This window comes from Lutibacter litoralis (assembly GCF_014646675.1).
Classification (GTDB): Bacteria; Bacteroidota; Bacteroidia; order Flavobacteriales; family Flavobacteriaceae; genus Lutibacter; species Lutibacter litoralis.
Window position 1 is genome coordinate 140,636 of the sequence record NZ_BMNS01000005.1, and the last position, 57,671, is coordinate 198,306.

Sequence of the window (57,671 nt, forward strand, 5' to 3'; positions counted from 1 at the left end):
ATATTGAAGAAAGAGAAGTATTGTTAACCGAAAATTTTGAACCATCAGTTGAGCAGATTTTAAAAGTTGCAGATACACGTTCTAAAATACTGTTTTTATGCTCTCCAAACAATCCAACAGGAAATTCTTTCTCAACTAATACGGTAGAAGAACTTTTAACAAAGTTTAAAGGATTGGTAGTTATAGACGAAGCTTATATAGATTTTTCTGTTGAAAAAAGTTGGCTTTCAAAATTAGATGAGTTTCCTAATTTAATTGTAGCGCAAACCTTATCAAAAGCATACGGAATGGCAGGTATTAGATTGGGAATTTGTTATGCTTCTTCAGAAATTATTGCAATTTTAAATAAAATAAAACCACCTTATAACATTAACGAATTAACACAGAAAAAAGCATTAAAAAAATTATTGAATAAAAATAAGGTGCAACACGAAATTCAAAAAATTATAGAACAACGCACAAAGTTGATTGAAAAGTTAGGATCAATTTCATTTATAGAGAAAATTTATCCAACAGATGCTAATTTTGTGCTCATAAAAGTAGATAATGCAATAAAAAGATACAGCCAGTTGATTGATAAAGGAATTGTGATTAGAAATAGAACAACTCAACCTTTATGTGAAAATACATTACGATTAACAGTTGGAACAAAAAGTGAAAATAAGAAATTAATTGAAGCGCTAAAAGATATTTAAAATGAAGAAAAAAGTATTATTTATAGATCGTGATGGAACTATGATAAAAGAACCTGCTGATGAACAAATTGATGCGTTTGATAAATTAATTTTTTATCCGAAAGTATTTACATATTTAGGTAAAATAGCTAAAGAATTAGATTTTGAATTGGCTATGATTACCAATCAAGATGGTTTAGGAACGGATATTTACCCAGAAGAAACTTTTTGGCCAGTACATAATTTTATTATAGAATCCTTTAAAAATGAAGGTGTTGTGTTTAGTGATGTATTTATTGATAAAACATTTCCTCACGAAAATGCAGACACGAGAAAACCTAAAACAGGATTACTTACTAAATACTTTTCAGAAGATTATGATTTGGAAAACTCTTTTGTAATTGGAGACAGGTTAACCGATATAGAACTCGCAAAAAACTTAGGAGCCAAAGGCATTTTTATCAACGATAATACAAATTTAGGAACTGATGAAATTTCAGTAAAAAGAAGTGAATTAGATACTTTTATAGGTATAGAAAGTAACGATTGGGAGCAAATCTATGAGTTTTTAAAACTTGAAAATAGAACTGCTGAATTGACTAGAAATACCAATGAGACTAAAATTTACATCAAACTAAATTTAGACGGGACTGGAAAAAGTAAGATTTCAACAGGAATTGCTTTTTTTGATCATATGTTAGATCAAATTGCACGTCACGGAAATATGGATGTAACAATTCAAGTAAAAGGCGATTTAGAAGTGGACGAGCACCATACAATAGAAGATACAATGATTGCTTTAGGTGAAGTTTTCGCCAAAGCTTTAGGTAATAAATTAGGAATAGAACGTTATGGTTTTTGTTTACCAATGGACGATTGTTTAGCGCAAGTTGCCATTGATTTTGGGGGAAGAAACTGGTTGGTTTGGGATGTAGAATTTAAACGTGAAATGATTGGTAAAATGCCAACAGAAATGTTTTATCATTTGTTTAAATCGTTTACAGACGGCGCACGTTGTAACTTAAATATTAAAGCAGAAGGCCAAAATGAACATCATAAAATTGAAGGTATTTTTAAAGCATTCGCAAAAGCAATAAAAGCTGCTGTAAAAAGAGATTCAGAAAAAATGATTTTACCAAGTACCAAAGGAATGCTTTAATCAATTGATAATTAACAATAAAAAATGTTATTGCGAAGTTTTTAAAAACTGTAGCAATCTCATACTTAGAATAAAAACTTAAATGAGGATAGTAATTATAAATTACGGAGCAGGAAACATTCAATCTATAAAATTTGCCATTCAACGTTTAGGTTTTGAAGCAGTTTTATCAGATAACGAAGCTGAAATTAGAAATGCCGATAAAGTTATTTTTCCAGGTGTTGGAGAGGCGAGTAGTGCCATGGAAAAATTACGAGCTACAGGTTTAGATAAAGTAATTCCAACATTAACACAACCTGTTTTAGGCATTTGTTTGGGAATGCAATTAATGTGTAACCACTGTGAAGAAGGGAATACACAAGGGCTCAATATTTTTGATGTAGATGTTGTTAAATTTGATGGTAGTGAAAAAGTGCCACAAATAGGGTGGAACCAGATTGAGAGTTTAAAATCTGATTTGTTTAAAGGTATTTCAGAAAGTGAATATATGTATTTGGTGCATAGTTTTTATGTGCCATTAACTAATGAAGCCATTGCAACCACCAATTATGGAATTAAATATGCATCGGCATTGCAAGAAAAAAACTTTTATGGAGTACAATTCCATCCAGAGAAAAGTAGTAAAGCAGGAGCACAAATATTACAAAATTTTTTGGAATTGTAGATTCTTAATGTCATTCCTGTGAAAACAGGAATCCATACAATGTAAAAAATAGATTCCTGCCTGCGTAGGAAAGGCAAAAATATATAAAATAGAAGTCAAGGATTAAACAATAAAAAAATGAGAATCATCCCAGCAATAGATATTATAAGCGGTAAATGTGTACGTTTATCAAAAGGAGATTATGCAACTGAAAAGGTATATAACGAACATCCACTTGAAGTAGCAAAAATGTTTGAAAACCACGGGATAAAACATTTACATTTAGTAGATTTGGACGGTGCAAAAGCAAGCCATATTGTAAATTACAAGGTATTGGAAACCATTGCTTCAAAAACAAATTTAGCTATTGATTTTGGTGGTGGGTTAAAATCGGATGAAGATTTGAAAATTGCTTTTGAATCTGGTGCAAATCAGATTACCGGCGGAAGTATTGCCGTTAAAAACCCTGAAATATTTAAAAACTGGTTGCAAAATTACGGAGCAGATAAAATTATTTTGGGAGCTGATGCTAACAACGAAAAAGTTGCTGTTGGTGGTTGGTTAGAAGAATCAGATAAAGAATTAATTCCTTTTATACAAAGCTATGTAAAAGAAGGTGTTAGTTATGTTATTTGTACAGATATTTCAAAAGATGGAATGTTACAAGGACCTTCTTTTGATTTGTATCAAAAAATACTAAATACAACTAAAAATATTAAGTTAATTGCTTCTGGAGGAATTTCAACTTTTGATGAATTACCACGTTTAGTAGAAATGGGATGTGAAGGAACTATTGTTGGTAAAGCCATTTACGAACATAAGATTAGTATGAAGCAGTTAGAGAATTTTATTTTAAATAATTAATTGTCATTACGAGGAGTGAAACGACGTGGTAATCTGTTTTTTTAGATAGAGATTGCTTCATTTAATTCGCAATGAAGAAATAGAAGAAAATGTTAACAAAAAGAATAATACCCTGTTTAGATATTAAAGACGGAAGAACTGTAAAAGGTGTAAATTTTGTAGATTTAAGAGATGCTGGAGATCCTGTAGAATTAGCTGAAATTTACGCCAATGAAGGTGCAGATGAACTTGTTTTTTTGGATATTACTGCTACCGAGCAAAAAAGAAAAACATTGGTTGAATTGGTAATGCATGTTGCAGAAAAAGTTAATATTCCGTTTACAGTTGGTGGTGGAATCTCTTCTGTTGAAGATGTTGAAATTTTATTAAATTCTGGAGCTGATAAGGTTTCTATAAATTCTTCAGCAGTAAAAAATCCGCAATTGATAAACGATTTAGCAGCTAAATTTGGAAGCCAATGTGTTGTAGTTGCCATTGATGCAAAACAAATAAATGGAGAATGGATGGTGCATTTAGTAGGAGGGAAAGTGCCTACTGATATAAAATTATTTGATTGGGCAAAGGAAGTAGCGCAGCGTGGTGCAGGTGAAATATTATTCACATCAATGGATCATGATGGTACAAAAAACGGTTTTGCTAATGAAGCGTTAGCCCATTTAAGTGCTTTGGTAAATATTCCTATAATTGCTTCAGGTGGAGCAGGTACTATACAACATTTTATTGATACTTTTGCAAAAGGAAAAGCCGATGCTGCTTTGGCCGCAAGTGTTTTTCATTTTAAAGAAATAGAAATCATAAATTTAAAGAACAAATTAAAAAATAATAATATAGCCGTTCGATTATAGTATAGTATAGTTCTGAGTAAGATAGGAATGAATTTAATTATAGAAATTAGTATAGTACAATTACTTTATGCCAAAAGACAACACATATAAAGATGCTTTAACACATCCAATATTTAAGTATATAGCACAAGCTTCAGAAAATTTACAAGTAAAAACGTTTGTAATTGGCGGTTTTGTGCGTGATTATTTTTTAAAAAGAGGTACTCCAAAAGACATTGATATTGTTGCAGTAGGCAGCGGAATTGAATTAGCGCAAGAAGTAGCACAATTATTACCAAATAAACCTAAAGTTCAGGTTTTTAAAACCTACGGAACCGCAATGTTGCGTTATAACGATATTGAAATAGAATTTGTTGGTGCAAGAAAGGAATCTTATAACGAAGCAAGCAGAAATCCTGTTGTTGAAGATGGAACTTTAGAAGACGACCAAAATAGGAGAGATTTTACAATAAATGCATTGGCTTTAAGTTTAAACACATCAGATTTCGGAACATTATTAGATCCTTTTAATGGATTGCAAGATTTAGAAGATAAGGTAATTAAAACGCCATTAAATCCTGATATAACATATTCTGATGACCCTTTACGTATGATGCGAGCAATTCGTTTTGCGTCTCAATTAAACTTTACAATTGAAAAGGAATCTTTAAATGCAATTACGAAGAACGCAACACGATTGGATATAATTACTAGAGAACGTATTATTGACGAATTTAATAAAATAATGCTTTCAAAAGTGCCTTCTGTGGGGTTATTATTGTTGCATAAAACCAATTTGTTACAACGTTTTTTACCAGAACTTACCGACTTACAAGGGGTAGATGAAGTTGAAGGACAAAAACATAAAGATAATTTTTACCATACCTTAGAAGTGGTTGATAACATTGCAGAAAACACTAACGATTTATGGTTGCGTTGGGCAGCATTATTGCACGACATTGGCAAAGCACCAACTAAAAAGTTTGATAAAAATGTGGGTTGGACTTTTCATTCACATGAGTTTGTGGGTTCTAAAATGGTATATAAATTATTTAAACGTCTAAAAATGCCGCTGAATACTAAAATGAAATTTGTTCAGAAAATGGTATTTTTAAGTTCTAGACCTATTGTTTTAGCAACAGATGTAACTGATGCTGCGGTAAGACGTTTGGTTTTTGATACAGGTGACGATATTGATAGTTTAATGACACTTTGTGAAGCAGATATAACAACAAAAAATCCTCTTAAATTTAGGCGTTACCATAATAATTTTAAAATGGTACGTGAAAAAATTAAAGAAGTTGAAGCACGAGATCACGTACGTAATTTTCAACCACCAATTTCTGGGGAATTAATTATGGAAACCTTTAACCTAAAGCCTTGCAGAGAAATTGGTCAGATTAAAGATGCGATAAAAGAAGCTATTTTAGATGGTAAAATTGCAAATGATTATAATGAAGCGTATGCTTTTATGTTAAAAAGAGCTGAAAAATTAGGACTTAAGGTTAGTGACTAATAAAACAGTTATATTTTCATTTAAAATTCCTAAAAATTCGTTTACAGAAGAAAAATTAACATCACCTTTGTAGGTATGTTTTAACGCACTTGCTGCACTAGCAAATTCCATAGATTTTACATCATAATAATGTTGTAAACCATAGATTAATCCTGCTGTAAAAGTAATACCTGTTTCAATTCTGTTAATGATATAATATTTAAACTAAAGTGCTTGCATAGTAACCAGTTTAAAATATTCACCTTTTTTGGCTAATAATTCGTCGTGTTTACCTTGTTCAACAATTTCTCCTTTTTGAAGTACTAAAATTAAATCTGCTTTTTGAATTGTGGATAAACGATGTGCAATTACTAATGATGTTCTATTTTCCATCATTTTCTCCAGTGCCACTTGCACAAGTTGTTCACTTTCGGTATCTAAGGCAGAAGTAGCTTCATCGAGAATCATAATAGGTGGATTTTTGAGCACAGCACGTGCAATACTTAAACGTTGCTTTTGTCCTCCTGAGAGTGTATTTCCGCTATCTCCTATGTTTGTTTCATATTGAAGCGGTAAATCTTTTATAAATTCGTGTGCATTTGCAATATTAGCCGCATCTTCTACTTGTTTTAAACTTGAAGTTTCAACTCCTAAACTAATATTATTTTTAACAGTATCATTAAATAAAATAGATTCTTGAGTTACAATTCCCATTAAACCTCTTAAAGATTTTTGCTTGATATCTTTAATAGCAACACCATCAATTTTTATAACACCTTTATTTACATCGTAAAATCTAGTTATTAAATTGGCTAGCGTAGATTTTCCACTTCCAGATTGTCCTACCAAAGCAACTGTTTGTCCTTTTTTAATTTTTAATGAAAAATCTTTTAAAACATATTCATCTAAGTATTTAAAAGAAATGTTTTCGAAAGAAATTTCAGTATCAAAACTATTTTTCTCTAAAGCATTTGGTGTATCGACAATTGTATTTTCGGTTTCTAAAATATCTATGATACGCTCTGCCGAAGCATTTCCTTTTTGAATACTATAAAATGCTGTTGAAATCGCTTTTGCAGGATTTAAAACTAAGTAAAATAGTCCAATATACCCGAAGAATTCCTGAGGTTGCATATTGCTGTTTTCACTTAAAACCAATCTTCCGCCAAACCATAAAATAGCAATGATCGTTGCTGAACCCAAAAACTCACTCATAGGAGAAGCTAATGTTTTTCGTTGAATAACGCTGGTCATTAAATCTCTAAATTTAGTAGTAGAATTATTGAATTTATTTTCAATTTTAGTTTCGGCATTAAACCCTTTTATAACACGCAAACCTGTTAAGGTTTCTTCCATAAAAGATAAAAAAGTTCCTGTTTCTTGTTGTGCCAGTAAAGACTTTGCCTTTAACTTCTTACTAATTGCAGAAATTATAAAACCAGAAACCGGCAATAGAATAAATACAAATAATGTAAGCTTTGCACTAATAGCAAACATTGATATTAATGTTAAAATAATGGTTAGAGGCTCACGAACAATGGTTTCTAATGAGGTTAAAAAAGAGTTTTCAACTTCCTGAACATCAGAAGTCATACGCGCAATAATATCGCCTTTTTTCTTTTCAGAAAAGTAAGAGAGCGGTAATTCTATAATCTTATGATATAGGCTATCTCGTAAATCTTTTACAACACCATTTCTTAAAAATGCCAATACAAAAGAAGCTAAATAGCGAAACAAATTTTTAAAGAAAAATAAACTAAAAGATAAAATACAGATAAAGAGTAGTGCTTTATCAATTCCACCACTATCCATTAATTCTGTGACTTTATAATTTAAAGATCCAGAAACAAAATCGTACAAACTTGAAATTCCGTTATAAATAGGTTTCTCGTAAGTAGGTTCCTCTTTTCCAAATAAAATTCCGAGTACAGGAATAAATCCTAAAACAGAGAGTACATTAAATAATGCATACAAAATATTGAATACTATATTTAGGTATGCATATTTAATATAAGGTTTTGCGTATTTTAAAATCTTTTTGAAATAATTCATTAAGATAGTTTCATTTCAGTAATAATTCGTTGAATTTTTGTATCTAAATCAGCTTCCACTTTTTGAGCATTTTCAATAGCATCTAGTGGTGCTTTTACGCTAAAGTAAAATTTAATTTTAGGTTCAGTTCCGCTTGGTCTTGCAGCAATCTTTGTTCCATCTTCAGTTTCGTAAATTAATACATTAGATGTTGGAATCTCAATAGTTTCAACTGTATTGTTAATTAGATTTGTTTTAGTTGAGGCGTCATAATCATATATATAAAGAACTTTAGAACCATCAATCTCAGTAACTGGATTTTCACGTAAATCTACCATCATTTGGGAAATTTGTTGTGCGCCATCCATTCCTTTTTTAACAATAGCAATTAAATGTTCTTTATAGAAGTTATTATCAACATAAATTTGTAATAATTCTTGATACATAGAGCTTCCTTTTGATTTTGCGTCTGCAGCAATTTCGCAGGCTAATAGGGTAGAGGAAACAGCATCTTTATCGCGCACAAAATCACCTACCATATAACCAAAACTTTCTTCTCCACCACCAATAAAATCGAGCGTTCCTTCTGCATCACGTATCATTTTGGCAATCCATTTAAACCCAGTTAAACTAACTTTAGATACTACACCGTAACGGTCGGCAATTTCACTTACTAAATTGGTAGATACAATTGTAGATCCAACAAACTGTTTTCCGTTTAATTTACCTGCTTCTTGCCATTTTTTAATCAAAAAGTCAGTCATTAAACACATGGTTTGGTTACCGTTTAACAGTACCATTTTACCTTCTAAATTTCTTACGGCAATTCCTAATCTATCACAATCTGGGTCTGTACCAATAACAATGTCTGCTTGAATTTTATCTGCTAAGTCTGTAGCCATTTTAAGAGCTGCAGGTTCTTCTGGATTTGGAGAAACTACTGTTGGAAAATCACCGTTTGGAACGCGTTGTTCTTCAACAATATGAACATTATTATATCCCGCTTTTTCTAATGCTTCTGGAACAGAAACAATAGATGTTCCATGTAGAGAAGTGAAAACAACTTTTAAATCATCACGGTTTTTAGTGCTTTCAAAAGTTCCATTATTTACACAAGAATCGGTAAAAACACTATCAACTTTTTCTCCAATAATTTCAATTAAATTTTCATTTGCATTAAATTTAATTTCAGAGAAATTTAAACTATTAACTACATCAATAATTTTTGAATCGTGTGGAGGAACAATTTGTCCACCATCATTCCAATATACTTTATAACCGTTATATTCTGGCGGATTGTGTGAGGCTGTTAAAACAATACCAGCATCGCAATTTAAGTGTTTTACTGCAAAAGAAAGCTCGGGTGTTGGTCTTAAATCTTCAAATAAAAATACTTTTATGCCATTGGCTGAAAATACATCTGCTACAATTTTTGCAAATTTTTGACTGTTATGACGGCAATCAAAAGCAATAGCTACTTTAAGTTGTTTATTAGGAAAAGTTTGAATTAAATAATTAGATAAACCTTGTGTTGCTTTCCCTAAAGTATATTTATTTATTCGGTTAGTTCCAGCGCCCATAATACCACGCATACCTCCTGTACCGAATTCCATATCTTTATAAAATCTATCGGCTAATTGATCTTGATCCGTATCGATTAAGAGTTTAATTTCTTTTTTTATTTCCTTATCAAATGTGTCTGTTAACCACAATGATGCCTTATCTATATAGGTGCTCATAATATTTTATATTCAAATTTTAATACAAAAATACTGTTATTCAATGTAAAATAATAGTACTATTTACTAAAACGTTATATATTGATTTTGTTAGAAATTGAATATCTTTTTGTGTCGGATTTTGTGCGTAGCATTATTTCTCCTAAAAACCCTGCTAAAAAAAATTGTGTACCAATAATCATAGTTACCAATGCAATGTAAAATTGCGGTCTATCTGTAATTAATCTACCTATAGGATTAAAAAATAATTTATCAATACCTAAATAAAAAGCAAATGTGCAACCTACAATAAACATTAAAGTACCTAAAAAACCGAATAAGTGCATAGGTCTTTTACCAAATGTTGATAAAAACCATATGGTAATTAGGTCTAAAAAGCCATTTATAAAGCGTTCTATTCCAAATTTAGTAACGCCATATTTACGTGCTTGATGTGCAACTACTTTTTCGTCAATTTTATTAAACCCGGCATTTTTTGCAAGTACTGGAATGTACCGGTGCATTTCACCATTTACATCAATGTTTTTAATAACTTCTTTTTTATAGGCCTTTAATCCGCAATTAAAATCATGTAATTTTAATCCTGAAGTTTTTCGGGCGGCAGCATTAAATAATTTTGAAGGAATGTTTTTTCTGATTTTAGAATCGTAGCGTTTCTTTTTCCAACCAGAAATTAAGTCGAAGCCATCTTTAGCAATTAAATTATACAATTCTGGAATTTCATCTGGACTGTCTTGTAAGTCCGCATCCATTGTAATAACTACATCGCCTTCAACTTCTTTAAAACCAGCATTTAGAGCTTGTGATTTTCCGTAATTTTTTTGAAAACGAATGCCTTTTACAAAAGCATTTTTTTTTGAAAGTTCTTTTATAACTTTCCAAGAAGTGTCTGTACTACCGTCATCAATAAAAAGTATTTCATAAGAATAACGATTGGATTGCATAACTTTTGCAATCCAATCGTGTAATTCATTTAAAGATTCTTCTTCATTAAGTAGTGGAATAACTACTGATATATCCATTTATTTTATTTTTAATCTTCTTCAGTTCTTTTTAATATTAAACCTTCAATAAGTGAAATAATAAACCCAAAGAATAAGCTTCCAACAATTCCCATTGCAGCACCAATTAGTGGACTAGAGAATTTTTCTTGCATACTTATTGCCATTTCCAATTGTTCATCTGTCATATTTGGATTTTGTTCTAACATTTTTTCTTGACCAACCTTCATCATATTTTCCATAAAATCTGGTTCAATAAAATTGATGAAAATTTGATTGTAAAGAACAGATATAATTGCACCAACCAAAGCAATTCCTAATCCAATTTTTAAAGCTTCACCTAAGCTTAAAAGATTATTATTACCTTCTTTAAAGTTTTTTAAACCCATAAAAATAATAACGGCCATAATTACAAAGCTAGCAGCCATTACACCAAACCCTTGGTCGTAAATTTTACCCATTGCATAAATTGCAACTGATAGGATAACAGAAACTACACCTAATATTAGTCCATAGTTTAACATTACTTGTTTTGATGATGTTGATTTTTGGTTTTCCATAATTGTTTTGTTTAGTTTTTAAGTATAACAAATATACTAAATACACATTTAGTACAAGGTTAAATTAATTATTATTACTATTTGTTTTTAATAATTTATTAGTAATCAGAAATTTAAAAATGTTACATAAAATTATAAAAAATTCGTTGTTTAAACTAAAAATTGATTGTAGATTTGCACCGGGCAAGTCCTACACAATCAGCTCCCTTTGAATCCTCCAGGGCGGGAACGCAGCAAAGGTATTAGGTTGTAGCGATGTGATGTAGGTAGCTTGCCTTTTTTTATGCACTATAATTACGGTATAAAAATCATTTTCTTTTAAATTTTACTTTTGCTAGGTTGTTGTTAATTAGATTTTTATAGCCGAATTTGATTCAGGAATAAAACAAATAAACTTTTACACTATTTAACCTTTCAACTTTTAATTAACTTTACCTTTAATTTTTTGATACTTAAAAATGAATAAAGTTGTTTTAATTACTGGCGGCTCATCTGGAATAGGAAAGTCTGTTGGAGAATTTTTATCTGAAAAAGGATTTACGGTTTATGGAACAAGCAGAAATCCACAGAATATTCAAGACCATCCTTTTAAATTAGTGGCGTTAGATGTAACAAATATTGAAACTATTACCGCAGCTGTAACCGAAATTGTTTCCAAAGAAGGAAGGTTAGATATTTTGATTAATAATGCAGGAATGGGAATTACGGGTCCAATTGAAGAAACGCCAACAGATGAAATGCGTAGTGTTTTTAATACAAATTTATTTGGTGCTATTGATGTTATGAAAGCAGTTTTACCACAAATGCGTTCTCAAAAAAGTGGTTTAATAATAAACGTTACTTCTATTGCAGGTTATATGGGGTTGCCTTTTAGAGGAATTTATTCAGCAACCAAAGGTGCATTGGAAATTGTAACGGAAGCTATTAGAATGGAAGTAAAAAGTTTTGGAGTACAGGTAACTAATGTTGCGCCTGGCGATTTTGCTACTAATATTGCATCAGGAAGGTATCATACACCTGTTTTTGAAAACTCACCTTACAAAAAAACGTACCAAGAAAATTTAGATTTAATGGATGCTCATGTTGATAGCGGTAGCGATCCTATAGAAATGGCTAACGCTATTTATAAAATCATTAAAACTCCAAAACCTAAAATACACTATAAAGTTGGAGATTTTATGCAGAAATTTTCAATTGTATTGAAAAAAATACTTCCAGATAAAATGTATGAAAAATTATTAATGAATCATTATAAATTATAAGTTTTTAGCTTATTCTATAATTATTTTTTTTGAAACATGAATACCATTATTCGTGACTTTCATAATATAAATTCCAGCAGTCCAACCTGTAACTTCTAATTTAGCATTGGTTTTTGGCTGTACTTTTATGGTATGCACTAACTGCCCGGTTACTGTATAAAACGTAATAGAAGTTGTTCCATTTGTTACGTTATTTTTTATATAAAATTGTTCTTGGGCAGGATTTGGATAAATAGCAATGTTCGTATTTAAAATATCTTCTTCAATTGAGAGTGTACTATCAGGATCACTATTTAGAAAAAAACCAATTGTATTAACATTAGAGGAGGTTAGTGTGCCAGTTGCACCAGAATTTTTATGCTGAAAAGAGGCATTAAAAGAATCCCCTTGATTTATGTTATTTACAATACCAATTAAACCTCCACTTCCTGTTTTATCAACTGGAACATAACGTTGGATTTCAAAGAGAGTTAATGTTCCTCCTGCAGAACTCCCAAATTTGTAGGTAGCATAAACTACGTTATTGCCTGAAGCCAACATATTATATGAAGCATGCATAAAAAACTTATTATCTGTAAAACCATTTGTAGGGGCTGTTATAGGTGCCGAGTTTATTTCCTCATAACTATTTGCAGTACTAGTGTCATTAGGAGGGAAATCACTGTACGCAGGAAAAACATGGTCTCCTGTGGCAATTGTGCTTCTTAATGCAACTGCTGAAATTGTAGTTCCAGATGTTGTGATATTAGTTCCATTAGTTACTTTGTGCCCTAACCTAAAATAATAATTTCCCGCTGGCTTGTTTTTAATTAAAGTAACAATGGTAGCAGCGCCAATTCCATTATTACCAGTTGCGATAATAGATCTTGTAATTTCTGAATTAGGAATGTCTGTAAAAGTATCATCATCGGTAGATTCTTGTAAAGACCATGCTCCAGTTGCAGAGGTATCTGTTGTACTAGTTGAAAATGTTGAAACAATATAAATATCTGCAGTTTTTTCTAAGGTAATCATATTTGTAGTTGCAGCGGCTATATAAGTTGCAGATGAAGTGCTTGCTGCAGCAGCAGTAGTAGTTGCTTGTTCATTTGGTAAGATAATAGTATTACTAGCAATCTCAATAGCAGTAATTACAGCTTTCGATGTAAACTGTTTGCTAGATCCAGTAGTAGTTTTAGCTTGTTCTAAGCTAAAAGTTTTTGATTCGGTTAGAGGTGCTCCATAGTCGAAAATAAAAGAGATTGCAACAATCCCTTTGTCTGTGTATGTTTTTGTTGCAATATAACGATCTATGGTTTGACTATCAGTAGTGCCATCTGTCAATCTGAATTGAGTATTTATATCACTATTTCCAACAGTTACTTCAACTTCGATTGTGGCTTCTACTAGAACCTTAGTGCCTGCTGATAAACTTAAAACTGTTGAAGCTACAGTATTCCATGTATTTGAAGAGGTGCTAGATGTAGCAGAACCTTGACTGAATGACGCGTTTAAAGCTTTTTGGGCATTAACAAATGTTGTATTTAACAACAAAAATAGTATAGCTGTAATACAAATATTATTTTTCATAAATACTCATTTATTTAATGCAAGGTTAAGTTAAAAAACATTTAGCAAAAATACAACTTTCATAAGCTTTTCTGAAAAGTAATAGAGTATTAGACAAATATTCTTTTTTAAAAGTGCATTTTTTTTTATCTGGAAGCTCATAAACCAATGATTTGACTACTTTTGTAGCAGAAAATAAATTAATACTAATTAATAAATTTAACAAATGAAATTTTTTATCGATACTGCTAACTTAGATCAAATTAGAGAAGCACAGGCTTTAGGGGTTTTAGATGGCGTTACTACAAACCCATCATTAATGGCAAAAGAAGGAATTACGGGTGCTGATAATATTTTGAAACATTATGTTGATATCTGCAATATTGTTGATGGCGATGTTAGTGCAGAAGTAATTGCTACAGATTTTGCAGGGATGATTAAAGAAGGTGAAGCATTAGCAGCTCTGAATCCTCAGATTGTTGTAAAATTACCAATGATTGCTGATGGTGTAAAAGCGTGTAAGTATTTTTCAGACAAAGGGATAAAAACGAATGTAACCCTAGTTTTCTCGGCGGGTCAAGCATTATTAGCAGCGAAAGCTGGAGCAACTTATGTTTCTCCGTTTATTGGTCGCTTAGATGATATTTCTACAGATGGCTTAAATCTAATTTCTGAAATTAGACATATTTATGATAACTATGGTTTTGGAACTGAAATTTTAGCAGCATCTGTACGTCATACAATGCACATTATAGATTGTGCTAAATTGGGCTCAGATGTTATGACAGGTCCTTTAAGCGCTATTAAAGGGTTGTTGAAACATCCTTTAACAGACAGTGGTTTAGCTCAATTTTTAGCAGATTATAAAAAAGGAAACTAAGTTTTTTAAAAGCTTTTTAATATTTAAAACCATAAAAAATGTTTATTGAATCAATTCAATAAACATTTTTTTTATAATTTTAATTTGTTCGCTGCTATAAATAACAACTTTTTTATATTACAGACTATAATAATCTAAGGCTTCAATAAGTAGTGATTTATCTACATTACAGTCGAATTTAAATTTCTCAAAATCAGAAAGTAATACAAAATTAACCTTACCGTTTACATTCTTTTTATCATGAATTAATAATTCAATAATGGCATCGTAATCTGAGGTTTCTATTACTACTTTTCCATAAATATTAAGCAATTTATCTTTAATCTCTATTAATTTATCAGAAGGAAAATTTAATAGTTTTTCAGATAAGAAAGCTTCCGTAATCATACCAATTGCAATAGCCTCACCATGAGTCAATTTTTCTTTGTTTTCAGACTCTAAAAAATAAGATTCAATAGCATGCCCTAAAGTATGTCCGAAATTTAAAATCTTACGAAGTCCATGTTCTTTTGGATCTTCGGTAACAACTTCATTTTTAATTTCAATAGAACGATGAACTAAAGAGATTATGTTACTAATATAGAGTTCTTTAAATTGTGTTATTTCACTCCATAGTTTAACGTCATACGTTAAGCCATATTTAATAATTTCTGCTAAACCAGAACGTATCTCACGTTCCTCTACAGTTTCTAAATATTGAGGATCGATAAGTACCATTTCTGGGTCTGAAAACAATCCAATTTGATTTTTTAAAACACCTAAATCAACACCTGTTTTTCCGCCAACAGAGGCATCAACCATACTTAATAATGTAGTTGGAATGTTAATAAATCTAATGCCTCTTTTAAAGCAAGATGCTACAAATCCGCCTAAATCTGTTATTACACCACCACCTAAATTAATTAGTAAACTCTTTCGGTCAGCTCCTAATTCAGTTAACGCATGCCATACTCCTGTACAAGTATCAAGGTTTTTGTTTTCTTCGCCAGATTCAATTTCAATAATTTCAATTTCAGAATTTGTTTCAAGGGATTCCAATAAAATTGGCAAACAGTTTTGGTTGGTATTTTCATCAACTAAAATAAAAATTTTTGATATATCTTTTGAAGCTAAAAAGGCATTTAATTTCAAATAAGCATCTTCATTAAAGTTTACAAAGTAATTATTGGATAATATAGGTTTCATTTTGGATAATATTTTTGTGCAAATTAAAGCGAAAAAAATGAAAAAATAAACTCTTTGTAATTATCTTTGATTAAACAAAACTTACAATGGAAAATTTATTTAATAATACAGAGGTTGCCTTTGCTATAAAGTCAAACGCTGAACTAGATAGAGCTTTTTATCTTTTTGAAATGATAAAACGTGAGCCGCTAGTAAAAATTGGTACAGCAGTAACCAGATTTGCTCTTAAAACTCATTTACCAGTTGAGGGGATTATAAGGGCAACTGTATTTGATCATTTTTGTGGTGGCGTAACAGAAGAAGATTGTATGCCTACAATTGATAAAATGTACACTAAAAATGTGCATTCTGTATTAGATTATTCAGCTGAAGGTAAGGAAGTAGAGGAGCAATTTGATCTCGCTATGGAAAAAACGTTAAACACTATTAAATTTGGAAAAGAAAAGCCATGTATTCCGTTTGCAGTTTTTAAACCAACAGGTTTTGGAAAGTTTAACATTTATCAAAAAATAACCGAAGGAGTACCACTAGATGCACACGAAGAAATAGAGTGGAAACGCATAAAGGAAAGATATGATATTGTAAGTAAAGCGGCATATGACAGGGATGTTCCGTTATTAATAGATGCTGAAGAATCTTGGATGCAAGATGCTGCTGACGATTTAATTGAAGAAATGATGCGTAAATACAATAAAGAAAAAGTAATTGTATTTGGAACACTTCAATTGTATCGCTGGGACAGATTAGAATATCTTAAGAAACTTCATGAACGTGCTAAAAAAGAAGGCTTTAAAATTGGAATGAAATTAGTGCGTGGCGCCTATATGGAAAAAGAACGTGAACGTGCAGAGAAGAAAGGATATGCAGATCCTATTTGTGAAAACAAAGAAGCCACAGACACAATGTTTAATGATGTTTTAACATATATGTTTAAAAACATTGAAGATATGGCTATTTTTGCTGGAACCCACAATGAAGAAAGCTCCTATTTGTTAATGGATTTAATAGCGAAATCTGGATTGGATAAAGATGATAGAAGATTGTGGTTTGGTCAGTTATACGGTATGAGTGATCATATAAGTTATAATTTATCAGATTCGGGTTATAATGTTGCAAAATATTTACCTTTTGGACCTGTAAGAGATGTTATGCCTTATTTAATTAGAAGAGCTGAGGAAAATACATCTGTTGCGGGACAAACAAGTCGAGAATTGCGCCTTTTAAAAGAAGAGAGAGAGCGAAGAAAAATTTAATCCTACTTTTTTAAACTGTTTACTTTAAAAATAAACATTGCTAAATTAATATCGTTCAAAAGCTATTATAAATTAGTTATTGAACGATATTTTTTAATAGTTGAAAAATAATATGCTAAAATTTATCTTTACCAAACAATTTTATCACTCTTTTCTCTTAACCTAATATTAGTAGCAATATTATTATCAATAGTAAAAGAATAAAAACTGCTCCAATAACTCCTTAATTCTAGGCAACTAATGGTAAGTTGTTAGATATCATAAGAATACGTTTTTAACTAATCTAATTATTTTAGAAAAATGATAATTCAATTTTTGTTGTAATAAACCAAATAAATCAATTACTTTTGCAGCTTCTAAAAAAATACGGAATATGAAATCTATTAGAAATATAGCAATTATAGCCCACGTTGATCACGGTAAAACTACGTTGGTTGATAAAATTATCGATCAAGCTCACATTTTAGATGAGCGTAAAGTTAGAACTGATCTACTCTTAGATAATAATGATTTAGAGCGTGAGCGAGGAATTACTATTTTATCTAAAAACGTTTCAATCAATTATAAGGGTGTAAAAATAAATATTATTGATACCCCTGGTCACGCCGATTTTGGTGGTGAAGTTGAACGTGTATTAAAAATGGCAGATGGTGTTTTACTATTAGTTGATGCTTTTGAGGGACCAATGCCACAAACGCGTTTTGTTTTAGGTAAGGCTCTAGAGCTAGGGTTAACTCCAATTGTTGTTGTTAATAAAGTTGACAAACCAAACTGTACACCAGATATAGTGCACGAAAAAGTTTTCGATTTAATGTTTGCATTAGATGCTACAGAGCAACAATTAGAATTTGATACTATTTATGGTTCTGCAAAAAATGGTTGGATGAGTAGAGATTGGAAAGATGAAACTACAGATATAGTTCCTCTTTTAGACTCTATATTAGAAAATATTCCTGAAGCTCCTTATAAAGAGGGTACAGTTCAGATGCAAATAACATCGTTAGATTTTACATCTTTTGTTGGTAGAATTGCAATTGGACGTGTTTTTAGGGGTGATTTAGAAGAAGGAAAAGATTATATGTTGTGTAAAGCTGACGGAAGCTTTAAAAAAGTACGAATTAAAGAATTACACACATTTGAAGGCTTAGGAAAAGATAGAACTTCTAAAGTTAGAAGTGGAGATATTTGTGCAATTACAGGGATTGAAGGATTTGACATTGGAGATACCATTGCTGATATTGAAAATCCTGAAGCTTTACCGAGATTAAAAGTAGATGAACCTACTATGAGTATGTTATTTACCATTAATAATTCTCCTTTTTATGGTAAAGAAGGTAAATATGTAACTTCTCGTCATTTAAGAGATAGATTATATAAAGAAACCGAAAAGAACTTGGCACTTAGAGTTGAAGATACAGATACAGAAGAAAAATTCAATGTTTATGGACGTGGAATTTTGCATTTATCCGTACTTATTGAAACAATGCGAAGAGAAGGTTACGAATTACAAGTTGGGCGTCCGCAAGTTATTATTAAAGAAATTGATGGTGTTAAATGCGAGCCTTATGAAACGTTAGTAATTAATGTTCCTGAAGAATCTGCAAGTAAAGCAATTAACCTTGTAAGTTTAAGAAAAGGAGATTTATTAGTAATGGAACCAAAAGGAGACTTACAACATTTAGAATTTGATATTCCTTCTAGAGGTTTAATTGGATTACGTAATAAAATTTTAACAGCTACTCAAGGTGAAGCTATTATTAATCATAGATTACGTGGCTTTGATGCTTATAAAGGAGAAATTGCAACTTCCAATAATGGTGCTATTATTTCTGCAGAAACGGGTAAAGCAACAGCTTATTCTATAGATAAATTACAAGATAGAGGTAAGTTTTTTATCGATCCTAATCAAGATATTTATAAAGGTCAGATTGTTGGAGAAAACAATAAACAAGAAGATATGGCTGTTAATTTAATTAAAGGTAAAAAATTAACAAACGTTCGTAAATCTGGAACTGATGATAGTGTTAAAATTGCTCCAAAAATTGATTATTCTTTAGAAGAATGTATGGAATATATTAAAGAGGATGAATATTTAGAAATAACACCTCAAAGTTTACGTATGCGTAAAATAGCATTCAGATAAATACTTATTTATAACTTTTAAAAAAACGCTTTCAAAAATTGAAAGCGTTTTTTTTTAATTTTTTTGAATCTAAAAAATAGGTGTAATTAATTACCTATAAAAGTACAAATAGTTACTTATTTATTTTAATATTCTTTTTTTAATTGCATCATTAGCAAACCAAACAAGAAATAAAGCAATTACTATAGTTACTAAAGGTAAAATAACTCTAATTCCAGTTAAAGCAACAAATTCTTGAATAAAAAAATTATAAACAACTTGCACAACAACCGTTACAAAAGACAATAAAAACATTGGTTTTGCCCATTTTTTCTTTAAAACTAATGCAAGAGCTCCTAAAAAACCAGAAAATACTGCAATTGCAAATGCTGCAGTAACCCAAACAGGTACATTTGCGAAATAAGCCTGTTCATTTTCCGACAATAATAACAGTGCTTCATTTGTCATGTAGGCTTGATTTAAATATACTACTACACCCATTATATTCCAAAATAAGGCGATACTACTTACTATCCAAAAGGTTGTATTAGGTTTTGTTGTTGAATTTGACATAATATAAATTATTAAGATTAGTTAAAAGCTATAAATCTATGCACAAATTAGTATAATTATTAAAGTTAACCAAATTTTAATCGATTGAAAATCAATGTAAAGTGCCATAAATTATGTTCGTGTCATTTAATTATTTATTAGAAATGGATTAAAAATAATTAACCTTAGTGGAATTCTTTATTGAGATTTCCTTGTTTAAATCTTCCATTTTAAAATATTTTATATCAATATTTTAACGTGTCATATAATAAATTAAATAGGAAATGTTATATTTGCAAAAGTTTTCATTATATTATTGCATATAATTTAAACAAGTCATTTAAATATCTTCAGTTGTATTTTGTAAATCAATTTCAAAAATTGTTTTCATAAAAAAATAATTTTAATTCAAATGACAACCTTAACTGTTTAGGGAAAAACAGATAAAACAAATAAAATTTAACATAAATAATTAATGGCAGGATCACAAGAAACATTTGGTAAAAAAGAAAGAGAGAAGAAAAGATTAAAGAAAAAGAAAGATAAACTTTTAAGAAAAGAAGAGCGTAAAGCAAGTGGACAAGACAACCTGTTTGTATATGTTGACGAGTTTGGGCAGTTGACAGATACGCCACCAGATCCATCCAAAAAAATTAAAGTTGATGTAGAAAGCATTGAAATAGGCATTCCTAAAAAAGAAGATAGAGAAGAAGAAGCTCCTGTTGACAGACAAGGAAAAGTTTCATTCTTTGATACTTCAAAAGGTTTTGGTTTTATTATTGATTCCAATTCACAAGAAAAGTTTTTTGTTCACGTAAGTGGTGTTTTAGAAGAAATTGCTGAAAATGATAAAGTTACTTTTGAACTTGAAAAAGGTTTAAAAGGGATGAATGCTGTACGCGTTAAAAAAATATAATTTTAAAATAAATACTCTTTTAAAAGCTACTTTTTTGAGTAGCTTTTTTATTGATTAAAATAATTGGATATACTGGTATTTTTTAAAAGTATATTTACAAGCAAATAAAAAAACATGTCAACATTTTTAGAATTAGGAGTTCATAAAGAGTTTATAAAGGGTTTAAAAGAACTTGGTATAAAAACACCTACAGAAGTACAAATAGCAACCATCCCAGTTTTATTAAAATCTAAGACTGATTTAATAGGTTTAGCACAAACAGGAACAGGTAAAACAGCAGCTTTTGGGTTGCCGATTTTACAAGCTATAGATTCTAATGCTGAAAATATTCAGTCCTTGATTTTAGCGCCTACAAGAGAATTAGCGCAACAAATAAAAAAACAACTTTTTAAATACACTAAATATTTAGATTCTAAAATTTTTATTGAAGCCGTTTATGGTGGTGAAAAAATTGAGCGTCAGATTAGCAATTTAAAAAGAACCACCCACGTGGTAGTAGCAACCCCTGGAAGGTTGATAGATTTAATTGAAAAAGGTGAAATAGATTTGAGCAAGGTATCAACCTTGGTATTAGATGAAGCTGACGAAATGCTGAGCATGGGTTTTAAACAAGACTTAAATAGAATTTTAAAATATACTGGGAAAAAGAAAAATACATGGTTGTTTTCGGCTACAATGCCAGAAGAAATTCAACAAATTATTAAAACATATATGGCTGCAGATGCCATAAAAATTGCTGTCAATAAAAATTCTTTAGTGAATGCGAATATTACGCATCACTATATTAAAACAACTATTAAAGAGAAACCAGAATTATTAATTAAAATTTTAGAACGAAGAGCCAACGATAGAGGTATTATTTTTTGTAGAACAAAAGCAGGCACACAAAATTTAACAGCTTTTTTAAAAGAAGAAGGTTTTTCGGTAGATGCTTTAGAGGGAGACATGCAACAAAGAGACCGTGAAAAAGTTATGCGAGCTTTTAAAAACAGAAGCTTACAAGTTTTAATTTCTACAGATGTTTCTGCTCGGGGTATTGATGTTAGTAACTTAGGCTTTGTAATTCACCATCAATTACCAGAACAATTAGAATATTACACCCATAGAAGTGGAAGAACGGCCAGAGCAGGAAAAGCAGGTTTTTCAATTGCGCTTATTTTACCAAATGAGTTACAAAAAATTATAGATCTTCAAAAATCTTTAGGAATTAAATTTGTTGAAATCTCTATATAGCTTTAATAAAATACATAGCATATAAACAATAACAATCAATTTAGTACTGATGCTTTTCTAAAGGCAAGAATCAATTAGAATGAATTTATTTCCAATAGCAAAAAAAACTTTTATTGAAATAATAAATTGAATGTTTTTTTGTTTAAAATATTCAATTTAAATTATAACTACTTACAAAATATAGCATTCTTTATAAATTTCATATTATTTTAAAGATTCTTTAAGAAAAATAGTACTTTTAAGATTTATAAAAAGTATTTCTTAATGAAACATATTTCTTTACTACTATTTTTATGTACATCCATTTTTGGGTTTGCACAAAATTCTAATAAAAACACTTTAAAAAATCAATCTGAAGTTATAACACAAGGTCCAGAAAATGGGACCTTATTAATTGTTGGTGGTGCTGCATCTAACTATTTTTATGAAGTATTTATGAACCTTGTTGGAGGAGAAAATGAACTAATTGTCGTAATTCCAACCGCTGGTACAAGTGAAGAAATTTCAAAAGAAGATTTAAATAATTTTAAAAATAGCTTTATTAAAAAGGGGTTTAAAAATGTAATTGTTTTACATACGCACAATCCAGAAGAAGCCAATAAAGATGAATTTATACAACCTTTAAAAAAGGCAAAAGGTGTTTGGTTTAGTGGGGGAAGGCAATGGAGATTAGCTGATTCGTATTTAAATACAAAAACGCACGAAGCATTTAAAGCACTTTTAAAAAGAGGAGGAGTAATTGCTGGAAGTTCTGCAGGTGCTACCATACAAGGGTCTTATTTGGCGCGTGGAGATACAAAAACCAATACAATTATGATGGGAGATCACGAAGAGGGGTTAAATTTTTTAACAAATGTGGCAATTGATCAACATTTACTAGCAAGAAACCGACAGTTTGATATGTTTAATATTTTGAACCATCGTCCAGAGTTATTGGGAATTGGTTTAGATGAAGATACAGGAATTATTGTTACTAATAATACTTTTAAGGTTATTGGAAAAAGTTATGTAGCTATATACGATGGAACTAGATGGATAAAAGATAAAAATGAAATTATAAAGTTGCCAAAAGGTAGCAGAGATTTTTATTTTCTTAAAAAAGGAGATAAATACAATTTAAATAAACGTAGAATTATTAGAGATTAAAACTATAAAATAAGGGAAAAATTATGAGAAAAATACTAATTATTGGTTTACTGATAAGTACAATAACAACTTCTTTTGCACAAAAAAAAGTGTTAGATCATAAAGATTTTGACAGTTGGAATGCTGTGAAAAATCAAAAAATATCAGTGGATGGAAATACTATTATGTATTTAGTTGAAAAAGGTGAAAAGGACAGTCATCTTAAAATTAAAAACAATAAAGGTCAACTTATTTTTGAACACGAAAGAGCTGAAAAACCAGTGTTTACAAATAATACTAAAGTAGCCATTTTCACAGTAAAACCATGGAAAGACAGTATTAAAGAATTAAAACGAAATAAGGTTAAAAAGGATAAATTACCAAAAGACACCTTGGCTATATACAATCTTCAAACTAATTCGTTTTCAAAAATAGCACATGTAAAATCTTATAAAACTCCAGAAAAATGGGACGGTTATATAGCCTATTTACTTGAAGAAATTAAGGCTGTAAAAAAAGAAAAAGATTCTTCTGAAAACGATACGATAAAAAGAGAACCTAAGGACAAGAAAAAGGAGAAAATAAAAAAAGTGGGAAAAGACAATGGCTATCATTTAGTTTTAAGAGATCTAAATACCACTAAACAAGATACTTTTAAATTTGTTACAAATTATATTTTCGCTAAAGAAGGAAAACAATTGGCCTTTATAACAACAGGCGTAGATTCTAAAGTAAATGCAGGGGTTTATGTATATAATTTAGAGAATAAACAGTTAACTCCTGTTTTTGAAGCTAATGATAAAACTAAATATTACCAGTTAAATTTTAGTGATTCAGGTAAAAATTTAGGATTTGTTGCGGATTTAGATACTACAAAAGTTCAAGTTAGACCAAATGAATTGTTCCATTGGACTAAAGGTAAACCTAAAGCTCAAAAATTACTAGACCCTGCAACTGCACCAAAAGGTTATAGAGTTTCTTCAGAAGGAAACATATATTTTTCAAAAGATGAAACCAAACTATATTTTGGATTAGCAAAACCTCCAATTGTAAAAGATACTACATTATTAGATGAAGAGATTGTAAACGTAGAAGTTTGGACTTATGATGAACCTAGGTTGTACACAGTTCAGGAATTACAAGTAAAAAACGATGCTAAAAAATCGTATGTAACTGCAATTCATTTAGCAAATAATAAATTAGTGCAATTAGGTTCTGAAGAGTATCCTTCTACTCAAATTGGAAACGAAGGAAATGCTGAATTTGCGTTGCTTAGTAATCCAGAACCATATCTTTTGGAAAGTCAGTGGACAGGAAATTCTGCACGTGATTATGCAATTGTAAACATAAATACTGGAAATATTACTGAAATATTAAGTAAAATTAGCGGACGTGTTCGTTTAAGTCCTAATGCTAAATATGCCTATGGATACAATACTGTTGATAGTACTTGGTTTACAGTTAATTTAGCTTCAAAAAAAATAACAAACCTTACAAAAGGAAAGGGTTTTTATGATGAATTGAATGATTCTCCAGTAAATCCAAGATCATATGGAGCTGCAGGTTGGATAGAAAATGATGCCTCAATTCTGTTGTATGATAGATTTGATATTTGGCAGTTTAATCCTGAAAATGGTTCTAGTAAAAAATTAACAAACGGACGTGCTTCTAAAACTAGTTATAGATACATTGAATTAGACAGAGAAGAACGTTTTTTAAATAGAAACGAAAAATGGTTGTTCTCTACGTTTAATGAAACAAATAAACATTCAGGTTATTTTGAATTCAATCCTAAAAACAATAAAGGAAAACAATTAATTTCTGATGCTTTTAGATTTTCTCAACCCTTAAAGGCAAAAGAAACAAAAGATGTAATTTTTACAAAACAAAGTTTTAAGGTTTATCCAGATATTGTTTATTCTGATTTGAGTTTTAAAAAACAAACTAAAATTAGTAATGCAAATCCACAACAAAGTGAATACAATTGGGGAACAGCTGAGTTGGTACATTGGACATCTTTAGATGGTGATGCATTAACTGGAATGTTAATAAAACCAGAAAATTTTGATCCTTCAAAAAAATATCCAATGATTGTTAACTTTTATGAAAAAAGCTCCGATGGACTTTTTAATCATAAAGCGCCATCACCGGGAAGATCTACTATAAGCTACAGTTTTTATGCCAGTAGAGGCTATTTAATTTTTAATCCAGATGTTAATTATAGAATTGGATACCCTGGAGAAAGTGCCTACAGCTGTGTAATTCCTGGAGTTACTTCACTTATTGAAAAAGGTTTTGTTGATAAAGATAATATTGGAGTGCAAGGGCATAGTTGGGGAGGTTATCAAATAGCTTATTTGGTTACAAAAACCGATATTTTTAAAGCAGCAGAATCGGGTGCTCCCGTTGCAAATATGATTAGTGCTTATGGCGGAATTAGATGGTGGACAGGTTTAAGTAGGCAATTTCAATACGAGCATACGCAAAGTCGAATAGGAGGTACCCCTTGGGAATATCCAGCACGTTATGTAGAAAATTCTCCAATTTTTAATATTGACAAAATTAATACACCACTATTAATTATGCATAATGATGCAGATGGACACGTGCCTTGGTATCAAGGAATAGAGTTTTTTGTTTCATTAAGAAGATTGGGAAAACCATCTTGGTTTCTAAATTATAATGAAGAACCACATTGGCCTTTAAAAATGCAAAATAGAAAGGATTTTAATATTCGTATGCAACAGTTTTTTGATCATTACTTAAAAAGTGCTCCAATGCCAGTTTGGATGAAAAGAGGAGTTCCTGCTATTGAAAAAGGGATTAATCAAGGGTATGAGCTAATTCCTACAACTGATTAATTTTTTAATATATTTAAATGAAAACAGCTTCAGTAAAAGAATTAAAAACAGAATTAAAAGATTGTTCAAATTCAGAATTGGTTGAGCTTGTTTTAAGGCTTTCAAAATTTAAAAAAGAAAATAAAGAGCTATTAACATACTTGTTATATATGGCATCTGATGAAGATGCCTATATTTCAGGTATTAAAATTGAAGTTGAGCAATTATTTAAAGAAATAAATACTTCTAGTTATTATTTTATGAGAAAAAGTATTCGTAAAATCTTACGGATTGTTAAAACTTATATACGGTATTCAAAGAAGAAGGAAACAGAAGTTGAATTATTACTTTATTTTTGTAAACAACTAAAAGGTTTAAGACCGTTAATTGTGCGAAATACAACGCTTAAAAACCTATTTGAAAGACAGGTTTTATCTATTGAAAAAATGGTATCAACGTTACACGAAGATTTACAATACGATTTTGCTGTTGAGCTTCAAAAATTAAAGAATTAAATCAGAAAAATACACCGTTGAAAAAAAAATTTCATAAAAAAGTTGCATTCACACTAATAAAGGCTGTATTTTTGTGAGTTTTTAAATTACAAATGTGACCTTAACTACTACAGACTTAGAAGAAAAAAAAACTGGTAAAGAATTATATAATTATCAGAAAGAAGCAATTACAAAAATTTTCAAAAGATTTGAAGAAGCTCCTGATGATTATCATTTGCTTTTTCAATTGCCTACTGGAGGTGGAAAAACTGTAATTTTTTCTGAATTAGTGCGTCAATACTTAAAGCACCACAATAAAAAAGTATTAATTCTTACCCATAGAATAGAACTTTGCAAGCAAACCTGCTCCATGCTATCAGACTTTGGTGTTATAAATAAAGTAATAGATAGCAAAGCTAATTTAGACGATCATAGAGATTATTCTTGCTATGTTGCAATGGTAGAAACTTTAAACAATAGGCTAAATGATAATAAATTAGATATTTCGGATATAGGCTTGGTAATAATAGATGAAGCTCATTATAATTCTTTTACAAAACTATTTAAATTTTTTGAAAAATCTTTTATACTAGGTGTTACGGCAACACCCTTAAGTTCTAATATTCAGTTACCTATGACTGATAATTATGAAGAATTAATTATTGGTGAATCTATAGAGACGCTGATAAAAAACAATTTTTTAGCCAAAGCAAAGACATACTCATACAACGTTGGATTAACTTCCTTAGTTGTTGGAATTAATGGAGATTATACCGTAAAATCTTCTGATGATTTGTATACGAATAGTGAAATGTTAGGAAAATTAGTAAGAGCCTATGAAGAACGATCTTTAGGTAAAAAAACATTAATCTTCAATAACGGAATTAACACTTCAATAAATGTTTTTGAAGCATTTAAAATGGCAGGTTATCCTATTATGCACTTAGATAATACGGCTACAAAAAGAGAGCGTGAATTTATATTAAGATGGTTTAAAAAAACTCCCAATGCAATTTTAACTTCAGTAAGTATTTTAACAACTGGATTTGATGAACCAACAGTTGATACCATTATTTTAAATAGAGCTACCAGATCTTTAACATTATATTATCAAATGATTGGTAGAGGATCTAGAATATTAAAAGATAAAACATCTTTTAATGTGATAGATTTAGGAAATAATATCCACCGATTTGGAATGTGGGGAGCACAAGTAAATTGGCAAAAAATATTTAAATACCCTAGTTATTATTTAGATAATTTATTAAATGATGAAGATTTAGAAGATAATTTTAGGTATGAAATGCCAGAAGAGTTAAGAGTTAAATTTTCTAAAACAGAAGATGTATTTTTTAATGTTAAGAAAGTATATACAGAAGCCATAAAAATTGGAGAATCTTCTAAAGTTGTATTATCTCGTTCTATAGAACAACACGCTAGAATTTGTATTGAAAATAGCGAAGATGTATACGATGCTTTAATATTGGCTAAGTTATTAGGAGACGATATAGATTACAGAATTCAGCAATATTTAAAGTGCATTTGTAAAAGCACAAATAGTTTTACAGATTGGCTAAAAGACGATTATAGGCAAAAGTTAAGAACCTATTTACTTGCCAATTTTGATAGTGTTTTTGAAGAAATTCATGGATACCCGCCAGAAGATTAACCTTTTTTATATAAAAAATGTATAAGATACTTCAAAGTATTATATAAAAAATAACTAATTTTAAATAGAGCATTAAAATTTCCAATTTATTAAGACTTTTTTTTAGTAATATTGGCTTCATAAAAAAGCTTAGGCTTTACATATTTTTTAATACATGAAATCGAATAGCAAAGTACTAGTAATTCTAGCTTTTTTTTCAATTTATATAATTTGGGGATCAACTTATTTATTAAATAAAATTGCTGTAACTGAATTACCTCCTTTTATGTTGGCTTCAATCCGTTTTTTATCTGCGGCAATCTTGATTTTTATAATTGCTAAAATATCTGGGATTAAAACCTCCATTACACGTAAGCAGCTTTTAAATTGCACAATTGCGGGATTTTTATTTTTAACTTTTGGAAATGGAGTAGTGGTTTGGGCTTTAAAATTTGTTGACAGTGGTTTTGCGGCACTTGAAATATCGGCGCAGCCATTAGTTGTATTAATTTTAATGTTAATACTGCAAGGAAAAAAAATTCAACCAATGTCTATTATTGGAGTTATATTAGGAAGTATTGGTATTTATTTATTGGTGAGTCAGAAAGAATTAATACATCAAGAAGATTCTATTAAAGGGATGTTAATGATATTTGCTGGAATGGTAAGTTGGAGCTATGGAAGTATATTTGTAGCCAAGGCAGATTTACCTGCGAATTTCTTTGTAAATACAGGTTATCAAATGTTAATGGGTGGTTTAATGTTATGTATTGCTAGTATTAGTTTTGGAGAAGAATGGATCGCAATTGCTAATTGGAGCACATCTATACAATTATCAATGGTTGGTTTAATAATTTTTGGAAGTATAGTTGCCTTTACCTCTTTTAATTATTTACTAAGAGCAGTTTCTCCAGAAAAAGTTGCCACATCTACGTATGTAAATCCTATAATTGCTTTACTGCTCGGTTGGTTTTTTTTAAACGAACAAATTACGCTACAATCAATAATTGCAGCTGCAATTCTTTTAACGGGTGTTTTCTTTATTAATACTAAGAAGAAATTGGTGCTATTTTCAAGGTTTAAAAAGCAATAAACTTGTAGAACGCGATTAATAACATTTTTTTAGTATATTTAACATATTGTAATTAACTAATATTCAATTATTTAATACTAAATACTCTTTTAAAGATTGTATATATTAGGAATTTATGAGTACTAACTAATTAAACTTTACATTATGAAAAAACTAATTTTATTAAGTCTTACAATCGTATTATTTGCATCTTGTCAAGAAAAAGCCGCAAAGCGTTACACACAAAATTCGCCTGAAATTGAGGTTTTAAAATCTGTAATTAAAGATTACAATACTAAGAATTGGGAAGGTTTGGTAAGTCACTATGCAGATACTTCAAAAACCTTCTTTAATACTGTTGATAAACCATTTGCTTCTAAAAAGCTTGCAGAATATCATACTCAAAATGATGTAAACTATTCAAAAAGAGGATTTATTGACGAAGGTCAAGAATATGAAATGGTTTTAACAGATGATGGTAAAACTTGGGTGAATTTTTGGGGAACTTGGAAAGGAACTTTAATTGGAAACAATAAAGAAATAACCTTAGCAGTTCACTTAACAGCCCAATTTATTGATAATAAAATTGTTCAAGACCACGGATATTGGGACGCTTCAGAAGTTGTTTTAAGCCTTCAAGAAATTGAAGCAGCCAAAAATATGATTGAAGAGGTTGAAGAAGAATAAAATTTAAAGGGTATTCTAAACTCAATTAAAAATTAATTAACAACTGTCTTAAAATGCATAGTGTGTTTAAAAATGATATATTTAAATTTATTATATCCATACGGGCTAATATGAACACTTTAACTATTTTAAAAATTAGTAATAATGCATTATAAGACAGTCTAATTATCCTTTTTTAAGCCAAGGTTTCCCCATTTTTAATAATGGTTTATTTGCAACATCATTAATAATTATTCCACCCATCATATACCAAGCTCCTAAGGCACAAATAATTAAAACATAAGCAGCCCAAACAGTTAATTCAGGAAAACCGAAATGTGCTAGATCTAATAGTATAAAACCTATTACTAAAGCTGTAAATGTAAAAGCCATAGCTCCGTGAATAAATAGGGAAGCTATCCAAAGTATTAGTGTTAATAATGTCCATACAATTAAATAGAAACCAACATCAACACCTGTTGAATTGTAAATATTAAAATGATTACAGATCCAGATAACACCTAATCCTATCCAAAAAGCACCATAACTTGTAAATGCTGCAAAACCAAAATTATTTCCCATTTTTTGTTCTAAAAATCCAGCAATCATTTGTGCTAAACCTCCAAAAACAAAACCCATTGCTACAACAGGACCTAATCCAATAAGACCTAAATTATGAAATTGTAGTAGTAATGTTGTTAATCCAAAACCTCCAAGACCAACAACTGCTGGATTTGCTAATTTAATAGTACTCATAGTTATTATATTTTTTAAAAATGAGCACAAATATGTAGCAATAATTTATTTTGGATTATGATTAAAGTCATTGTTAAATTTGATTTAAAATTTCACTATATTTCAAACGATTTCATAAGATATACTTCTTTAAAATTTTATAAAAAAGCACATTTTTTTTTATAAATAATATTGAATTTTTTATAGAAATTAAAGATGTACCAGGAAAATTGGATAGTTTTATATTGTCTTACAAGTTCTACTCTTTTTAAATTCTTACATTTGTCTGTTAAATTTTTAAAATGGTAAATTCTAATAGATATTCTTTAGTAAATCCAAAAAAATCTCCCGTTTTTTATGGTTATGTTGTCCTTTTTTTTGGAATCATAGGTGTTTTAGCAAGTATACCAGGACAAACTGTAGGGGTTTCTGTATTCACAGATCCTGTTAAAGATGCTCTGGGGCTTTCAAGAAATCAGTTTAGCAATGCTTATATGATTGGAACATTATTAAGTTCTTTTTTAGTAACAAAAGCAGGATTTTTATTCGATAAATATGGTGCAAGGTATGTGGCATTTTTTGCAACTGTATTTTTAGGAATTTCATTGTTATTATTTTCAATCTCAGTTAAAATAAGTGAAACTTTTAAATCAATTTTAAATATTGATTCTTGGATAATACCATTTGCTTTAATTACAGTTTTATTCTTTTTTATAAGATTTAGTGGACAAGGAGTTTTAACTATGACTTCTAGAAATATGATTATGATATGGTTTAATAAAAACCGAGGTAAAATTAATGCAATAAGTAGCATAACGGTTTCATTAGGGTTTTCTGCATCACCAATTTTAATCAACCGTTTAATTGATGACTACGGCTGGGAATTAAGTTGGCAAATACTAGCCGTTTGCTTGTTTATTTTTAGCTTCTTTATAATACAATTTTACAGAAACAAACCTGAAGATTTCGATTTAAAACCAGATGGATCAATTACAGATAAAAATAAAGAAACCATTGATATTGAAGAAGTTGAAGATAATTTTACTTTAGCCAGAGCTAAAAAAACAAGAGCTTTTTGGATGTATGGGTTAATTTTAGCATTTAATAGCTTTTTTATTACCGGTTTTACGTTTCATGTGGTATCTATTTTTGCGAGTCAAGATTATACAAAATCTCAGGCTATTGCAGTGTTTTTACCCATTTCTATTATTGCCATTTCTGTAGCAACATTGTGTAATATATTAAGTGATTATATTCAGCATAAAATTTATTTATATATTATGATTGCTAGTGGAATTTTAGCTTCACTAGGATTGTTATTTTTATCTTCATCGTTTGGAATTTATATGTTAATAACAGGTTTAGGGTTGTTAGGAGGTTTATTTTCGGTTGTAAATGCAGTTACTTGGCCTAAATATTATGGAAGAAAATATTTGGGATCTATTACAGGGAAAGTTATGAGTTTTTTGGTAATTGCAAGCGCCATTGCACCAAGTTTATTTAGTTATTGTTTTTCTAATTTCGGTTCTTATAGCAATATTAGTTATATAACATTAGCTTTTTTGTTGTTCTTAATAATTGGGTCTTTTAAAGTTGAAAACCCACAAAAATATTTATAAATTAAAAAGAAGAAAGTAAGCTTTATGATAAAGACATATCTATTCAGTATTTTTAAATTGATATAGATCATTATCTCATTCTAAAACCTAATTTTATATCAAAAAAACCTGACGAGATATGTTGAATAAATTCAACAAATACTGTCAGGCTTTTTATAAAATATTTTAAATTTTATTATTTGATTTCAACGACTTCAAGATCAAAAATTAGTTCTTTACCCGCCAATGGATGATTCCCATCTATAATAACAGTTTCATCTTTAACTTCAACAATCATCAAATTCATTTCTTGTCCATCTTGAGTTTTTGATACAAGTCCCATTCCAACTTGAGGTTCCATATCTTGTGGAAGTTGACTTTTTTGAACTTCATGAATTAATTCTTCACTTGGCTCTCCATAAGCTTCCTCTTTTGCAAGAGTAATTGTTTTTTTCTCATTTAATTTCATATCGATGAGTCCTTTTTCAAAACCAGGAATCAATTGTCCCTGTCCTAAAGTAAACTCTAAAGGTTCTTTACCTTCTGAACTATCAAAAATTTGACCGTCTGATAATTTTCCAGTGTAGTGTACCTTAACCGTGTTGTTTTCTTTAACTTGAATCATAAAATTACTTTTAATTTAAAAAATACATTTTGCATAATTTTTACACGCTTTGTATTTAAATTTAACATTAATTTGTTATTGTACTAAAACCAAGCCAAAAACCAGAAATAGCTTTCAAATAAACTTATTTGACAAATATTCTATATATTATAGCGCTTTATCCATTTAATTATGGGTAATACCTGTTTTATTATAATGTTTAAACCTTTTCTATATACCATAATTAAAAACTGTAATTATGTCAGGTCAAACGTTAAAATTTAGGTTAAGAGATTTGTAAATTAGTGTAAATTGAAAATAGTTTAGGAGATTAAATGCGATTATTTATTGTTAATAAAGTTTAAATCAAGGACGTTAAAATTATTTGCAGCTTTTACCAAAAGGGTAGAACCTATACTTTCAAAGAGTTGGTTTGTTTTTAGAACAAATTCAGCTTGTTTTTCAATTTTATAATTTGGGATTCCAACAACTGTTAAATCAGTTTTTTTAGAATAATCTTCAATAATATTGTAAAAAGGTTTTTGTTCTACGGCATTATTAATAATTTCTATAGCAACTAATACTCTAAGGTCTTCAACCAATTTACGAATTTTGGAGTTTATAATTTCTTGATTAATATTATTATTATTTACAAAAAGTACTCTTATTTTTGTGTTGCTCCAAAGCGGAGAGGCAATTATAAAACGAGCAATATTGAGCATCATTTCGGCATTTTTACTATCGGTTTCTCGCCACCAAAAATCAACTGTTTTATACTTTCCAAACTTCTTTTTTCTGTCAAAATCTAAATACAACAAATTATAATCCAAATGAAGTAACGTTTCTGTCATTTTAGAATATTCTGTTGAATTTTCTAATCCTTTAGGCCAGCCCATCATAATTGTATTTGGTTCAACACCAGAAAAACCATAGGTTGTAGCAATATTAGTAATCCCGTTGTAAATATTGTCAACTTTAACTTGTCTTGCAAAAATACCTAATTCAGCAAAATTATCATTTCTAACAATTTGATCAACTTTCTTTAAGGGTTTTTCATTTTTTTTATCAAGAATCAGTTTAAAATTTGTGACAATACCGGTTCTTCCAGAAACAGTTTTACCTAATTGTAGTAAATACGATTGATGTTTACTTTCGCCGCTAAATAAGATTATATTTGGATTCCAATTGGAATTTTCATCAACATTAGCGTCAATTTTTTTTAAACCTTTGTTTACAACATTTTCCCAGACACTTTGCCAAACATCATTAGATTGCAGTTTAACTTCTTTACGTTGTAGCCAAAAATACAAACCTGCAATAATTGCAAAAGCTGCAAACATTGCTAACATATCTAGCTTAAACATTACAGCAAAACAAGCCATAAAACCTAATAATCCAATCCAACTTTTAATTTTAAAAGATGGTTGAAAGTCTGGATTTGCCCAACTTTCTAAGAAATAGGAAATATTGATAAACCCATATGCCGTTAAATAAAACATAGAAACTATTCGTGCAATTACATCTAATTCACCAATTAAAACACCAGCTTCAGCTATTAAAAAAACCAAAAATAAAGCATTAACGGGTTCATTATTTTTCCCTCTTCCTTTTCTAAAGACCTTAGGAGTTACGTTATCAACAGACATTGCTTGCAAAATTCTTGGTCCTCCAAGAATTCCACCTAAAGCAGAAGAAAGTGTTGCTCCCCAGATTCCTGCAACCACAGCAGGAGCAAAAAGTGCAATTTTCATTAAAATATTATAATCTGTTTTTAGCACATCAGAGCTCACATTTAAAGCTAAATAAATAGCCACTAGTATATAAATAACAAGCCCAGTTCCTATTGCTAGCAAAGTACCTATAGGAATTGATTTTTTCGAATCTTTTAAATCTCCGCTCATTGCAATTCCTGCAGTAAATCCGGTAACAGCAGGGAAAAACACAGCAAAAATAACTTCCAAAGGTACAGCATCTACCGAAGAAAACAATTCAATTGTTTCTGGTTGAAAGTCGGAGTTTCCAAAAAAGATAGCGACTAATGAAATACTTATTGCTGCTAAAATAAAAAACTGAGCTTTTATTGCCACAGATGTACTAATTAAGGCCAAACAGGTAAGTGATAACAGTGCTATTGTTCCTGTTAACCTTAAGTCGTTAATTGTTACTCCAAATCCAAAATATTCATTAAAACTTTCAGCAAAACCAATTAAATATAGTGCAATGGATAATGCTGTACCAATGTATAACGCAATACCTATTGACCCACCAATAGGAATTCCCATACTTCTAGAAAGAATGTAATAAACACCTCCAGCTCCAATTTTTTTATCAGTTGCAATTGAAGATACACTTAAACCCGTTGAAACTGCAATAACATGTGCTAAAATAATAATCATTATAGCACCAATAAGTCCTGCATTTCCAACTACCCAGCCTAAACGCATGTACATTATAACACCTAAAATAGTTAAGATTGATGGTGTAAAAACACCTGCAAATGTTCCAAATTTTTTTCCTTGCATTCAGTTGAATTGAAATTATATTAAAGGTTATTTCAAATTTGAAATAAATATAATTAAACTTATTTTAAAAAAGAAGGAAACCTAAAATCAATATTGACAAATATGTTTTGAGCTTTTTTATTCTTTAAAGATTTAAAATTAGTATGTATGTTATCTGAAATAATTCAGATAACAAAATTCATGAGAACCACTATTGTAGTAGCTGAACAACTGTATGTAAATAATAAAAGCACACTTTATTTATTAAATAAAGTGTGCTTTCTAATAAATAAGTTTTATTAATTACCTAAACACATTCCAATTCCACGCGCGGTTTTAACCAATGATGAATCTGGTTTTATAATGTTATATTTACTAATTGCTTCTAAAAAAGGAACAGCTACAATACTAGGATGTTGATATGCTACCATTTTACCAAACTCTCCCTCAAGTGCTAATTCCATAGCTTTAACACCAAATTGAGTTGCTAAAATACGGTCAAATGCAATTGGAACTCCTCCTCGTTGCAAATGTCCAAGTACTGTTTCTCTCATATCTGCATCACAACCGGCAGCTTTTAAATCTTTCAATAATTTATCTGCAACACCTCCTAATTTTAAATTAGCTCTACCAACTTCATCGCTTTCTTGGGCCAAAACATCTCCTTCAACTGGTTTTGCACCTTCTGCAATAACAATAATTACGTGCCCTTTTCCGTCTTTAAATCGTTTGTTTATTACACCCAAAACTTTATTTAAATCGTATGGAATTTCAGGAATTAAACAAACTTCTGCGCCACCAGCTAAAGCTGAACTTAAGGCGATCCAACCAGCATCTCGCCCCATTACTTCAAGAATAATTACACGATTATGTGATGCTGCAGTAGTTACTAGTCTATCAACTGCTTCAGTAGCAATTTGAACCGCAGTTTGGTAACCAAAAGTATAATCTGTTGCAGATAAATCGTTGTCAATTGTTTTAGGAACTCCGATTACATTTAAGCCTTTTTCAAAAAGGGCTTGTGAAATACGCTGTGAACCATCTCCACCAATACTTATAACAGCTTCAACACCCATATGCTTTAACTTGCGTATCATTTCATCAGAACGGTCAATAAATGACCATGTTCCATCGTTTTCTTTTACAGGCCAAGCCAAAGGGCCACCTTTATTTGTAGTTCCTAATATAGTACCTCCTTGAAAGTGAATACCAGAAACCCGTTTTTCAGTTAACTCCATTATTTCTGTAGGCTCCCGCAAAACACCATCAAATGATTGGATACTTCCAATAACTTCCCAATCTTCAGTTTGTGCAGCGCGTTTAACAATTCCTCTAATAACTGCATTTAATCCTGGGCAATCGCCTCCACCAGTTAATACTAATACTTTTTTCTTCATTACTACCTATATGTTTTTTAAATGTTGTCTTTAAGTTTAATTAATTTCTAATCTCCAAAGCTAATTCCTACTCCTTTTGCGGTATGAATTAAATCATTTGATAAATCAACTTTATTGTATTTATCTATAACTTCCTTTAAATTAATATGCGTTAATTCAGAGTTTTTATGAATAGCCATAGTTCCAAATTTCTTTTCTTTCACTAATTCAAAAGCCTTAACACCTAGTTCTGTAGCTAAAATTCTATCAAAAGCATTTGGTGTCCCTCCTCGTTGCAAGTGACCTAGAATAGTTTCTCTAATATCGGCTTCAAAATTTATTTCTTTTAAAGCAGCGGTAATTTTACTTGCTATATTTCCAGAAACAATTCCACCTTTTTCATCTTTAAAATATGCACCTTCAGCAACTACTATGTTTGCAAATCCTCGACCATCGGCTGAATATCTGGATTTTAATTTTTCTATAACCTTATCCATACTAAATGGAATTTCAGGAATTAAACAAACATCTGCACCACCTGCAACAGCAGCGTGCAATGCTATCCAACCTGCATCACGTCCCATAACTTCTAAAATTAAGACTCTATTATGTGAACTTGCAGTTGTTACTAGTTTATCTACAGCTTCAGTTGCTAATTGGGCAGCGGTTTGAAAACCAAAAGAATAATCTGTTGAAGCTAGATCGTTGTTAATCGTTTTTGGAATTCCAATAATGTTTACACCTTTTTGAGCTAGTTTAAGTGAAATTTTATGAGATTGATTTCCTCCTATATGAATGATAGCATCAAAACCAAATACTTTTAGGTTGTATATCAGTTTGTCTGAAACATCTTCATTTACTATTGTTCCATCCTCTTGTTTTACAGGATAACAAAAGGGATTCCGTTTATTATTCGTTGTTAAAATTGTTCCTCCATGAATATGGATTCCTTCAACTATATCTTTGGTTAATGGCATTATTTCGAGTGGTTCTGCTAAAAAACCGTCAAAACCATTTATACTTCCTATTATTTCCCAATCTATTTCTCTGGAAGCTCGTTTTACAATAGCACGGATTACAGCATTCATTCCAGGACAATCGCCACCGCTATTTACAATTAAAATTCTTTTTTTCATCTTATTTCCTTTATTTAAAGGATTATTAATTTAAGCAATAATTTGATTTTAAACTAGAGTAATGGAATACTCCGTAAAAGATTGCAAATTTAAAAAATGGTGAAGTAATTATTAATGATTTAAATCATACTTGTTGATGTTTACTTATATTCGTTGTTGTTAAACTTGTAGCATACTGAAAGGTTCCTATATAAGTTAAATATATAGCTGGGATTATTCAATTGAGGATGTTTAAGCGAATAATTGAGTCACTAGAATTTATGCAGGAACCAATGAAATTATTAATTACCCGTTGATTATTCAAAGAATTGTTTCAGCAAACGAGATCATAGCGAAAAAAAATATAATAGGATCAATTTCTTATAAAAGTGTCCTTATCTTTGCAAAAAATATTTTATGTCAAAAAAGTTTTCCGATTTAGGAATTAAAAATGAATTTCAACAAAGTTTAGTAGATTTAAATATAGTTGTTCCAACATTAGTTCAAGAAAAAACAATTCCACTTATTCTAAATGAATCTAAAGATCTTGTAGTTTTAGCAAAAACAGGAACTGGTAAAACGGCTGCTTTTGGACTTCCTTTATTACAACTAATTGACATAGAAAACCCAACAATACAAACAGTTATTTTAGCTCCAACAAGAGAGTTAGGGCAACAAATTTATACAAATTTGGTTTCGTTCTCAGATAATAATTCATCAATTTCTATTGTCCCAATTTTTGGAGGAACTCCTATAAAACCTCAAATTGAAAGTTTAAAAAATAGTCCAAATATTGTTGTGGCAACTCCTGGTCGTTTGGTAGATTTATTAAAACGAGAAGAAATCAACATTAAAAATTTAAAATATTTAGTGTTAGATGAAGCAGATGAAATGGTAACCGCTTTAAAAGAAGATTTGGATACTATTATATCTGAAATACCAAAAACCAAAAGAACATTGTTGTTTACTGCAACTATGCCAGGTGCTATAAAACAATTGGTTCAAAATTATATGTCTAAACATATAATTCAGGTAGAGGCTGATATGGAAATAATTGGTCACCAAGGTATTGACCATCAATATGTGGTAGTTGAGCCTATAGAAAAGTTAGAGGTTTTACTTCATTTCTTAAATTCAAAAGAAGGAGAGCGCGGAATTATTTTTTGTAAAACAAAAGCTGCTGTAAATAAATTAGCAAAAAACTTAGCCATAAATAAATTTTCATCAGGCGCCATTCATGGAAGTTTGTCACAACCAATTCGTGATAGAATTATGGGACAGTTTAGAGAGGGTTATATTGATATTTTAGTAGCTACCGATTTAGCTGCACGAGGTATTGATGTTCAAGAAATTTCTTATGTTGTAAACTATCATTTGCCAGATACTTTTGATACGTATGTGCATAGAAGCGGACGAACGGCTAGGGCAGGAGCTTCAGGACTTTCATTAACTGTTTTACAACAAGAAGAAGTTGAAGATATTGCTGATTTTGAAAAAGAATTAGGCATTGTTTTTAATGAATATAAAAAAGCAAATACACAAAGTATTGAAGAAAATAATACCTTATTATGGGCGAAAAAGATCTTTAAAACAAAACCAAATCGTGCTATTCCAGTGCAGTTAAAGCAGAAAGTAAGAACAGTGTTTCATCATTTAACCAAAGAGGAATTAATAGAAAAAATACTTGCTAACCATTATACTCAAACCAATAGTTCAACTACAGCCAAAGAAACTTCTAAAAAGAAAAATTAGGTTATTTATTTAAAATTAACATTTAGGAGATGTAATTTTTAGTATTCCGTCTTTACAAATAATTCCAAGCGGGATTTCCTCCAAAGTACAGCGTGGCTCGATGGTAAAACGGATTCTTCCAAATGCTTCAAAATCGTATTTTGATTTTACCTTTAAAGGCCGTTTGTAGGTAGTGTTTTCACGAACCCAATTCACTTGTGATGCTTTTTCTACTACAGATAGTGGAGTTTTTATAATTGTGCCATTAAAATTTAAGTCTTTGTAACTTCCTAAATCCATGAAGAATTTGCCTTTAAATTCTCCTTTGGCGATGTCCAACTTAAAGTTAAACCTAACCAAATAATTAAAAGAGATATATTAATCAAAAAGGTATGGAAGATAATGGCGTGTTTTTAGGAAGAAGCTTAGATACTTATATTTCTAAACTTCGCAAGATATTAAAAGACGATACTTCTATAAAACTTAAAAACGCACATGATATTGGCTAAAAGTTAGAAATTGAATAATTGAATACTGTATTTTTCTAACAAATAAAGAACACTAAATAGATGAATATGTTATTTAAATTTTAGATTCCAAGAGAGCCCTAGAGAGTAGATCCAAAAGAAATTTCCTTCGTCAAAAGTAATTTCTTGATGTGTAATGCCTACCTGAGTTCCCCATGCATTTTTATTGTTTTTTGATGTAAAATAATACCTTAACTTAATTTTTTGAGATTCAAAACTTATTTTTTCATTTACAATAGTGCCTTGATTATTTTGTTCGTACTCATCTGGAGAGTAGCCCATTGATCCGGACACACCAAAATAATTATCAGCATCGCTTCTATACAATCTATAAGTAAGTCCTCCTGAAATGCTAGAACCTGAATCTCCTGGCGTAACATATGGTCGTAAAGAAAAATAACTATTTCCAGTGTACCAACCTACAGAACCCGTGAAAATATTTGTGGTAGTACTATATTTCAATGTTCTAATTCCTAAAGAAGCTTCAAAACTATGAGGTAATGATTTGTATAATTCTGCTCCAAATCTAAATTTTGGAAACAAATAAGAATTTGAAAACCCAACATTTAAATAAGCATATAAACCCGTTATAATTCGTGGATACATATCAATCTCAAATTGCAAGCCGTTATCCTGAAACCTTCTATTAAAATTTATTTTTGAAGTAATGCTTCCAAATTTAGTTGCCCTACTGTAATATAGGGTATAATACTGCATAGGGTCAAATACTTCCGAATATAAATCTGTATTATAACTAATTCCAATTGAATTAAACCTCAATCCTTGAATTAAACTCTCTTTATATTCAATAGCTTTTTGGTTGTTTTGGTTTGTTTCTAAAAGAGCATTAACAGTAATTAATGCCTCTTTTGGGTTTTTAGAATTTGCTTCGGCCCTCGCTTTTAACAACAAAAGCTCTGCATCATTTGGAAAATAAATCAATGCTTCATTAGCCATTTTTAAAGCCGAAAAGGGAGTTTCAGACCATAGTTCATTATTTATAGCAGCCACCCAAGAAGTTTGCCTATCTGAATCTTTTTGTAAAACATACTTAAATTCTTTTCTTGCATCTGCATAATTTCCATCCCAAGAATAAGTGCTGGCCAAGAATGAGCGGATATCATGATAATTAGGATACTTTGTTAATATTAGCAATAAAGTATCTTGAGCTTGTTTTCTTTGTCCATTAAAAGCCATGTTTCTTGCTTTCTCAAAAGCAGTATCAGGGTTTCCATTAAATACCTTTTGTTGAGCAGAAATTGGCAAAACTATTATAAAGATAAAAATGTATGAAAGCTTAACTATTATTTTTAGTACCATATGTTATTTATTTCAAAACTTAAATATAATTAGTTTATATGTGCAAAACATTAATTACACTCTTTTTTGCAGTAATAAACATATTCTGTGGGAGTATGTTTTATGGACTTCATGTAACATTTATCAAAAATTTGTTGAAACTTTTTAAAATTATACTTTGTATATAAGACTTGACTAAAATAGGCGTTATTCACTAATTTATCATAAGAGTCTTGAATTATTCCAATTCCCTTTTCTTTTGAAAAAAAGGAAAAAGGTATTGATCCAATCACAGAATCAACATCTTCATTGATGTGGTTTTTAATATTCTCAGCTCCGTCATTAATTATTATTAATCTGCTATCAGATATTTCACTTTCCACTTGTTTACAAAAGCTTTTATTAACTTCAAAAGAATATAATTTTGAAGTTGAAGAAATTCTATCTAGAATTTCTTTAGTAATATTACCATGTCCCATCCCAAATTCAACAATAATTTTATTTTCACCTTTAGGTATATATTTACATATTTCTATCTCTGTATTCCTACTAGTTTCAGTAATTGCCCCTGTTACAAATAAATTTTTTGTAAATGCTATTGATGTTTTTATTTTTTTTATCATTTTACAATTTTTTTATAGATTCTTTAAAAGCTTTGTACAATTCATTGTTTGGATATAGTAACAAAACGCTATCCATTAATTTATTTGCTTCATTTAATTTATTCATTCTTTGATATGCTTGTGCCAATTTAAAACTAAAGTCGATGTTTTTAATACCATTCTCCTTAGCCTCCTTTACTATATTTATTGATTTCTCATCTTGTGATGACCACCAATACAAATCCAACAGAGCAATATAACCATCCTCATAATAAGGGGTTCTTTTTAATACGTTTAACAACTCTTCTTCAGCATTTTCAAATTTTCCTTCCCACGCAAAGGTTCTTCCTTTTAAAGTTCGAGCATCAGAATAACTAGGGTATTCATTCAAAATATAATCACATAACAATCTTGCTTTTTCATACTTCTTATTAAAGGCTAAATCTCTGGCTACAATAAAAATTTGGTCATAATTTAATTCCTTGGTTAATGTATCAATTATTGCCATATGTTCTTTAGTAAATTGAACTGCAGGTTCTGTATAGATATTTAAAGAATCGGGGAATATTCTATTTTTTTTTGTAACGTATGCATTCAACTTTTTAAACTCCAGGAATGAATCCGATACCGTTTTATGCAGGTTTTCATCGATAATTTTGTTCGTTCCAAAATTTTCATTTATTTTATATAATTCATCAGATGAATAGAAATGGTCTTTATAAATATAATCATTGATAGCTCCTTTATACCTCATTAAAGGAATTTTATGAATGTTTCTAAATTGCCTTGCCGTGTCTAAACCCTGACTCATCCAAAAAGTTTCTTTCATATTATTAAATTTGTAATTATTCATTAAAAAAGAAAGTAAACTTGGTGTTACATCCCAATGTGAAGAAACAGATTTGAATTTCTCACTTTGCTTTAACATGGGACTAAATATTATTAAAGGAACGTGAAATCGGCATAATTTATCTTTTTGAACAATAGGAATTAATCTATGATCACCTGTTATAATAAAAATAGTATTGTTATATTCAGGTCTTTTAGCATATTCAAGCATAAAATTTTCTAAAGACTTATCGGTATAAAGTAAGCTTGCAAAAATATCTTTATATGCTGTTATTTCTTGTTTATCAATCTTGAAAGTTTGCTCTGAATTCATCAAGCTATATACTTTTTCTAAATAAGTATCCTTTAAAGCAAATTCAAATGGTTCATGGTTAGTAAGAGTCATAACAATATCCAATCTTGGCATTTTTTTTCTATCTAATTCCGATAATGTTTTTTTATATATTTCGGAATCAGGATAACCCCAAGAAAAGCCATCTGAATTACCTACTGTTTTAACATATTCGGGTCCAAAACTACTTTCATTAATAACATGGTCAACCTTATTGTACTCCAAAAAATTAATTAATCGGTCAAAATTTGTTTGATGTCCAGCATAAAAAGAAGTTGTATAATCATTTGCTTTTAAAACACTGATGAGAGAAAAATGAGAAGGTATCGGATTTAATTCCATAAATCCCTTTTCGCCATAAGGGAGAGAACCCAGTAAGGAAGGCACACATCCAAAAGTTCTTCCTGTATTACTAACAAAATTTTCCCAAAATAATGATTGAGGTATTAAAGAATCTAGAAAAGGCGTAAACCCACCGTAGTTACCTTTCCCAACAAATTCACTACCCAATCCTTCTACCATAATAATAACTATATTAGGTTTTTCTTCTTTAATATTAAAAAATGGGGATAAAACATCATTCGAATCTTGAAAGGATTTTAGTAGTGGATACTCATCTTTTTTCGTTAAATTATAGGTATCCATAAGTTTTCTTTCTAGCTGATACTTATAAATATCGGTACCTAAAAAGGATAACTTATTTTTATAAATAGTTTCTGAAGCTTCAGAAAAAATTAATTTTGAACTACCAAAAATAAGGAGTATAATAAAGGTAGATGCAAAAAATTTTCGCTCATTTGTAAATTTATTAAAAGTGAAATTGATGCCAAAAAAAAACATAGATAACACAATGAAAGGCAAAAAGGAGAAGAATGATACTGATCCCGAAGCAGCAACCGTAGTGGACATCTCATTTAAAGAATATCCTAGAATATCTGCACCGAGATTAACATGTGTGGTAAGATTGTATTTAACCAAAGCAAATTGACCGATTATAATTAAAGTAAACAACACTTTAATAAAAATAATTCCTACTGGCTTTTTAATAAAATAAAATATCAGATATAATGGAAGAAACAACAAACCAATCCCCAAACCTACCCAAAAATCATTGAGTAATTTATAAAATAATGAAATCCCAATATTTGTTTGATTCAAACCACCTGTCATTGTTATAAAAAGAGCAAATAAATTTATTGCCCAAAAACTTATAATTAATGAAAACGTTAAGTAAATATATTTATAGCTAAAATTTCTAAAGTTTTTATTTTTCATATTTTCTTGATATTATTTTGTAATTAATTGGATTCCCCTTTAGACAATCCTTTTCTTTTCATTTCTCCCCATTTTATTTTTTTATTAAAATAATAATCTATATTTCCTTTAATTCCAGCATATAAAATAAAAGGGTGTAATACAAAAGGTTCTAGAAGAGTTACTAATAATAATTTAATTCCTGTTCCTTTCTTTGTGTATTGGTGGTATGTAAGTTCTTCAGAATAAATAGCAATTATTGTAAACATTATAGTAAATAAATAAGCAGCTAGAAAAAAGGCAAAAGCATAATCCCACTTTACATTGTCAAGAGCAATTAAAACAATAAAATAAAGTATTCCAATTATTTCAATAATTGGTGCTAATCGCTCATAAAAAAACCAATAAGGATAACTTAACATTCCTAAAAATTTATACTTAGGATTAAAGCCAATTTTCCTGTGCTTTTTTAAAACTTCAATAGTACCTCTAGTCCATCTATTTCTTTGAGAAATCAAGATTTTATAATTGTCAGGAGCTTCCGTCCAACAAAGAGGGTCGGGGATATAAGCTACTTTATACTTTATATTCTGCTCTTCCATGCTCCTTCTCATTCTTACAATAATTTCCATATCTTCACCTACCGTATTGGTATCGTAGCCACCCACATCAATTGCAATTTTTTTATCAAACATTCCAAAAGCACCTGAGATTACGAGCAATCCGTTTAAACGGCTCCATGCCATTCTACCTAATAAAAATGAACGTAAATATTCTAAAATTTGTGCAATTTCAATAAATTTTTTGGGTAAGTTAATTTCTATTAATTTACCTTCTTTTATTTTACAAGCATTGGCGATTCTAATTACCCCACCTGAAGCAATAACTTTTACATCAGTCAATTCCAAAAATGGTTTTATCATTTTTTGAAGCGCGTCTTCAAGTAGCAAGCAATCTACATCTATACAAGCTACAAACTTACTTTGACTAATGTTTAATCCACAATTTAAGGCATCGGCTTTTCCACCGTTTTCTTTGTCTACAACAGTTAATTTTTCAAAAGCCGGGTTTGTAGACTTAAAAACACCTTCCCTAAGTGGTTTAGTTGGTACTTGATGATTTATTAAATAATTTACTTTTACTAAATCATATGCTTTAATTAATTTTTCTAAGCTATCATCTTTACTGCCATCATTAACAATAATTACATCATAATTTACATAATGATTAGAAAGTAAGGACCTTACATTTTCAATAATATTTAAACTTTCATTATAAGCAGGAGCAATAATTGAAATTGAAGGAGATACAGTAGAGGAGAGGATTTCATTATAATTTACAAAACTATTTCTTTTCATGTATTGACTAGACTCTCTAGCTGAAACAAAAGATAGTAATACATAAGAAAAAATAACTGAAAACGCATATATAAAAAACAATACATGTATTGTAAGTAAAATTATTCTTACCGTGCTACTATCCATACTTAGTTGTTTTTAATAAATTCAACAATTCGTTCTACGTCAATATCATTTTCTGCTAACTTTAGGGTATTAAATTTAGGTTGATTGATGTTTTTTAAAATTTTTAATGCCATTAATTTTATTTCAAAGTTAGGATGTGAAATGTTTACTATAATAAAATGTTGATCTGTTTGATCTGCAATATTTTCAAGCAGTTTAAAAAAAGCAATTTGTTCACCTTCGGTAATATCGTGAAAGTTAGATTTAAGATATTCTTTGGAATCAGTATCATAAAAATACCCTAAAACTTTTATTGTTTCTACTCTAATTTCTTTATTATTATGCTTTAATAATTCTAATAGAGTTTCTTTAGATTCGAATTGATTGTAAACTTTAGCTAATTTTAAAGCAAATTTTACTACTGAAAGGTTGTTTGATTTCAGCCAAAGTGTTATGTCTGTTATTTCTTGATTATCAAATTTTTGAAGAATTTCTAGAAGTTGTATTTGATCCCATTCAGATAATTGATATGTTAAATCATTGAGAAATTTTAAACCTTTAAATTGAAATAAATTAACCAAATATAACTGAGCTTGATTTCTAACTTCTTTATGTGGGTGCTTTATTAATTTTTCAATTTCATTATAAGCTTGCTTCACTTCAAATTGAGTTAACTCATGAATTCCGGCAGCTTTTATTTCCCACTTCCGGGCTTTTAATTTTAATAAAGAATAATCTATTAACCCCGTTTCAAAATAAAATTTATGAATTGCCTGAGCTATTTCTCCAGAAATATCGTTTACTAGTTTAGTCATAACCGAAATAAGAACATTTCTATTAAAGGTATTTGAAATATCTTTTTTCATGTTATTTATAAACACGCGCTGCTCTGGGCTAATACCTTCTATACCGTCACCAGCATATAAATAGTTTATCAAATTCTCTTCATAAATTTTTTGATACTTTATTCTTTTTTTTTCGTTTTCCCTTAAATTATTTCGTAATATTTTTAAATAGAAAATAAGTCCCAAAATAAATATAAATAATAAAAAACTAACATACCAAACAAGTTTAACAAGTACTGGTAGTTGGTTAAAATATTCTAAAATATTTTGGTAATCATTCATTTTTTTACTTCAATTTCGCCAAACTTTTAAATTATTAGCTTAATAATCTTTTTACTCTAATAACCAATTCATTAGGGCTAAATGGTTTTCCCATAAAATCATTTGCACCCAGGCTAAATGCTTTTAAAACCATTTCCTCCTGTCCAGCCGCAGAAAAAACAATAATTGGCACTTTCATTTCTAACTTATTCCTAACGTGGCTAATCACCTCTAAACCACTTATGTAAGGCATCATTATGTCTGTTAAAATTAATTCAGGATTGTGCTCTTCAATTAATTCTATTGCTTGTTTTCCATCTTTAGCTATAAAAATGTCGTAACCTTCTTTTTGCAATCTAAACTTCAACAATAAAGAAAGTGTTGAGTTATCTTCAGCTAATACTATTTTTTTCTTTTCACTCATCTATTATTTTAGTATTTTAAGTTCAGCTTGTAATTCTTTCTTTACGTGACTAATAATTTCTCTACACGAGCTTAAAAGCTCATCTAAAGTATCTAATTTTTCTTTATGGCGGAATCTGTCCGTTAATTCTTGTATAATTGGATCTAGTTTAGAAATTCCAAACATGCTTATAGTTGACTTAACTTTATGAGTTGCTCCGTGCAATAAGTCCCAATCTTGTTCTTCTAATCCTAAATCTAACACAATTAAAAAATCATTTAAATCTTTTAAAAATTGCTCTATTAATAATTTTAAGATTTCGCTTTCATTCAAAGATTCCTCTTTTAAATATTTAAGATTTGTATATTTTTGGTTATTAGCAACTGTTTTCTTTTCTTCAACTGGTTGGATATCATTATCATCAAAATTACTTTTATTTCCACCATACTTTTGTAAAAGCGAAAACAATTCGGTTGTTTTAAATGGTTTAAAAATATAATCATTCATACCAACATCTAAAGCTCTTTGAATATCACTTTTTGAAGTATAAGCTGTCATTGCTATAATTGGAATTTTAGAAGTCTTTTCAGAAAGGTCGTTTTTAATTATTTTTGTGGCCTCGTAACCATCCATTATAGGCATTTGAATATCCATTAAAATTACATCATACATATTATGTTGAACTAATTTTACACCTTCAATTCCATTATTTGCCAATGTTACTATACAACCCCATCTTTCTAATCTAGTTTTTGCCAATATTTGATTTGTTTTATTATCTTCAACTAATAAAATTTTTAGATTCAGTTGTTCTAATTTGGTTGTTTTATTTTCAATTTCTGTTGAAGCAGTTATTGAATTGTCTTTCTTAAATGGTAATCTTAAATTAAAAACACTTCCTTTACCAAATACACTTTGAACAGTGATATCTCCATTTAAAAGTTTTACTAATTTTTTTACGATAGCTAACCCTAAACCGGTTCCGCCATATATTCTAGAAGTATCACTTTTTGCTTGGGTAAAAGCACCAAAAACAGTGTTTATTTTATTTGGTACTATTCCAATTCCTGTATCTAATACTTCAAAATTTATTTTTATATTTTCAGATGACTCTTCAATTTGTTTAACTGTTACAGTAACAGAGCCTTTATTTGTGAATTTAATGGCATTTCCAATTAGGTTTAACAAAATTTGGCTAAGTCTAGTTGGATCTCCAAATACTTGTACAGGTATGTTTGGGTTGATAATTAAATTTAATGCAATTTGTTTTTCATCTGCTCTTATTTTCATTAGCTTCACTATTTCGTAAAGATTTTTATGAAGATTAAATGAAATATTTTCTATACTTAGTTTATTTGAATCTAATTTGGCAAGATCTAGTACATTACTTATTAAAGAGTTTAAAATTTCACCAGAATTTTTCATTGTTTCTAAATGCTGTTTTTGCTCAACACTTAAATCTGTTTCTAATAATAAATCGGTAAAACCTATAAGAGCATTTAGTGGAGTTCTAATTTCATGACTCATATTGGCTAAAAATTCATCTTTTACTTTTAATGATTTTTCCGCAGTTTCTTTAGCCTTTTTTAATTCTCCTTTTTCTGAAATTTTATTTGTAATATCTGAACCAATGGAAATATACGTGTTATTAACACCTTTAGATAATTCCCATTTTATCCATTTATAATCACCTCTTTTTGTTTTAATTTTTCGTTTAGAAATATCTGTAAAATCTTTTGTATGAAAAAACACAAAGTTGCATATAGCGTTTTTTGTTTTTAACGCTAATTGAGGATCTTCATATGTCACTTCCCACCATTTTTCTCCCAAAATTTCATCAACAGTATAACCAAGCACCCTTTCAACAGACGGTGATGCAAAAATCACATTTCCGTCTTTATCACTTACAAAAATCATAGAATCTACACTATTTATAATGCTATCCGATTGAATTTTTATTTCTTCTGTTTTTTTCCAGTCTGAAATATCAACACCTACAGAAACATAAGTGTTGTCGTTTGTGAGCGAATCTCTCCATTCAATCCATTTAAAACTACCATCTTTACATTTTAATTTTCTGTCATATGGTTTGGAGCTTATACTTGTTTTTCCAGAAATTACATCGTAAACTTTTTCTTTATAGACTTTACTATCTTCTTTTGAAGAAAATGTTTTTTCCCACCAAAGTTTCCCCTTTAAATTATTAATACTATATCCTGTAATTTTTTCAGTTGCATTTGAAACATACTTTATGTTTCCTTTTATATCGCAAGCAATTACTATTAAATTTATTTGATTTAATAGCAAATCTGAAAACTTTAATTTTTCTACATCTATGTTTTCCGCCATATTCTAATTTTAATAAAACTCAAAGTAATTCAATAAAAGAACAATACCAAACTAAATTTAATTTTTTAAATTTTATAGGTATTATCTAAATTAGACATTGAGGTCTAAAAATACAATGACAAATATCACATTGGATTATTCCTTGATAAAGTAACCTTCTCTAGGTAATAAATGGTTTAAATTAGCAATTTCATTTAACATAATGGCGGTAGCAATAGATGCGTGATTTTGATATTCTGGAATACTTTTAGTGTACAAATCTCTTTCTGTATGCCAAATTTCACCGTAACTAAAATTGTATCCCTTAGGGTCTCCAAGATTAAAATTAACGGTTGGAACTCCTTGAACTGCGAAAGACCCGGCATCCGTACCTCTTGCTTTTGTTGGCTTTTTTGATGGTTTTCTAATTTTTAATTCAAAAGGAAAATCAGGATTTATAGTATTTATTAATGCTGCTATTGGCTTAAAATCTTCTTTCATTTCCTCAGTTACACTAATACTCATTGGTACCGTTGGACCGCCATCTCTATTAAACATATTTGAGATGTTAGCCAATTTATCGTGATTACGTTTTACCCAACTTAACGAACCTAATAACCCAAATTCTTCACCAGAAAATAGCGCGAAAATTATCGTTCTTTTTGGACTTGCTCCAGATTTCATTAATAATCTAGCCGCTTCCATTACTACTGAAACTCCCGACCCGTCATCTACGCCTCCTGCTGCAACATCAAAAGCATCTAAGTGAGCCCCCATAACAACATATTCATCTGGAAATTCACTTCCTATAATTTTTGCAATAACATTATGATGCTTTACAGGTCCAATTTTAAAATGATTTCTAATATCAAATTCTAATTGAAAATATCTTCTTTCTTTAGCCATTTGTTCTATGATACTATATTGATGTTCATCAAGCTTAATATCGGGAACAGTCGGTAAAGTTTCAAATGTCATATTATCTATGTTTTTTCTATCGTATAATACTCTTAATGGAATTTTAGAAGATTGAATGATTCCTAAAATTCCCGCTTCACACATTTCTTTGTAAAACAACGCTGGTTCTTCAATAAAACTTAAGAAATCCTTTGGATAATTTGGCTTACCTTGATTGTACCAATTTTCAGTTGAAATTTTTCTATTTTTTTGAGCAATTATATCGTTTAGCTTTTTAATAGAATCTCTTTTTTTAGTTGCATTTTCAGAGAAATCTATTGGCCAACCTGAATTGGTTCCTGAAATTAAAACCCAAGCACCATTAAGTCTTTTTTTTATGCTGTTAAATTCGGACTGGTTTTTTGGTTCTATTAAAACATGACCTCTTTGAACACCTTGCGTACCAGAGGTATAAGAAGGTGTTGCAAAGTGTAATTGCATTGGTTTATCACCAATAAGTCTACCAAACCAAGGACCTCTATTAAATCCAACAGGTACTTCACCAGCTTCATCCAATTCAACTTCTAGACCCCATTCTTCAAATTTAAATTTCGCCCATTCAGCTGCATTATCATATCCAGCAGAACCAATAAGCCGTCCTCCAAAACGATTGCATAAAACATCTAAATGTTTCATTGTTTGATTGTCATATTTGCCAATATGTATTATTTTATTATTAACAAGGTTATTTTGAGCATTAATTAGTGTAGCTGTGCTAAATATTGTAAAAATTAGGAGTACAAATTTTATATTTTTAAGCATAATTTATTGAAATTAATTAAGACAATAAATTTAGGAAGTTCTAGATAAATAGCCTGTATAATTTTGCATTAAAGTTGTATTATTTAACTATGAATTACCTAGCTCTATTTTTTGCATCTTTTTTTATATCAAAATACTTTCATGTCCAGAATCCAGAATAAATAAAATAACTGGTCAAACATTTCTTTTAACAATAAAGTAGGAGCTATCTCAAAATTACTGGGGGAGTTGAACCAACAGTTTATAATAAAATTTAAAAACAGTTTAAATTTTATTCAAACGTATAACGCTGTTCTTCTGTTGAAGATGCTTTTAGCAATTGGTTAAATGTTTTTATGGTATTAAAATTGTTCGTAATTTCATCAGATACAGCAATTCCAGAAATGCCTGTTTCCAATATGTTTGTAACATCTTCAGTAGTTATGCTCCCAAAACCAATAATTGGTGTCTCTGTATTTAAGGCTTCTGTAATTAAAGTATAACCGTTTAAACCTAAAGCTGTATTACAATTTTCTTTAGTTGCAGCTTGTCTAAAAGGGCCTAGACTTATATAATCTACATCTTTAGAGATGACTTTTTCGCAGTCTTTCAGAGTATTAACAGTTCCACCAATAAGTTGCCAGGTATATAAATGTTTCCGAGCAATAATAGGGCAGGTGTCTGTTTTTCCTAATTGTACGCCATCTGCTTTAATTTCTTTAGCAATTTTATAATGATCGTTAATAATCAATCGGGTCTGAAAATGAGCGGTAATTTCTCTAGCTTCATTGGCTAACTTTAAAAATTTCTTTTCTGAACTATTTATTAAACGTAATTGCACTAATTCTACTCCGGCTGTACACGCTTTTTGTATGTTTTCTAAATGTTCTTTTGGAGAGTTTCCTTGAGATATATAATGTAGTTTAGGTATAGTCATTTTTTTGTTTCTTGTTATTGAAAATAGATTTCTCATTGCAAATTGGCGACAAAAATACGAATGTTTAATTATCCAAATGCTTAAAGTAAAGTTTTATACAAAAAAGCTGCTTTAACACGATTCATGAAATCTAAAATAGGAGATTTACGAGCTCATATTTAAAAATAAAGGGCAGCGAGTAAATACTTAATTAAATTAACGAATGTAGTGAAGGAAGTTATTTCACTGACTGATAACAATCATTTTTATTCCTTTTGCGATTGGTTAACTTTAGTATTATGAAGAAAAAACAATTCTTACAATTAATAATTGGTGTAGTTATTTGTGCTATGCCTTTTACCTGCATGTATTCTCAACAAAATCTTTCAGCAAAAGAAATTGTTAAGAAAGCTGATGATAATATGCGTGGTAAAACTTCAGAAGCAGATATCACCATCAAAATAATAAGACCTACTTGGAGTAGAGAAATGAATATGAAAGCTTGGTCTAAGGGTGATGATTATTCTATGATTTTAATTACTTCTCCAGCAAAAGAAAAAGGAACTGTTTTTTTAAAACGTACAAAAGAAGTTTGGAACTGGATTCCTTCAATTGAACGTACTATCAAATTACCTCCGTCAATGATGTCGCAAAGTTGGATGGGAACCGATTTTACTAATGACGATTTGGTTAAAGAAGCTTCATCAGTTTCAGATTATAATCATAATTATTTAGGTAAAGAAATTATGTTCAATAAAGACTGCTATAAAATTGAAATGATACCAAAACCTTCCGCAGCTATTGTGTGGGAGAAGGTAGTTGTTTGGATTGACGCTACTGATTTTTTACAACTAAAAGCAGAATTCTATGATGAAGACGGTGAATTGGTAAATATCATGAATTCTAGTGAGGTTAAAGAAGTTGGAGGTAGAAAAATTACGGCAAAAATTGTTCAGCTTTAATGGTGTAAAACAAATTTGGGTAAGGGTCTTAGTTTAAATTGTTGATTATCAATAAAAAACCTATAAATGACCAATATCATTTTGGTTTTTATTTGTGGTTCTTAAATTTAAAGAATTGTAAATCATTTAAAGATTCTACGTATAAATTTTTAACAACTATAAAATATAATAATCATGTTACAAACAGAAATATTCAACAAAAATGTAGCAGCTTATGAAGCTTGGTATGATAATTATCCAGAAGTTTTTCAATCTGAGGTAGCAGCAATTAAAGAGCAACTATTAAAACTACCTGAAAATATTTATGGAATTGAGGTTGGTTTAGGTACGGGAAGGTTTTCTAAAGCTTTAGGAATTAAAGAAGGTATAGAACCTTCTGAAGAAATGGCGAAAAAAGCCATGAAGAGAGGTATTGAAATTATGAAAGGCGTTGCAGAGCAACTGCCATATAGCGATTATCATTTCGACTTTTTACTTTTTGTAACCATTTGTCATCTTAACGATTTAACAGCGGCATTAATTGAAGCACATCGGGTTTTAAAACGAGGAGGATCTATAATTATAGCTTTTTTAGACAAAGAACAAGCCATAGCCCAGCAATACGAAGAGAAACGGTATCGAAGCACTTTTTTTGAAAACGCAACCTATTATTCAGTTGATAAAGTAAAAAAATTACTAAAAGATGTTAAATTTAAGGATCTAGAATTCAATCAAACACTATTTGGTAAGTTAGCTACTATTAAAAAAATTCAAACACCAAAAGAAGGATATGGTGAAGGATCTTTTGTAGTTGTTAAGGCTGTGAAAAAATAAACATATTATTACTGTGGTAAAAATTAAATCGCTGTTATAAAGCTATTTAAGTTAATTTTAAAGTTTTACAATCTTTGAAGTAATAATAATGATTTACTATAAAAAAGGCAACTTTTAGACAAGATGCAACTAGAACATTTGGGTGAGTGAGCGTACATTAACATAATGGCAAATTATAGCTACAAATGACTTCCTAATAAATCTAAAATTCCTAATCCACGAGAATCGAGTATTTGAAATTTTATTTACCTAAGTACAGAATATCGTCAAGAAATAAAAGGCTTCTTGGATATTTAGCATAATGTAGAATTATTTCTTACAAACATTAAACTTTTGTGGAATTTTGCCAACGCGCCATTATTCTTAATTATTGCTTCAGCCACTGGCTAAACCAATAATATAAAATGTTCTATAATGTTCTGCATTATGTAACTTGAGCTTTGGTTAAAAGCGAAAGCTGTTTCTTCAGTTTCTTAAAAAAATTTATTCTAAAAAGTTTCTTCTGTAATGTTAATGGAACACTTTTTATGCGACGACGTAGGAGGGAAGCGTAATGTGTGTGGAATGGAATATAATTTTTATAAATAACATTTAAACCTCATATCTTACGTTCCTGTACTTTTCCTTTCACTATTTAAAAGTATTTCGTTGCTTTGCTTAAGAATGGATATCAACAATAAAATAAATAATAATAAAACAAGGATATCTCTATATTGGAAATGTCAATTAATTGGATGGAGTATTGTTTCAGTTTATTGGGCTTATACAGTATATACAAGAGATAATTACGGGATTTTTTATACGTTGTTAAATTATGTATTAGACATTTCTATAGGAATATTTTTAACACATATGTACAGACTATTTGCCTTGAAAGCAAAATGGAGTAGTTTACCTATAAAAAATTTACTAATCCGTTTAGTACCTACTATTATTTTATTAGCTGTTTTATATGTATTAATAAACAATTTAAAATGGTATGCGTACTGGACTTTTATTGCAGGCGAGGGTAAAAATTTCTTTGAAGCCATAATTTACTGGGATCCAATTTTACTTACAGGACTTCGACTAATGTCTATTTGGATATTGGCGTATCACTTATATCATTACTATCAAAAAGAAGTTGTTACGGCTAAAGAAAATGCTCAATTATCTTTAATAGCTAAACAAGCACAGTTAGATAATTTATCGGCTCAATTAAATCCACATTTCTTATTCAACTCCTTAAACTCTATTAAATCATTGGTAATCGAAAATCCTAACGTTGCAAGAAGAGCAATTGATTTATTATCAGATTTATTGCGTTCATCCTTATATGAAAAAGACAAAGGCTTAATATCTATTAAAAATGAACTCGCTTTAGTTTATGATTATATTGAATTAGAAAAAATGCGTTTTGAAGAACGACTTCAACTAAAAACCAATATTGATGACGAAGTAATTAATTATAAAATTCCTACGCTAAGTATTCAGTTGCTAGTAGAAAATGCAATTAAACATGGAATCGACTTAAAAGTTGGAGGTGGCGTTGTTTTCTTGAAAGTTAAAAAGAAGGATAGCGACCTTCATATTATAGTTGAAAATCCTGGAGTAATTAATCAACATAATAGTGTTGGTTTAGGTCTGAAAAACCTAAAAAAACGCATGGAAATTCAATATAAAGGTCACGCTAGTTTTAGTTTAAAAGCCAAAGAAAATGAACTTGTCTGCGCAGAAATAATAATTCCAATGCATATAGACCATGAAAAAATATAAAACCATAATCATTGATGACGAACGTTTAGCGAGAGAAGAAGTAAAACGTGCATTAGAAAAACATCAAGAGTTTGAAATTATTGGTGAAGCAAGTCATGTAGATGAGGCTATACCTTTAATTGAAGAATTACAACCAGATATTTTATTTTTGGATATTCACATGCCTGGTAAATCTGGATTTGATTTATTAGAAGAATTAACAAATGTACCAGATGTCGTTTTTACAACGGCTTATGACCAATATGCTGTAAAAGCTTTTGAGATGAATGCGTTGGATTATTTAGTAAAACCGTTGCGAGATGAACGTTTTTCTAAAACCATTGAAAAGGTAAAGGTAGAATTATCTAAAAGAGTAAAATTAGAGCCTACAACCATAGCAATGCATCAAAAGATATTTATAAAAGATGGTGAAAAATGTCATTTTATTCCGCTAACAGATATTCATTTTATTGAATCTTTAGAAAACTATGCACGTCTTTATTTTGGCTCGAATAAAGCGATGATAAAGCGTTCTTTAAATTTACTAGCAGAGAAATTAGATCCTAAAGTCTTTTTCCGTGTTAATCGAAGTCAAATGATTAATATAAATTACATTAAAGAGATTCATCCATACTTCAATAATAAATTACAAATTATATTAACTACTGGAGAAAAAGTTGAAGTATCTAGCAGGCAATCGGTAAAATTTAAAAACTGGAATAGTTTATAAAAAAAATAATCCTTCAATTTTCTAACGTTCATTTACATTTATTAACGCTCCTGTACTTTTTGTTTTTTGATACAGTTAACTGCCTTTAATTTGTATCATAAATCATTAAAAACTAATATTATGAAAATTATTACAGTTCTAAATTATATTGTCAAATTAGTATTGTTTGTGGCAATATTTTTTTTGGGCTCTTGCAAAAGTAATCCAGAAACAACCGCTACTAAACAACCCGTATTATCTGATTACACAATTGGAGAGAAATGGGTATGGAAATATAAAGGTGTTACTGATGAAGGTGAAGTAAGGTCGGATGGAACCGATACTCGGAAAATAGTTGATTTTAATGGCGCCTTGGGAATGACCATAGACAAAGATACCGTTTTGGTGTCTGAAATTGTAAAGCCAGAAAAAAGTGATACACCAAAATATAAATGGCCTTTAGAAGTCGGTAAAAAGTGGAAATATGAAAAAGACTGGACCAGTCAAGATGGTACTACAGGAAATCAAAGTCAGGATGTAGAAGTGCTTTCCTTTAAAAAAGAAATAGTAGGAGCAGGGACATTTATGGCCTACACCATTGAGTACAAAGGAACCGTTTCAAATTCAAGAGGCTATAGTGCTAAAACAGATGAAGTTTGGTTATATGCTCCAGAAATTAAGAATTTTATAAAAATGACTCAAGTTCAAGACGGTTTTTCTTATACCGAAGAATTAATTGAATATTCAAAATAAAGCAACCATTAAAATGAAATTCATACAAATATTAAAGGTCACATTTTTACTACTGTTAGTAGCATTAGTTTCTTGTAATTCTATAAAAGAGGAACAGCAAGAACCAAGAGAAGTGAGTAGAAAAGGCAAAGAATATTTTGTGCAAGATTCTATTCTAATTTCAACTAGAGATGGTGCTAAAATATCTGCAATAATAGTTAGAAGTAAAGCTGAAAAAGAACCACAACCAGCAATATTATTTCATACAATATATACTCGTAAAGATGATATCAATAGAGCTTATGAGGCAGCAGATAAAGGATATGTAGGAGTAGTATCTTATACAAGAGGTAAAAACTTAAGTCCAAATAAAATAACTCCTTATGTTCATGAAGGTAATGATGTGTACGATGTTATAGATTGGATTACTGAGCAGGAGTGGAGCAATGATGAAGTTGGTATGTATGGAGGTAGTTACGTCGGTTTTGTTCAGTGGGCT

The 57,671-nt window shown here is 29.8% G+C and carries 49 protein-coding genes and 1 other RNA gene (2 of these 50 running past the window's edge); 27 read left to right on the forward strand and 23 right to left on the reverse strand.

The annotated features are described in order from the left end of the window. The 6 genes from hisC to IEW75_RS09055 all read left to right on the forward strand — a co-directional run. On the forward strand, nucleotides 1-695 hold the 3' portion of the coding sequence (gene hisC, locus IEW75_RS09030) for a histidinol-phosphate transaminase (protein WP_134246795.1). Its footprint begins 340 nt before the window's first position; 695 of the gene's 1,035 nt are visible here — the last part of the coding sequence; its start codon lies off the left edge, out of view; its stop codon occupies nucleotides 693-695. A gap of 1 nt (nucleotide 696) precedes the next feature. Next, nucleotides 697-1,833, forward strand: a complete 1,137-nt coding sequence (hisB, locus tag IEW75_RS09035; protein WP_134246794.1) for a bifunctional histidinol-phosphatase/imidazoleglycerol-phosphate dehydratase HisB — start codon at nucleotides 697-699, stop codon at nucleotides 1,831-1,833. A gap of 82 nt (nucleotides 1,834-1,915) precedes the next feature. Then, entirely contained in the window at nucleotides 1,916-2,497 is a 582-nt protein-coding gene (hisH, locus tag IEW75_RS09040; RefSeq protein WP_134246793.1) for an imidazole glycerol phosphate synthase subunit HisH, read from the forward strand. A 117-nt stretch (nucleotides 2,498-2,614) separates the two neighbouring features. Next, the gene (hisA, locus tag IEW75_RS09045) at nucleotides 2,615-3,340 is read left to right on the forward strand and encodes a 1-(5-phosphoribosyl)-5-[(5-phosphoribosylamino)methylideneamino]imidazole-4-carboxamide isomerase (RefSeq protein WP_134246792.1); all 726 of its coding nucleotides are present in this window, start codon (nucleotides 2,615-2,617) and stop codon (nucleotides 3,338-3,340) included. 89 nt (nucleotides 3,341-3,429) lie between these two features. Further along, nucleotides 3,430-4,185 carry an imidazole glycerol phosphate synthase subunit HisF gene (hisF, locus tag IEW75_RS09050; RefSeq protein ID WP_134246791.1) on the forward strand — a complete coding sequence of 252 codons (756 nt, stop codon included), beginning with the start codon at nucleotides 3,430-3,432 and terminating at the stop codon, nucleotides 4,183-4,185. A gap of 67 nt (nucleotides 4,186-4,252) precedes the next feature. Next, complete coding sequence (locus tag IEW75_RS09055; protein WP_134246790.1) at nucleotides 4,253-5,680, forward strand: CCA tRNA nucleotidyltransferase; 1,428 nt, start codon at nucleotides 4,253-4,255, stop codon at nucleotides 5,678-5,680. Here the strand turns inward: IEW75_RS09055 and IEW75_RS15895 are convergent. The 5 genes from IEW75_RS15895 to IEW75_RS09075 form a co-directional block, all read right to left on the reverse strand. Beyond that, entirely contained in the window at nucleotides 5,657-5,791 is a 135-nt protein-coding gene (locus IEW75_RS15895) for a hypothetical protein (RefSeq protein ID WP_262711407.1), read from the reverse strand. The two genes, IEW75_RS09055 and IEW75_RS15895, sit on opposite strands and share 24 nt — an antisense overlap. Nucleotides 5,792-5,884: 93 nt before the next feature. Next, the gene (locus IEW75_RS09060) at nucleotides 5,885-7,711 is read right to left on the reverse strand and encodes an ABC transporter ATP-binding protein (protein WP_134246789.1); all 1,827 of its coding nucleotides are present in this window, start codon (nucleotides 7,709-7,711) and stop codon (nucleotides 5,885-5,887) included. Beyond that, nucleotides 7,711-9,429 carry a phospho-sugar mutase gene (locus IEW75_RS09065; RefSeq protein WP_134246788.1) on the reverse strand — a complete coding sequence of 573 codons (1,719 nt, stop codon included), beginning with the start codon at nucleotides 9,427-9,429 and terminating at the stop codon, nucleotides 7,711-7,713. The genes IEW75_RS09060 and IEW75_RS09065 overlap by 1 nt, the downstream gene beginning before the upstream one ends. A gap of 74 nt (nucleotides 9,430-9,503) precedes the next feature. Beyond that, the gene (locus IEW75_RS09070) at nucleotides 9,504-10,451 is read right to left on the reverse strand and encodes a glycosyltransferase family 2 protein (RefSeq protein WP_134246787.1); all 948 of its coding nucleotides are present in this window, start codon (nucleotides 10,449-10,451) and stop codon (nucleotides 9,504-9,506) included. 11 nt (nucleotides 10,452-10,462) lie between these two features. After that, the gene (locus IEW75_RS09075; protein ID WP_134246786.1) at nucleotides 10,463-10,990 is read right to left on the reverse strand and encodes a DUF4199 domain-containing protein; all 528 of its coding nucleotides are present in this window, start codon (nucleotides 10,988-10,990) and stop codon (nucleotides 10,463-10,465) included. 181 nt (nucleotides 10,991-11,171) lie between these two features. Between IEW75_RS09075 and ffs the strand changes: the two genes are divergently transcribed. Together ffs and IEW75_RS09085 are read left to right on the forward strand one after the other, a co-directional pair. Beyond that, nucleotides 11,172-11,270, forward strand: an RNA gene (gene ffs, locus IEW75_RS09080) — signal recognition particle sRNA small type. 178 nt (nucleotides 11,271-11,448) lie between these two features. Then, nucleotides 11,449-12,252 (forward strand): SDR family oxidoreductase, encoded by an 804-nt coding sequence (locus tag IEW75_RS09085; protein WP_134246785.1) that lies wholly within the window; start codon nucleotides 11,449-11,451, stop codon nucleotides 12,250-12,252. A 9-nt stretch (nucleotides 12,253-12,261) separates the two neighbouring features. Here IEW75_RS09085 and IEW75_RS09090 read toward each other — a convergent pair whose 3' ends face one another. Then, the gene (locus tag IEW75_RS09090) at nucleotides 12,262-13,821 is read right to left on the reverse strand and encodes a T9SS type A sorting domain-containing protein (RefSeq protein ID WP_134246784.1); all 1,560 of its coding nucleotides are present in this window, start codon (nucleotides 13,819-13,821) and stop codon (nucleotides 12,262-12,264) included. Between the two features lie 205 nt (nucleotides 13,822-14,026). Between IEW75_RS09090 and fsa the strand changes: the two genes are divergently transcribed. Continuing rightward, nucleotides 14,027-14,680 carry a fructose-6-phosphate aldolase gene (gene fsa, locus IEW75_RS09095; RefSeq protein WP_134246783.1) on the forward strand — a complete coding sequence of 218 codons (654 nt, stop codon included), beginning with the start codon at nucleotides 14,027-14,029 and terminating at the stop codon, nucleotides 14,678-14,680. Nucleotides 14,681-14,797: 117 nt separating this feature from the next. Here fsa and aroB read toward each other — a convergent pair whose 3' ends face one another. After that, nucleotides 14,798-15,865: a 3-dehydroquinate synthase gene (aroB, locus tag IEW75_RS09100; protein ID WP_134246782.1), complete on the reverse strand. Its 1,068-nt coding sequence runs from the start codon at nucleotides 15,863-15,865 to the stop codon at nucleotides 14,798-14,800. 86 nt (nucleotides 15,866-15,951) lie between these two features. Here aroB and IEW75_RS09105 point away from each other — a divergent pair, with 86 nt between their 5' ends. Next, nucleotides 15,952-17,118, forward strand: a complete 1,167-nt coding sequence (locus IEW75_RS09105; RefSeq protein ID WP_134246781.1) for a proline dehydrogenase family protein — start codon at nucleotides 15,952-15,954, stop codon at nucleotides 17,116-17,118. 373 nt (nucleotides 17,119-17,491) lie between these two features. After that, nucleotides 17,492-19,261, forward strand: coding sequence for a translational GTPase TypA (gene typA, locus IEW75_RS09110; RefSeq protein WP_134246780.1), 1,770 nt, complete (start codon nucleotides 17,492-17,494; stop codon nucleotides 19,259-19,261). 120 nt (nucleotides 19,262-19,381) lie between these two features. On the opposite strand, the gene IEW75_RS09115 is transcribed toward typA, so the two are convergent. After that, on the reverse strand, nucleotides 19,382-19,813 hold the full coding sequence (locus tag IEW75_RS09115; protein ID WP_134246779.1) for a hypothetical protein: 432 nt from the start codon (nucleotides 19,811-19,813) through the stop codon (nucleotides 19,382-19,384). A 454-nt stretch (nucleotides 19,814-20,267) separates the two neighbouring features. On the opposite strand from IEW75_RS09115, the gene IEW75_RS09120 reads away from it, so the two are divergent. The 8 genes from IEW75_RS09120 (at nucleotide 20,268) to IEW75_RS09155 (ending at nucleotide 29,807) form a co-directional block, all read left to right on the forward strand. Next, nucleotides 20,268-20,708, forward strand: a complete 441-nt coding sequence (locus IEW75_RS09120) for a cold-shock protein (RefSeq protein ID WP_134246778.1) — start codon at nucleotides 20,268-20,270, stop codon at nucleotides 20,706-20,708. 114 nt (nucleotides 20,709-20,822) lie between these two features. Next, on the forward strand, nucleotides 20,823-21,941 hold the full coding sequence (locus IEW75_RS09125; RefSeq protein ID WP_134246777.1) for a DEAD/DEAH box helicase: 1,119 nt from the start codon (nucleotides 20,823-20,825) through the stop codon (nucleotides 21,939-21,941). Nucleotides 21,942-22,205: 264 nt separating this feature from the next. Further along, nucleotides 22,206-23,087 carry a cyanophycinase gene (locus tag IEW75_RS09130; RefSeq protein ID WP_134246776.1) on the forward strand — a complete coding sequence of 294 codons (882 nt, stop codon included), beginning with the start codon at nucleotides 22,206-22,208 and terminating at the stop codon, nucleotides 23,085-23,087. A gap of 23 nt (nucleotides 23,088-23,110) precedes the next feature. Then, nucleotides 23,111-25,927 (forward strand): alpha/beta hydrolase family protein, encoded by a 2,817-nt coding sequence (locus IEW75_RS09135; protein ID WP_134246775.1) that lies wholly within the window; start codon nucleotides 23,111-23,113, stop codon nucleotides 25,925-25,927. A gap of 17 nt (nucleotides 25,928-25,944) precedes the next feature. Continuing rightward, nucleotides 25,945-26,421, forward strand: coding sequence for a hypothetical protein (locus tag IEW75_RS09140; protein WP_134246774.1), 477 nt, complete (start codon nucleotides 25,945-25,947; stop codon nucleotides 26,419-26,421). 94 nt (nucleotides 26,422-26,515) lie between these two features. Further along, nucleotides 26,516-28,069, forward strand: a complete 1,554-nt coding sequence (locus IEW75_RS09145; protein WP_134246773.1) for a DEAD/DEAH box helicase — start codon at nucleotides 26,516-26,518, stop codon at nucleotides 28,067-28,069. Between the two features lie 154 nt (nucleotides 28,070-28,223). After that, nucleotides 28,224-29,141 carry an EamA family transporter gene (locus IEW75_RS09150; protein WP_134246772.1) on the forward strand — a complete coding sequence of 306 codons (918 nt, stop codon included), beginning with the start codon at nucleotides 28,224-28,226 and terminating at the stop codon, nucleotides 29,139-29,141. 144 nt (nucleotides 29,142-29,285) lie between these two features. Then, nucleotides 29,286-29,807 (forward strand): nuclear transport factor 2 family protein, encoded by a 522-nt coding sequence (locus tag IEW75_RS09155; protein WP_134246771.1) that lies wholly within the window; start codon nucleotides 29,286-29,288, stop codon nucleotides 29,805-29,807. A gap of 165 nt (nucleotides 29,808-29,972) precedes the next feature. Here IEW75_RS09155 and IEW75_RS09160 read toward each other — a convergent pair whose 3' ends face one another. Then, the gene (locus tag IEW75_RS09160) at nucleotides 29,973-30,542 is read right to left on the reverse strand and encodes an acetate uptake transporter (RefSeq protein WP_134246770.1); all 570 of its coding nucleotides are present in this window, start codon (nucleotides 30,540-30,542) and stop codon (nucleotides 29,973-29,975) included. A 281-nt stretch (nucleotides 30,543-30,823) separates the two neighbouring features. Here IEW75_RS09160 and IEW75_RS09165 point away from each other — a divergent pair, with 281 nt between their 5' ends. After that, entirely contained in the window at nucleotides 30,824-32,140 is a 1,317-nt protein-coding gene (locus IEW75_RS09165) for an MFS transporter (RefSeq protein ID WP_134246769.1), read from the forward strand. Between the two features lie 175 nt (nucleotides 32,141-32,315). On the opposite strand, the gene IEW75_RS09170 is transcribed toward IEW75_RS09165, so the two are convergent. The 4 genes from IEW75_RS09170 to IEW75_RS09185 form a co-directional block, all read right to left on the reverse strand. Continuing rightward, complete coding sequence (locus IEW75_RS09170) at nucleotides 32,316-32,744, reverse strand: FKBP-type peptidyl-prolyl cis-trans isomerase (RefSeq protein ID WP_134246768.1); 429 nt, start codon at nucleotides 32,742-32,744, stop codon at nucleotides 32,316-32,318. Nucleotides 32,745-33,064: 320 nt separating this feature from the next. Next, nucleotides 33,065-35,245, reverse strand: coding sequence for an amino acid permease (locus tag IEW75_RS09175; protein WP_134246767.1), 2,181 nt, complete (start codon nucleotides 35,243-35,245; stop codon nucleotides 33,065-33,067). Between the two features lie 278 nt (nucleotides 35,246-35,523). After that, nucleotides 35,524-36,621 carry a 6-phosphofructokinase gene (locus IEW75_RS09180; protein WP_134246766.1) on the reverse strand — a complete coding sequence of 366 codons (1,098 nt, stop codon included), beginning with the start codon at nucleotides 36,619-36,621 and terminating at the stop codon, nucleotides 35,524-35,526. A 47-nt stretch (nucleotides 36,622-36,668) separates the two neighbouring features. Then, nucleotides 36,669-37,736, reverse strand: a complete 1,068-nt coding sequence (locus IEW75_RS09185; protein WP_134246765.1) for a 6-phosphofructokinase — start codon at nucleotides 37,734-37,736, stop codon at nucleotides 36,669-36,671. Between the two features lie 396 nt (nucleotides 37,737-38,132). Between IEW75_RS09185 and IEW75_RS09190 the strand changes: the two genes are divergently transcribed. Continuing rightward, complete coding sequence (locus tag IEW75_RS09190) at nucleotides 38,133-39,467, forward strand: DEAD/DEAH box helicase (RefSeq protein ID WP_134246764.1); 1,335 nt, start codon at nucleotides 38,133-38,135, stop codon at nucleotides 39,465-39,467. A 15-nt stretch (nucleotides 39,468-39,482) separates the two neighbouring features. Here IEW75_RS09190 and IEW75_RS09195 read toward each other — a convergent pair whose 3' ends face one another. The 10 genes from IEW75_RS09195 to IEW75_RS09240 form a co-directional block, all read right to left on the reverse strand. Further along, nucleotides 39,483-39,746 carry a hypothetical protein gene (locus tag IEW75_RS09195; protein ID WP_134246763.1) on the reverse strand — a complete coding sequence of 88 codons (264 nt, stop codon included), beginning with the start codon at nucleotides 39,744-39,746 and terminating at the stop codon, nucleotides 39,483-39,485. Between the two features lie 278 nt (nucleotides 39,747-40,024). Further along, nucleotides 40,025-41,293 carry a YaiO family outer membrane beta-barrel protein gene (locus IEW75_RS09200; protein ID WP_134246762.1) on the reverse strand — a complete coding sequence of 423 codons (1,269 nt, stop codon included), beginning with the start codon at nucleotides 41,291-41,293 and terminating at the stop codon, nucleotides 40,025-40,027. A gap of 50 nt (nucleotides 41,294-41,343) precedes the next feature. Then, complete coding sequence (locus IEW75_RS09205) at nucleotides 41,344-41,895, reverse strand: class I SAM-dependent methyltransferase (protein ID WP_134246761.1); 552 nt, start codon at nucleotides 41,893-41,895, stop codon at nucleotides 41,344-41,346. Between the two features lies 1 nt (nucleotide 41,896). Then, on the reverse strand, nucleotides 41,897-44,329 hold the full coding sequence (locus tag IEW75_RS09210; protein WP_134246760.1) for an alkaline phosphatase family protein: 2,433 nt from the start codon (nucleotides 44,327-44,329) through the stop codon (nucleotides 41,897-41,899). Between the two features lie 23 nt (nucleotides 44,330-44,352). Continuing rightward, on the reverse strand, nucleotides 44,353-45,792 hold the full coding sequence (locus IEW75_RS09215; protein ID WP_134246759.1) for a glycosyltransferase family 2 protein: 1,440 nt from the start codon (nucleotides 45,790-45,792) through the stop codon (nucleotides 44,353-44,355). Between the two features lie 2 nt (nucleotides 45,793-45,794). Then, nucleotides 45,795-46,898, reverse strand: coding sequence for a HEAT repeat domain-containing protein (locus IEW75_RS09220; protein WP_134246758.1), 1,104 nt, complete (start codon nucleotides 46,896-46,898; stop codon nucleotides 45,795-45,797). Between the two features lie 34 nt (nucleotides 46,899-46,932). Further along, nucleotides 46,933-47,301, reverse strand: a complete 369-nt coding sequence (locus IEW75_RS09225) for a response regulator transcription factor (RefSeq protein WP_134246757.1) — start codon at nucleotides 47,299-47,301, stop codon at nucleotides 46,933-46,935. 3 nt (nucleotides 47,302-47,304) lie between these two features. Further along, nucleotides 47,305-49,629 (reverse strand): hybrid sensor histidine kinase/response regulator, encoded by a 2,325-nt coding sequence (locus IEW75_RS09230; RefSeq protein ID WP_134246756.1) that lies wholly within the window; start codon nucleotides 49,627-49,629, stop codon nucleotides 47,305-47,307. 135 nt (nucleotides 49,630-49,764) lie between these two features. Next, nucleotides 49,765-51,201, reverse strand: coding sequence for a M28 family metallopeptidase (locus IEW75_RS09235; protein WP_204744139.1), 1,437 nt, complete (start codon nucleotides 51,199-51,201; stop codon nucleotides 49,765-49,767). Nucleotides 51,202-51,598: 397 nt separating this feature from the next. After that, entirely contained in the window at nucleotides 51,599-52,243 is a 645-nt protein-coding gene (locus IEW75_RS09240; protein ID WP_134246754.1) for a thiamine phosphate synthase, read from the reverse strand. A 278-nt stretch (nucleotides 52,244-52,521) separates the two neighbouring features. On the opposite strand from IEW75_RS09240, the gene IEW75_RS09245 reads away from it, so the two are divergent. From IEW75_RS09245 to IEW75_RS09270, 6 genes are all read left to right on the forward strand, one after another. Beyond that, the gene (locus IEW75_RS09245; protein WP_204744137.1) at nucleotides 52,522-53,184 is read left to right on the forward strand and encodes an outer membrane lipoprotein-sorting protein; all 663 of its coding nucleotides are present in this window, start codon (nucleotides 52,522-52,524) and stop codon (nucleotides 53,182-53,184) included. 174 nt (nucleotides 53,185-53,358) lie between these two features. Then, nucleotides 53,359-53,997, forward strand: a complete 639-nt coding sequence (locus tag IEW75_RS09250) for a class I SAM-dependent methyltransferase (protein ID WP_134246753.1) — start codon at nucleotides 53,359-53,361, stop codon at nucleotides 53,995-53,997. Nucleotides 53,998-54,660: 663 nt separating this feature from the next. Then, nucleotides 54,661-55,752, forward strand: a complete 1,092-nt coding sequence (locus IEW75_RS09255) for a sensor histidine kinase (protein ID WP_134246752.1) — start codon at nucleotides 54,661-54,663, stop codon at nucleotides 55,750-55,752. Next, on the forward strand, nucleotides 55,739-56,461 hold the full coding sequence (locus IEW75_RS09260) for a LytR/AlgR family response regulator transcription factor (RefSeq protein WP_134246751.1): 723 nt from the start codon (nucleotides 55,739-55,741) through the stop codon (nucleotides 56,459-56,461). Before IEW75_RS09255 ends, IEW75_RS09260 begins: the two co-directional genes overlap by 14 nt. A 120-nt stretch (nucleotides 56,462-56,581) precedes the next feature. Then, entirely contained in the window at nucleotides 56,582-57,193 is a 612-nt protein-coding gene (locus tag IEW75_RS09265) for a hypothetical protein (RefSeq protein WP_134246750.1), read from the forward strand. Nucleotides 57,194-57,206: 13 nt separating this feature from the next. Continuing rightward, nucleotides 57,207-57,671, forward strand: the 5' end (the start) of a protein-coding gene (locus IEW75_RS09270) for a CocE/NonD family hydrolase (RefSeq protein ID WP_229714421.1). 1,344 nt of this gene lie beyond the right edge of the window; only the first 465 of its 1,809 coding nucleotides appear in the window; the start codon lies at nucleotides 57,207-57,209; its stop codon lies beyond the right edge, outside the window.

What these genes read in the sequence shown, in the direction of transcription:
- IEW75_RS09125 (WP_134246777.1), top strand. Translation starts at nt 20,823, where the DNA reads ATGTCAACATTTTTAGAATTAGGAGTTCATAAAGAGTTTATAAAGGGT.
- fsa (WP_134246783.1), top strand. Translation starts at nt 14,027, where the DNA reads ATGAAATTTTTTATCGATACTGCTAACTTAGATCAAATTAGAGAAGCA.
- IEW75_RS09245 (WP_204744137.1), top strand. Translation starts at nt 52,522, where the DNA reads ATGAAGAAAAAACAATTCTTACAATTAATAATTGGTGTAGTTATTTGT.
- IEW75_RS09265 (WP_134246750.1), top strand. Translation starts at nt 56,582, where the DNA reads ATGAAAATTATTACAGTTCTAAATTATATTGTCAAATTAGTATTGTTT.
- IEW75_RS09200 (WP_134246762.1), bottom strand. Translation starts at nt 41,293, where the DNA reads ATGGTACTAAAAATAATAGTTAAGCTTTCATACATTTTTATCTTTATA.
- hisA (WP_134246792.1), top strand. Translation starts at nt 2,615, where the DNA reads ATGAGAATCATCCCAGCAATAGATATTATAAGCGGTAAATGTGTACGT.
- IEW75_RS09150 (WP_134246772.1), top strand. Translation starts at nt 28,224, where the DNA reads ATGAAATCGAATAGCAAAGTACTAGTAATTCTAGCTTTTTTTTCAATT.
- IEW75_RS09060 (WP_134246789.1), bottom strand. Translation starts at nt 7,711, where the DNA reads ATGAATTATTTCAAAAAGATTTTAAAATACGCAAAACCTTATATTAAA.
- IEW75_RS09160 (WP_134246770.1), bottom strand. Translation starts at nt 30,542, where the DNA reads ATGAGTACTATTAAATTAGCAAATCCAGCAGTTGTTGGTCTTGGAGGT.
- IEW75_RS09170 (WP_134246768.1), bottom strand. Translation starts at nt 32,744, where the DNA reads ATGATTCAAGTTAAAGAAAACAACACGGTTAAGGTACACTACACTGGA.
- IEW75_RS09250 (WP_134246753.1), top strand. Translation starts at nt 53,359, where the DNA reads ATGTTACAAACAGAAATATTCAACAAAAATGTAGCAGCTTATGAAGCT.
- hisB (WP_134246794.1), top strand. Translation starts at nt 697, where the DNA reads ATGAAGAAAAAAGTATTATTTATAGATCGTGATGGAACTATGATAAAA.
- IEW75_RS09140 (WP_134246774.1), top strand. Translation starts at nt 25,945, where the DNA reads ATGAAAACAGCTTCAGTAAAAGAATTAAAAACAGAATTAAAAGATTGT.
- IEW75_RS09225 (WP_134246757.1), bottom strand. Translation starts at nt 47,301, where the DNA reads ATGAGTGAAAAGAAAAAAATAGTATTAGCTGAAGATAACTCAACACTT.
- typA (WP_134246780.1), top strand. Translation starts at nt 17,492, where the DNA reads ATGAAATCTATTAGAAATATAGCAATTATAGCCCACGTTGATCACGGT.
- IEW75_RS09260 (WP_134246751.1), top strand. Translation starts at nt 55,739, where the DNA reads ATGAAAAAATATAAAACCATAATCATTGATGACGAACGTTTAGCGAGA.
- hisH (WP_134246793.1), top strand. Translation starts at nt 1,916, where the DNA reads ATGAGGATAGTAATTATAAATTACGGAGCAGGAAACATTCAATCTATA.
- IEW75_RS09240 (WP_134246754.1), bottom strand. Translation starts at nt 52,243, where the DNA reads ATGACTATACCTAAACTACATTATATATCTCAAGGAAACTCTCCAAAA.
- IEW75_RS09215 (WP_134246759.1), bottom strand. Translation starts at nt 45,792, where the DNA reads ATGGATAGTAGCACGGTAAGAATAATTTTACTTACAATACATGTATTG.
- IEW75_RS09130 (WP_134246776.1), top strand. Translation starts at nt 22,206, where the DNA reads ATGAAACATATTTCTTTACTACTATTTTTATGTACATCCATTTTTGGG.
- hisF (WP_134246791.1), top strand. Translation starts at nt 3,430, where the DNA reads ATGTTAACAAAAAGAATAATACCCTGTTTAGATATTAAAGACGGAAGA.
- IEW75_RS09070 (WP_134246787.1), bottom strand. Translation starts at nt 10,451, where the DNA reads ATGGATATATCAGTAGTTATTCCACTACTTAATGAAGAAGAATCTTTA.
- IEW75_RS09190 (WP_134246764.1), top strand. Translation starts at nt 38,133, where the DNA reads ATGTCAAAAAAGTTTTCCGATTTAGGAATTAAAAATGAATTTCAACAA.
- IEW75_RS09230 (WP_134246756.1), bottom strand. Translation starts at nt 49,629, where the DNA reads ATGGCGGAAAACATAGATGTAGAAAAATTAAAGTTTTCAGATTTGCTA.
- IEW75_RS09065 (WP_134246788.1), bottom strand. Translation starts at nt 9,429, where the DNA reads ATGAGCACCTATATAGATAAGGCATCATTGTGGTTAACAGACACATTT.
- IEW75_RS09185 (WP_134246765.1), bottom strand. Translation starts at nt 37,736, where the DNA reads ATGAAAAAAAGAATTTTAATTGTAAATAGCGGTGGCGATTGTCCTGGA.
- IEW75_RS09155 (WP_134246771.1), top strand. Translation starts at nt 29,286, where the DNA reads ATGAAAAAACTAATTTTATTAAGTCTTACAATCGTATTATTTGCATCT.
- IEW75_RS09105 (WP_134246781.1), top strand. Translation starts at nt 15,952, where the DNA reads ATGGAAAATTTATTTAATAATACAGAGGTTGCCTTTGCTATAAAGTCA.
- IEW75_RS09255 (WP_134246752.1), top strand. Translation starts at nt 54,661, where the DNA reads ATGGATATCAACAATAAAATAAATAATAATAAAACAAGGATATCTCTA.
- IEW75_RS09175 (WP_134246767.1), bottom strand. Translation starts at nt 35,245, where the DNA reads ATGCAAGGAAAAAAATTTGGAACATTTGCAGGTGTTTTTACACCATCA.
- IEW75_RS09235 (WP_204744139.1), bottom strand. Translation starts at nt 51,201, where the DNA reads ATGAAACATTTAGATGTTTTATGCAATCGTTTTGGAGGACGGCTTATT.
- IEW75_RS09165 (WP_134246769.1), top strand. Translation starts at nt 30,824, where the DNA reads ATGGTAAATTCTAATAGATATTCTTTAGTAAATCCAAAAAAATCTCCC.
- IEW75_RS09205 (WP_134246761.1), bottom strand. Translation starts at nt 41,895, where the DNA reads ATGATAAAAAAAATAAAAACATCAATAGCATTTACAAAAAATTTATTT.
- IEW75_RS09220 (WP_134246758.1), bottom strand. Translation starts at nt 46,898, where the DNA reads ATGAATGATTACCAAAATATTTTAGAATATTTTAACCAACTACCAGTA.
- IEW75_RS09115 (WP_134246779.1), bottom strand. Translation starts at nt 19,813, where the DNA reads ATGTCAAATTCAACAACAAAACCTAATACAACCTTTTGGATAGTAAGT.
- IEW75_RS09135 (WP_134246775.1), top strand. Translation starts at nt 23,111, where the DNA reads ATGAGAAAAATACTAATTATTGGTTTACTGATAAGTACAATAACAACT.
- IEW75_RS15895 (WP_262711407.1), bottom strand. Translation starts at nt 5,791, where the DNA reads ATGGAATTTGCTAGTGCAGCAAGTGCGTTAAAACATACCTACAAAGGT.
- IEW75_RS09055 (WP_134246790.1), top strand. Translation starts at nt 4,253, where the DNA reads ATGCCAAAAGACAACACATATAAAGATGCTTTAACACATCCAATATTT.
- IEW75_RS09180 (WP_134246766.1), bottom strand. Translation starts at nt 36,621, where the DNA reads ATGAAGAAAAAAGTATTAGTATTAACTGGTGGAGGCGATTGCCCAGGA.
- aroB (WP_134246782.1), bottom strand. Translation starts at nt 15,865, where the DNA reads ATGAAACCTATATTATCCAATAATTACTTTGTAAACTTTAATGAAGAT.
- IEW75_RS09195 (WP_134246763.1), bottom strand. Translation starts at nt 39,746, where the DNA reads ATGGATTTAGGAAGTTACAAAGACTTAAATTTTAATGGCACAATTATA.
- IEW75_RS09210 (WP_134246760.1), bottom strand. Translation starts at nt 44,329, where the DNA reads ATGAAAAATAAAAACTTTAGAAATTTTAGCTATAAATATATTTACTTA.
- IEW75_RS09085 (WP_134246785.1), top strand. Translation starts at nt 11,449, where the DNA reads ATGAATAAAGTTGTTTTAATTACTGGCGGCTCATCTGGAATAGGAAAG.
- IEW75_RS09075 (WP_134246786.1), bottom strand. Translation starts at nt 10,990, where the DNA reads ATGGAAAACCAAAAATCAACATCATCAAAACAAGTAATGTTAAACTAT.
- IEW75_RS09120 (WP_134246778.1), top strand. Translation starts at nt 20,268, where the DNA reads ATGGCAGGATCACAAGAAACATTTGGTAAAAAAGAAAGAGAGAAGAAA.
- IEW75_RS09090 (WP_134246784.1), bottom strand. Translation starts at nt 13,821, where the DNA reads ATGAAAAATAATATTTGTATTACAGCTATACTATTTTTGTTGTTAAAT.